General features: G+C 61.3%; 57 protein-coding genes (2 of these 57 cut by a window edge). 25 read left to right on the top strand and 32 right to left on the bottom strand.

Going from position 1 to position 55,990, the window contains the following annotated elements; translation table 11 throughout:
- Positions 1–633, bottom strand: partial view of a response regulator transcription factor gene (locus HNO52_RS03440; RefSeq protein WP_197567800.1) — the 5' portion only. 132 nt of this gene lie to the left of the window's left edge; only the first 633 of its 765 coding nucleotides appear in the window; the start codon lies at positions 631–633; its stop codon lies beyond the left edge, outside the window.
- Positions 634–818: 185 nt separating this feature from the next.
- On the opposite strand from HNO52_RS03440, the gene HNO52_RS03435 reads away from it, so the two are divergent.
- The 3 genes from HNO52_RS03435 to HNO52_RS03425 all read left to right on the top strand — a co-directional run bounded on the left by HNO52_RS03435 (position 819) and on the right by HNO52_RS03425 (position 2,825).
- The gene (locus tag HNO52_RS03435) at positions 819–1,130 is read left to right on the top strand and encodes a hypothetical protein (protein ID WP_197567798.1); all 312 of its coding nucleotides are present in this window, start codon (positions 819–821) and stop codon (positions 1,128–1,130) included.
- Between the two features lie 65 nt (positions 1,131–1,195).
- On the top strand, positions 1,196–2,062 hold the full coding sequence (locus HNO52_RS03430; RefSeq protein WP_197567797.1) for a cytochrome b/b6 domain-containing protein: 867 nt from the start codon (positions 1,196–1,198) through the stop codon (positions 2,060–2,062).
- Positions 2,055–2,825: a molybdopterin-binding protein gene (locus tag HNO52_RS03425; RefSeq protein WP_197567795.1), complete on the top strand. Its 771-nt coding sequence runs from the start codon at positions 2,055–2,057 to the stop codon at positions 2,823–2,825. Before HNO52_RS03430 ends, HNO52_RS03425 begins: the two co-directional genes overlap by 8 nt.
- Positions 2,826–2,915: 90 nt before the next feature.
- On the opposite strand, the gene HNO52_RS03420 is transcribed toward HNO52_RS03425, so the two are convergent.
- Positions 2,916–4,805, bottom strand: coding sequence for an ABC transporter ATP-binding protein (locus tag HNO52_RS03420; protein WP_197567793.1), 1,890 nt, complete (start codon positions 4,803–4,805; stop codon positions 2,916–2,918).
- A gap of 314 nt (positions 4,806–5,119) precedes the next feature.
- Here HNO52_RS03420 and soxR point away from each other — a divergent pair, with 314 nt between their 5' ends.
- Positions 5,120–5,569, top strand: coding sequence for a redox-sensitive transcriptional activator SoxR (gene soxR / locus HNO52_RS03415; protein WP_197567792.1), 450 nt, complete (start codon positions 5,120–5,122; stop codon positions 5,567–5,569).
- Positions 5,570–5,681: 112 nt separating this feature from the next.
- Positions 5,682–6,296, top strand: a complete 615-nt coding sequence (locus HNO52_RS03410; RefSeq protein ID WP_197567790.1) for a glutathione S-transferase family protein — start codon at positions 5,682–5,684, stop codon at positions 6,294–6,296.
- 42 nt (positions 6,297–6,338) lie between these two features.
- Here the strand turns inward: HNO52_RS03410 and HNO52_RS03405 are convergent, their stop codons facing one another.
- Positions 6,339–6,557, bottom strand: a complete 219-nt coding sequence (locus tag HNO52_RS03405; RefSeq protein ID WP_197567788.1) for a hypothetical protein — start codon at positions 6,555–6,557, stop codon at positions 6,339–6,341.
- Positions 6,558–6,694: 137 nt separating this feature from the next.
- On the bottom strand, positions 6,695–7,888 hold the full coding sequence (locus HNO52_RS03400) for a M24 family metallopeptidase (protein WP_197567786.1): 1,194 nt from the start codon (positions 7,886–7,888) through the stop codon (positions 6,695–6,697).
- A 147-nt stretch (positions 7,889–8,035) separates the two neighbouring features.
- Between HNO52_RS03400 and HNO52_RS03395 the strand changes: the two genes are divergently transcribed.
- Complete coding sequence (locus HNO52_RS03395) at positions 8,036–8,758, top strand: YebC/PmpR family DNA-binding transcriptional regulator (RefSeq protein ID WP_197567784.1); 723 nt, start codon at positions 8,036–8,038, stop codon at positions 8,756–8,758.
- Between the two features lie 75 nt (positions 8,759–8,833).
- On the opposite strand, the gene HNO52_RS03390 is transcribed toward HNO52_RS03395, so the two are convergent.
- From HNO52_RS03390 to HNO52_RS03365, 6 genes are all read right to left on the bottom strand, one after another.
- Positions 8,834–9,997 carry a DUF3618 domain-containing protein gene (locus HNO52_RS03390; protein WP_197567782.1) on the bottom strand — a complete coding sequence of 388 codons (1,164 nt, stop codon included), beginning with the start codon at positions 9,995–9,997 and terminating at the stop codon, positions 8,834–8,836.
- Positions 9,994–10,431: a phage holin family protein gene (locus tag HNO52_RS03385; RefSeq protein ID WP_197567780.1), complete on the bottom strand. Its 438-nt coding sequence runs from the start codon at positions 10,429–10,431 to the stop codon at positions 9,994–9,996. The genes HNO52_RS03390 and HNO52_RS03385 overlap by 4 nt, the downstream gene beginning before the upstream one ends.
- Before the next feature lie 63 nt (positions 10,432–10,494).
- Positions 10,495–10,974, bottom strand: coding sequence for a hypothetical protein (locus HNO52_RS03380; protein WP_197567778.1), 480 nt, complete (start codon positions 10,972–10,974; stop codon positions 10,495–10,497).
- A gap of 304 nt (positions 10,975–11,278) precedes the next feature.
- The gene (locus HNO52_RS03375; RefSeq protein WP_197567777.1) at positions 11,279–12,040 is read right to left on the bottom strand and encodes a creatininase family protein; all 762 of its coding nucleotides are present in this window, start codon (positions 12,038–12,040) and stop codon (positions 11,279–11,281) included.
- Between the two features lie 15 nt (positions 12,041–12,055).
- Positions 12,056–12,253, bottom strand: a complete 198-nt coding sequence (locus HNO52_RS03370) for a tautomerase family protein (RefSeq protein ID WP_197567775.1) — start codon at positions 12,251–12,253, stop codon at positions 12,056–12,058.
- Between the two features lie 97 nt (positions 12,254–12,350).
- On the bottom strand, positions 12,351–13,664 hold the full coding sequence (locus tag HNO52_RS03365) for a putative bifunctional diguanylate cyclase/phosphodiesterase (RefSeq protein ID WP_197567774.1): 1,314 nt from the start codon (positions 13,662–13,664) through the stop codon (positions 12,351–12,353).
- A gap of 352 nt (positions 13,665–14,016) precedes the next feature.
- On the opposite strand from HNO52_RS03365, the gene HNO52_RS03360 reads away from it, so the two are divergent.
- Complete coding sequence (locus tag HNO52_RS03360) at positions 14,017–14,205, top strand: DUF3008 family protein (protein ID WP_159549396.1); 189 nt, start codon at positions 14,017–14,019, stop codon at positions 14,203–14,205.
- Positions 14,206–14,301: 96 nt separating this feature from the next.
- Positions 14,302–15,771, top strand: a complete 1,470-nt coding sequence (locus HNO52_RS03355; RefSeq protein WP_197567772.1) for a dihydrolipoyl dehydrogenase — start codon at positions 14,302–14,304, stop codon at positions 15,769–15,771.
- A gap of 19 nt (positions 15,772–15,790) precedes the next feature.
- Here HNO52_RS03355 and HNO52_RS03350 read toward each other — a convergent pair whose 3' ends face one another.
- Together HNO52_RS03350 and HNO52_RS03345 are read right to left on the bottom strand one after the other, a co-directional pair.
- Positions 15,791–16,978 carry a GGDEF domain-containing protein gene (locus HNO52_RS03350; RefSeq protein WP_197567770.1) on the bottom strand — a complete coding sequence of 396 codons (1,188 nt, stop codon included), beginning with the start codon at positions 16,976–16,978 and terminating at the stop codon, positions 15,791–15,793.
- A gap of 137 nt (positions 16,979–17,115) precedes the next feature.
- Entirely contained in the window at positions 17,116–20,403 is a 3,288-nt protein-coding gene (locus HNO52_RS03345) for an AsmA family protein (RefSeq protein WP_197567769.1), read from the bottom strand.
- A 273-nt stretch (positions 20,404–20,676) separates the two neighbouring features.
- Between HNO52_RS03345 and HNO52_RS03340 the strand changes: the two genes are divergently transcribed.
- The 5 genes from HNO52_RS03340 (at position 20,677) to HNO52_RS03315 (ending at position 24,842) form a co-directional block, all read left to right on the top strand.
- The gene (locus HNO52_RS03340) at positions 20,677–20,988 is read left to right on the top strand and encodes a hypothetical protein (protein WP_197567766.1); all 312 of its coding nucleotides are present in this window, start codon (positions 20,677–20,679) and stop codon (positions 20,986–20,988) included.
- Positions 20,989–21,024: 36 nt separating this feature from the next.
- Entirely contained in the window at positions 21,025–22,023 is a 999-nt protein-coding gene (locus tag HNO52_RS03335; RefSeq protein ID WP_197567764.1) for an NADP-dependent oxidoreductase, read from the top strand.
- A 476-nt stretch (positions 22,024–22,499) separates the two neighbouring features.
- The gene (locus tag HNO52_RS03330; protein ID WP_197567758.1) at positions 22,500–22,811 is read left to right on the top strand and encodes a hypothetical protein; all 312 of its coding nucleotides are present in this window, start codon (positions 22,500–22,502) and stop codon (positions 22,809–22,811) included.
- Between the two features lie 84 nt (positions 22,812–22,895).
- The gene (locus HNO52_RS03320; RefSeq protein ID WP_232090503.1) at positions 22,896–23,438 is read left to right on the top strand and encodes a LysE family transporter; all 543 of its coding nucleotides are present in this window, start codon (positions 22,896–22,898) and stop codon (positions 23,436–23,438) included.
- 87 nt (positions 23,439–23,525) lie between these two features.
- Complete coding sequence (locus tag HNO52_RS03315) at positions 23,526–24,842, top strand: glycerophosphodiester phosphodiesterase family protein (RefSeq protein WP_197567756.1); 1,317 nt, start codon at positions 23,526–23,528, stop codon at positions 24,840–24,842.
- Between the two features lie 45 nt (positions 24,843–24,887).
- Here HNO52_RS03315 and HNO52_RS03310 read toward each other — a convergent pair whose 3' ends face one another.
- On the bottom strand, positions 24,888–25,070 hold the full coding sequence (locus HNO52_RS03310; protein WP_197567754.1) for a nuclear transport factor 2 family protein: 183 nt from the start codon (positions 25,068–25,070) through the stop codon (positions 24,888–24,890).
- Positions 25,071–25,310: 240 nt separating this feature from the next.
- Entirely contained in the window at positions 25,311–25,700 is a 390-nt protein-coding gene (locus HNO52_RS03305) for an HIT family protein (protein WP_197567752.1), read from the bottom strand.
- Positions 25,701–26,372: 672 nt separating this feature from the next.
- Between HNO52_RS03305 and HNO52_RS03300 the strand changes: the two genes are divergently transcribed.
- From HNO52_RS03300 to HNO52_RS03290, 3 genes are all read left to right on the top strand, one after another.
- A complete protein-coding gene (locus HNO52_RS03300; RefSeq protein WP_197567750.1) occupies positions 26,373–27,266 on the top strand; it encodes a diguanylate cyclase in 894 nt (297 codons plus the stop codon).
- Between the two features lie 307 nt (positions 27,267–27,573).
- Positions 27,574–27,948, top strand: a complete 375-nt coding sequence (locus tag HNO52_RS03295) for a septal ring lytic transglycosylase RlpA family protein (protein WP_197567748.1) — start codon at positions 27,574–27,576, stop codon at positions 27,946–27,948.
- A gap of 154 nt (positions 27,949–28,102) precedes the next feature.
- The gene (locus HNO52_RS03290) at positions 28,103–28,342 is read left to right on the top strand and encodes a hypothetical protein (protein ID WP_197567746.1); all 240 of its coding nucleotides are present in this window, start codon (positions 28,103–28,105) and stop codon (positions 28,340–28,342) included.
- 98 nt (positions 28,343–28,440) lie between these two features.
- On the opposite strand, the gene HNO52_RS03285 is transcribed toward HNO52_RS03290, so the two are convergent.
- The 5 genes from HNO52_RS03285 to yghU form a co-directional block, all read right to left on the bottom strand.
- A complete protein-coding gene (locus HNO52_RS03285; RefSeq protein ID WP_197567743.1) occupies positions 28,441–29,190 on the bottom strand; it encodes a DUF72 domain-containing protein in 750 nt (249 codons plus the stop codon).
- 66 nt (positions 29,191–29,256) lie between these two features.
- Entirely contained in the window at positions 29,257–29,550 is a 294-nt protein-coding gene (locus HNO52_RS03280) for an MBL fold metallo-hydrolase (RefSeq protein WP_232090501.1), read from the bottom strand.
- A gap of 87 nt (positions 29,551–29,637) precedes the next feature.
- Positions 29,638–29,979: a zinc ribbon domain-containing protein YjdM gene (locus HNO52_RS03275; RefSeq protein WP_197567741.1), complete on the bottom strand. Its 342-nt coding sequence runs from the start codon at positions 29,977–29,979 to the stop codon at positions 29,638–29,640.
- A 71-nt stretch (positions 29,980–30,050) separates the two neighbouring features.
- On the bottom strand, positions 30,051–30,497 hold the full coding sequence (locus HNO52_RS03270; protein WP_197567739.1) for a GNAT family N-acetyltransferase: 447 nt from the start codon (positions 30,495–30,497) through the stop codon (positions 30,051–30,053).
- Positions 30,498–30,520: 23 nt separating this feature from the next.
- Positions 30,521–31,384: a glutathione-dependent disulfide-bond oxidoreductase gene (gene yghU / locus HNO52_RS03265; RefSeq protein ID WP_197567737.1), complete on the bottom strand. Its 864-nt coding sequence runs from the start codon at positions 31,382–31,384 to the stop codon at positions 30,521–30,523.
- Positions 31,385–31,780: 396 nt separating this feature from the next.
- On the opposite strand from yghU, the gene HNO52_RS03260 reads away from it, so the two are divergent.
- Entirely contained in the window at positions 31,781–32,533 is a 753-nt protein-coding gene (locus HNO52_RS03260; protein WP_197567735.1) for a VIT1/CCC1 transporter family protein, read from the top strand.
- A 36-nt stretch (positions 32,534–32,569) separates the two neighbouring features.
- Here HNO52_RS03260 and HNO52_RS03255 read toward each other — a convergent pair whose 3' ends face one another.
- Positions 32,570–33,796: an ion transporter gene (locus HNO52_RS03255; RefSeq protein ID WP_232090500.1), complete on the bottom strand. Its 1,227-nt coding sequence runs from the start codon at positions 33,794–33,796 to the stop codon at positions 32,570–32,572.
- 34 nt (positions 33,797–33,830) lie between these two features.
- Here HNO52_RS03255 and HNO52_RS03245 point away from each other — a divergent pair, with 34 nt between their 5' ends.
- Positions 33,831–34,874 carry an aldo/keto reductase gene (locus tag HNO52_RS03245; RefSeq protein ID WP_197567731.1) on the top strand — a complete coding sequence of 348 codons (1,044 nt, stop codon included), beginning with the start codon at positions 33,831–33,833 and terminating at the stop codon, positions 34,872–34,874.
- A 357-nt stretch (positions 34,875–35,231) separates the two neighbouring features.
- Here HNO52_RS03245 and HNO52_RS03240 read toward each other — a convergent pair whose 3' ends face one another.
- The 5 genes from HNO52_RS03240 to HNO52_RS03220 form a co-directional block, all read right to left on the bottom strand.
- Complete coding sequence (locus tag HNO52_RS03240) at positions 35,232–36,491, bottom strand: c-type cytochrome (RefSeq protein WP_197567729.1); 1,260 nt, start codon at positions 36,489–36,491, stop codon at positions 35,232–35,234.
- Entirely contained in the window at positions 36,491–36,904 is a 414-nt protein-coding gene (locus tag HNO52_RS03235; RefSeq protein ID WP_197567727.1) for a hypothetical protein, read from the bottom strand. The genes HNO52_RS03240 and HNO52_RS03235 overlap by 1 nt, the downstream gene beginning before the upstream one ends.
- Positions 36,905–36,923: 19 nt before the next feature.
- Positions 36,924–39,455 carry a cytochrome c oxidase subunit I gene (gene ctaD / locus HNO52_RS03230; protein ID WP_197567725.1) on the bottom strand — a complete coding sequence of 844 codons (2,532 nt, stop codon included), beginning with the start codon at positions 39,453–39,455 and terminating at the stop codon, positions 36,924–36,926.
- Positions 39,452–40,453, bottom strand: a complete 1,002-nt coding sequence (gene coxB / locus HNO52_RS03225; RefSeq protein ID WP_197567724.1) for a cytochrome c oxidase subunit II — start codon at positions 40,451–40,453, stop codon at positions 39,452–39,454. Before coxB ends, ctaD begins: the two co-directional genes overlap by 4 nt.
- 145 nt (positions 40,454–40,598) lie before the next feature.
- A complete protein-coding gene (locus HNO52_RS03220) occupies positions 40,599–42,323 on the bottom strand; it encodes a mechanosensitive ion channel domain-containing protein (RefSeq protein WP_197567723.1) in 1,725 nt (574 codons plus the stop codon).
- 515 nt (positions 42,324–42,838) lie between these two features.
- Between HNO52_RS03220 and HNO52_RS03215 the strand changes: the two genes are divergently transcribed.
- Positions 42,839–43,042, top strand: coding sequence for a cold-shock protein (locus tag HNO52_RS03215; RefSeq protein WP_167112041.1), 204 nt, complete (start codon positions 42,839–42,841; stop codon positions 43,040–43,042).
- A 113-nt stretch (positions 43,043–43,155) separates the two neighbouring features.
- Here the strand turns inward: HNO52_RS03215 and HNO52_RS03210 are convergent, their stop codons facing one another.
- A complete protein-coding gene (locus HNO52_RS03210; protein WP_232090741.1) occupies positions 43,156–44,037 on the bottom strand; it encodes a GlxA family transcriptional regulator in 882 nt (293 codons plus the stop codon).
- A gap of 237 nt (positions 44,038–44,274) precedes the next feature.
- Here HNO52_RS03210 and HNO52_RS03205 point away from each other — a divergent pair, with 237 nt between their 5' ends.
- The gene (locus tag HNO52_RS03205) at positions 44,275–44,478 is read left to right on the top strand and encodes a cold-shock protein (RefSeq protein ID WP_197567718.1); all 204 of its coding nucleotides are present in this window, start codon (positions 44,275–44,277) and stop codon (positions 44,476–44,478) included.
- A 254-nt stretch (positions 44,479–44,732) separates the two neighbouring features.
- On the opposite strand, the gene HNO52_RS03200 is transcribed toward HNO52_RS03205, so the two are convergent.
- Positions 44,733–45,257: a helix-turn-helix transcriptional regulator gene (locus HNO52_RS03200; RefSeq protein WP_197567716.1), complete on the bottom strand. Its 525-nt coding sequence runs from the start codon at positions 45,255–45,257 to the stop codon at positions 44,733–44,735.
- Positions 45,258–45,821: 564 nt separating this feature from the next.
- On the opposite strand from HNO52_RS03200, the gene HNO52_RS03195 reads away from it, so the two are divergent.
- The 5 genes from HNO52_RS03195 (at position 45,822) to HNO52_RS03175 (ending at position 49,335) form a co-directional block, all read left to right on the top strand.
- On the top strand, positions 45,822–46,400 hold the full coding sequence (locus HNO52_RS03195) for a tetratricopeptide repeat protein (RefSeq protein WP_197567714.1): 579 nt from the start codon (positions 45,822–45,824) through the stop codon (positions 46,398–46,400).
- Positions 46,401–46,464: 64 nt separating this feature from the next.
- Complete coding sequence (locus HNO52_RS03190) at positions 46,465–46,830, top strand: hypothetical protein (protein ID WP_197567712.1); 366 nt, start codon at positions 46,465–46,467, stop codon at positions 46,828–46,830.
- Positions 46,830–47,006, top strand: coding sequence for a DUF1289 domain-containing protein (locus tag HNO52_RS03185; RefSeq protein WP_197567710.1), 177 nt, complete (start codon positions 46,830–46,832; stop codon positions 47,004–47,006). Before HNO52_RS03190 ends, HNO52_RS03185 begins: the two co-directional genes overlap by 1 nt.
- Before the next feature lie 98 nt (positions 47,007–47,104).
- Positions 47,105–47,647 carry an HD domain-containing protein gene (locus tag HNO52_RS03180; protein WP_197567709.1) on the top strand — a complete coding sequence of 181 codons (543 nt, stop codon included), beginning with the start codon at positions 47,105–47,107 and terminating at the stop codon, positions 47,645–47,647.
- 446 nt (positions 47,648–48,093) lie between these two features.
- Positions 48,094–49,335: an NAD(P)/FAD-dependent oxidoreductase gene (locus HNO52_RS03175; RefSeq protein ID WP_197567708.1), complete on the top strand. Its 1,242-nt coding sequence runs from the start codon at positions 48,094–48,096 to the stop codon at positions 49,333–49,335.
- A gap of 134 nt (positions 49,336–49,469) precedes the next feature.
- On the opposite strand, the gene HNO52_RS03170 is transcribed toward HNO52_RS03175, so the two are convergent.
- The 5 genes from HNO52_RS03170 to guaB all read right to left on the bottom strand — a co-directional run.
- A complete protein-coding gene (locus tag HNO52_RS03170; RefSeq protein ID WP_197567707.1) occupies positions 49,470–51,152 on the bottom strand; it encodes a class I SAM-dependent methyltransferase in 1,683 nt (560 codons plus the stop codon).
- A gap of 146 nt (positions 51,153–51,298) precedes the next feature.
- Complete coding sequence (locus HNO52_RS03165) at positions 51,299–52,759, bottom strand: DUF8370 family protein (RefSeq protein WP_197567702.1); 1,461 nt, start codon at positions 52,757–52,759, stop codon at positions 51,299–51,301.
- Positions 52,760–52,841: 82 nt separating this feature from the next.
- Positions 52,842–53,648, bottom strand: a complete 807-nt coding sequence (locus tag HNO52_RS03160) for a hypothetical protein (RefSeq protein ID WP_197567700.1) — start codon at positions 53,646–53,648, stop codon at positions 52,842–52,844.
- 508 nt (positions 53,649–54,156) lie between these two features.
- Entirely contained in the window at positions 54,157–55,731 is a 1,575-nt protein-coding gene (gene guaA / locus HNO52_RS03155) for a glutamine-hydrolyzing GMP synthase (RefSeq protein WP_197567698.1), read from the bottom strand.
- Positions 55,732–55,906: 175 nt separating this feature from the next.
- On the bottom strand, positions 55,907–55,990 hold the end of the coding sequence (gene guaB / locus HNO52_RS03150) for an IMP dehydrogenase (protein WP_197567694.1). Its footprint extends 1,386 nt past the window's final position; 84 of the gene's 1,470 nt are visible here — the last part of the coding sequence; its start codon lies off the right edge, out of view; it ends in the stop codon at positions 55,907–55,909.

The raw sequence follows: 55,990 nt of genomic DNA, 5'->3' as shown, positions 1-55,990 counted from the left end.
GCGCAGGCGGTTGATATGCGTATTCACGGTGTGATCATAGCCGTCGAATTCTTCGCCCCAGACATGGTTGAGCAACTCGCCGCGGCTGAAACTGCGCCCGGGATGGCGTGCGAAGAGCGAGAGCAGCGCGAACTCCTTGCCGGTGAGCTGAATCGGCTTGCCGTCAAGGTGGACCCGATGGCTGTCGGCATCGATGGTCAGCGGGCCACAGACCAGTATCGGCGCAGCGACGATGCCGTCGTCATCCCCCGCTTGGCGCTGGCCGCGGCGCAACAACGCCTGGATTCGAGCCAGCAGTATGGGCAGGACGAAAGGCTTGGTGACGTAGTCGTCGGCGCCGATCTCGAGCCCCGCCACCACGTCACGGATCGCGGCCTTGGCGGTGATCATCAGCACCGGCGTCAGGCTGCCGCGTCGGCGCAGCTGGCGGCACACCTCCAGACCGTCAACTCCCGGCAGCATCAGGTCCAGCGTCACCAGGTCGTAGCGAACCGCGGCTTCGGCGTCCAGCAGCGCCAGTGCCGCCTCGCCGTCACGGACCCAATCGCAGGCATACCCCGCCCCGGCCAAGGACTCGGTGAGCAGCCTGCCGATCTCGAGGTTGTCCTCGACACAGAGAACTCGGTAGCTCATCTCAGATTCCCGCTCGTCACCTGTCTGCACGGTAATACCGAGCCCATGCGACTACATCACGAAACTATCACGAAACGTGTTTTCCCTGTGACGCTTCCGTGAGGAATCGGCCGCGATACCCCGCTAGCGTAGCCCTTGCCGACTCGGCATTCCGTCGACGGCCGATTATGGAATGGAGTGAGAAGATGAACGCGATGAACCGCCGCAAGACCGCCCTGTTTGCCCTCTTGCTCGGCACCACGCTGCTGCTGCCGACCTTTGCCCTGGCTGACGACCCGATGAAGGAGGACGAGGCCGCGATGATGGAAGAAGAGCCCATGGAGCACGAGGCGATGGGAGAGGAAGGCGCCATGATGGAAGACGACTCCATGATGGAAGACGACTCCATGATGGAAGACGACTCCATGATGGAAGACGACGCCATGATGGAAGACGACGCCATGGAGGACGAGGACGAGAACGAGAACGACGTGATGGAAGACGACGACGCCATGTGAGGCTCGTCTCCGTCGGCCGATGATCACGAACCCGCATCGGCCGGCTACATTCCGGGGAGGTACCCATGCGACTCTCGAAATCTTCATCTCAGGCGCTCGCACCTGCCGCCGGCACGGGCCCCGTCATCGTTCGTCGGCATACCCGCTTCACGCGGATCTGGCACTGGGTGAACCTTGCCTGCCTGGTCGTCCTGCTGATGAGCGGCCTGCAGATATTCAATGCCCATCCGGCACTGTACTGGGGCAAGGATTCCCTCTTCGATGCGCCGGCGTTATCGATTCGCGCCGAGCGCAGCGCTGACGGCGAGCTTCGCGGTATTACCCAGATCGGTGGGCTGCGCTTCGATACGACCGGGGTGCTCGGCGCTTCCGGCCCCACCGAAGCGCGTGAGCAGCGTGCCTTTCCCGCCTGGATCACCCTTCCCGGTCCGCGCTGGCTGTCCGCGGGGCGTCAGTGGCACTTCCTGGCCGGCTGGATATTCGCCCCCCTGTTGCTTGCCTATCTGCTCTACCTGGCGCTCAGCGGCCGTCTGCGGCAGCGCCTGGTACCACGCCGCCATGAATGGCGCACTCTCGGCCACACCCTGGTCGACCACCTGCGGCTGCGCTTTCCCCGGGGCGAGGAGGCCCGCCATTACAATCTGCTGCAGAAGCTGGCCTATCTGCTGGTGCTGTTCATCGTTCTGCCGCTGATCGTGCTCACCGGGCTGACGATGTCACCGTCCATGAACGCCGCCTGGCCCTGGCTCCTGGACGTCTTTGGCGGCCGTCAGAGCGCGCGCACGCTGCATTTCCTGTGCGCCCTGGCACTGCTCGGCTTCTTCGTGATTCACCTCGCTCTGGTGCTGGTCTCCGGCGCCTGCAACAACCTGCGCTCGATGATCAGCGGACGCTATGCGCTGCCGCCCAACGAGGAGACCTCCGATGCCTAGCCCTTCCGATCCGACACGTCGACGCTTCATGCTCGGGGCAGCCCTGTCCGGCAGTGCCCTGCTGCTGACGGGCTGCGACCGGCTGACACGCAGCGACACCATGCGCGAGCTGTTCGACGCCAACAGCGCGCTGACCCGGCATATGCAACGCCTGCTGACATCCCGCCAGGCGCTGGCCAGGGAGTTCACGTCCGCCGACATTGCCCCGACCTTCCGCGCCAATGGCACCACCAATCCCAGCGAGGCGGAGTATCGGCGCCTGGCTGCCGACGGTTTTCGCGAATGGCGCCTGGAAATCGGCGGCCTGGTCGACAGGCCCGCGTCCTACTCCCTCGACGATCTCAGGGCGATGCCGTCACGAACCCAGATCACCCGCCACGACTGCGTCGAGGGCTGGAGCTGCATCGGCCAGTGGACCGGCGTGGTGCTTGGCGAACTGCTCGACAGCGTGGGCGTACGCGACGAAGCCCGCTTCGTGGTCTTCCACTGCGCTGACCGCTACAGCGGTGGTGACCTTTACTACGAAAGCCTGGACATGCTCGAGGCCTATCATGCGCAAACGCTGCTGGCCTATGGGCTGAACGGCAGCGACCTACCCATTGCCAACGGTGCCCCGCTGCGATTGCGAGCGGAGCGCCAGCTCGGCTACAAGATGGCCAAGTACGTGATGCGCCTCGAGCTGGTGGAAAGCTTCCACCACATCGGACGGGGACGAGGTGGCTACTGGGAGGATCGCGGCTATGAGTGGTGGGCGGGGATCTAGCTCACGCCGCTCCTGCCTCATGGATTATCGGGCAGTACCGCCTCGATCTCGATCAGCCGCTCCATACCCGCCTCGTGCTGTGAAGTACTCTCACGACTCCACGCCCAGCGCCCTGTCGCTGTGCTCGGCGTCTTCATCGAGATCCAGCCCCAGGAAGCCGCCGGACTGACGGCGCCACAGCGAGGCGTAGAGGCCATCCTGCGCCAGCAGCTCGCGGTGGGTGCCGCTCTCGACGATTTCCCCTTCATCGATGACCACCAAGCGGTCGAGCATGGCGATGGTCGACAGCCGGTGGGCGATGGCGATCACCGACTTGCCCTCCATCAAGGTGTAGAGCTGCTCCTGGATAGCCGCTTCCACTTCGGAGTCGAGCGCCGAGGTGGCCTCGTCGAGTACCAGGATCGGTGCGTTCTTGAGCAGCACACGGGCGATGGCGATGCGCTGGCGCTGGCCGCCGGAGAGCTTGACGCCACGCTCGCCGACATGCGCATCCAGGCCGCGGCGACCCTCGAGGTCCACCAGTTCGTCGATGAAAGTGTCGGCGTGGGCGCGGCGCACCGCCTCCCAGATCTCCTCCTCGCTGGCATCGGGGCTGCCGTAGCGGATGTTGTCGCGCAGCGAGCGATGCAACAGCGAGGTGTCCTGGGTGACCATGCCGATCCTTTGCCGCAGCGACTCCTGGGTGACCCGGGAAATGTCCTGGCCATCGATCAGGATGCGACCGCCTTCGAGATCGTAGAAACGCAGCAGCAGGTTGGCCAGGGTCGACTTGCCGGCTCCCGAGCGGCCGATCAGCCCCACCTTCTCGCCCGGGGCGATGTTCAGCGTGAGGCCATCGAACACCCGATTCATCTCGCCGTCGGGGCGGGCGTAGCCGAAGCGCAGCGCCTCGAAGCGGATCTCGCCGCGAGGAACCGTGAGCTCACCGGCACCGGGCATATCCTTGACCTCCGGTTCGCGGGCGATGGTATTGATGCCGTCCTGCACCGTACCGATGTTCTCGAACAGCCCCGCCACCTCCCACAGGATCCAGTTGGACATGAAGCGAATGCGCATCACCAGGGCAATGGCCACGGCGATGATGCCGAGCGACACGGCTCCCAGGTACCAGGCGCCGATGGCCACCGCCGCCACCCCGGCCAACAGCAGCGAGTTGAGCAGAGTCAGGCTCACGGTGAGCCCCGTGGCCAGGCGCATCTGGCGATGCACGGTGACCATGAACTGCTCCATGGCGTCGCGGGCATAGTCCTGCTCACGCCGGGTGTCGGCAAACAGCTTGATGGTCTGGATGTTGCTATAGCTGTCGACGATGCGTCCGGTCATCACCGCACGGGCGTCGGCCTGCTGCATGGAGACCCGCCGCAGCCGCGGTACGAAGTACCACAGGATGGCCACGTAGCCGGCCAACCACATCACCAGCGGCAGCATCAGCCAGGGCTCGGCCTGGCCCATCAGCAGCATGGCGCCGGCAAAATAGACCACCACGTAGACCATCAGGTCGAGCAGCTTGGTGACCGTCTCGCGGATCGCCAGGGCCGTCTGCATCACCTTCTGCGAGACGCGCCCGGCGAACTCGTCCTGATAGAAGGCCAGGCTCTGGCTGAGCATGTGGCGGTGCGCCAGCCAGCGGCCGATCATGGGATAGTTGCCGAAGATGCCCTGGTGCATCACCAGCGACTGAAACAGGGTCAGCAGCGGCAGGCCGATCGCCACCAATGCCGCCATGCCGGCCAGGCGCCAGCCATACTCGGCGAAGAACCCCTCGCGCTCGGCATCCGAGAGCCAGTTCACCAAGTCGCCCATGTAGCTGAAGAACACTACTTCGGCGGCCGAGACCAGCGCCGTGAACAAGGCCAGTGCCGCCAGCAGCGGCAACAACGGGCGCGAAAAGTGCAGGATGAAAGCGGCAAGGCCACGCGGCGGTGTCTCGGTCTTCCCCGAGGGGTAAGGGTCCACCAATGTCTCGAAGTAGCGGAACATGACAACTCCATCGTCAAGGAAACTTAGGAAACTTGTATTCTGGAACTCTTGCGCTTGCTCCAGACTTACTGACAGGATGCAGGCTAAAACCTAAACTTAAATTGAGGTCAAGAAAGACACTGGAGAAATCGGCAAAAAAAGCGAATTGAAAACCATACGAGCCTCCCCGAGGAATGCAAAATAAAAGTTGCTGATTTCTACCATCAGCAATTCTTATATATAACTTCGGATTTAGGAGGATGTTTGTCATGCCTTGCCATATGTCTGGTGAAGGGCTAAAAACAACCCCCCAGCCGAAGTCGAGGAGACGGAAGATGCCGGCCCACCTCCAGCGCGACCTCAGCGTCGGCGAAGTCGCGAAGCGCAGCGGCCTGGCGGTTTCCGCCATTCACTTCTACGAGGCCAAGGGGCTGATCAAGAGCCGCCGCAACGCCGGTAATCAACGCCGCTTCACTCGCGACGTGCTGCGTCGCGTGGCAATCATCAAGGTCGCCCAGCGTACCGGCATTAGCCTGGCCGAGATTCGTACCGCCTTCGATACCCTGCCGGATTTCCGGGCTCCTACTGCCGCCGACTGGCAGCGACTCTCGGCGAGCTGGCGGCACACCCTGGACGAGCGGATCGCCCGCCTCGCCCAACTGCGCGACCAGTTGGACCACTGTATCGGCTGCGGCTGCCTGTCGATGGGGGATTGCCCGCTGCGCAATCCCGAGGACGAACTGGCCGCCGAGGGTTCGGGGCCACGCTTGCTCGACCCCGATTGATTGGCCGTTATTCGGCTCCAGCGGCTCGGCACCGTTTAACCGCTCGTTAACCGTTCGGATACGTTTTCATCGGGGGCTGCTATCTTGGGGGGAGCCCAAGGAGAGAGCTACCATGCACGATTCACTCGTCCTCTATACCAACCCCATGTCACGCGGGCGCATCGCCCGTTGGATGCTGGAGGAGGTAGGCGCGCCCTACCGCACCGAAATCGTCGAGTTCGGTTCTGCCATGAAGTCGCCCCATTACCTGGCCATCAACCCGATGGGCAAGGTGCCGGCGATACGCCACGGCGAGACGGTCGTGACCGAGTGTGCCGCCATCTGCACCTACCTGGCCGATGCCTTTCCAATAGCCGGCCTCGCCCCGCCTCCGGTCGAGCGCGGCGCTTACTATCGATGGCTGTTTTTCGCGGCCGGTCCGCTTGAGGCCGCCATCACGGATCGCGACCTCGGCATGGAACCCAACATCACGCAGCAGGGCAGAGTGGGCTACGGCAGCATCGAGGCGGTGCTGGAAACGCTCGAAGTCGCCGTCAGCGCTCACGAGTTCATTGCCGGGCCCCACTTTACCGCAGCCGACGTCTACCTCGGTTCCCATATTGGCTGGGGGCTTCAGTTCGGCAGCCTGGAATCCTGTCCCGCCTTTATCGACTACTGGGCGAGAGTCAGCGATCGCGAGGCTTACCTGCGTGCCACTGCGCTGGACGACCAGTCGGCCCAGCCCTAGCTTCGGCATGGCGCGTCAGCGCCTGGCACGCACTCGTTCCGGTCACTGCTCGTAGGGCCGAGCCCATAAGTCGTCGGGCTGATGCCGGCTCAATATCTCCTCCGCTTCGGGCTTCGATTCGTCCGGCACGATCACCTTGACCTGATGGGTCTCCTTGTCAAAGTGAAGCTTCTCGCGCGGAAAATTCTTCGAGATGAGCTCGTCGTAGGCGTTGGTCGCCTTCATGAGGTCGTGATAGGTCGCCGTTACGGTCAGGGTCATACATCCTCCTTCCTTCTGGTTGTCTCCGAGCACGACGGCACCCCATGCGGGATGTCTTTTGCCTCCCTCAGTATAGTGAATGACTGTCGTCGTCCAGTTTCACCCGGCACGAGACCTTTTCTGGCTCGGTTTCTCGCTCAGGAGGGATCGGTCTCGACCAGCGCCCAATCATTGTCGGTAAGCGGCTCGGCGCCCCCGGGGGTGATCCGCACGGTATCGCTGAGCCCAATGCCCCATTGCCCCGGGATGCGCAGGCAGAGCGGCAGGTGAAAGACCATGTCGGCCTCGAACTCTCGCTGCTGCCCACGAGCGATGTAGCCGCTGCCCTCGACCCAGCTGGGCGGGAACTGGGCGCCGACGGCGTAGCCGAACACGCCCGAGAAGAACACTCGCTCGGCATGCGGCTCGAGCACGGCCTCGGCGGCCCGGGCGGCATCGTCGAAGCTGTTGCCGGGCCGCATCGTGGTGCTGAGGGCCTCGAACAAGTCGCGACATACATTGCGCAGGACCCGCATCTCGGGGCTGGCCCGGCCCGCCACCACGGTCTTCATCATCGGTGCGGTATAGCGCCGATAGGCGGCGCCGAACTCGAGGAATACCGGCTCGCCCGGGGCAATGCGGTATCGCTGGTGGTTGAGATGGATCACGCTGATACGCCGGCCAGTCGTGACGATGGGCTGCATGCTCATGAACTCGCTACCCGCCGCCAGCATGGCGCGCGCGCCTTCCGCGGCCACGTCGCCATCGGTCATGCCGGCGGCGATGACCCTTGTGGCCGCCTTGAGGCCCAGCGAGGAGATCCGGGCGCTCTCGCGCAGGCAGGCGAGTTCCGCCTCGCTCTTGACGATGCGAATACGGTCGAGCAGCTCGCCACCGTCGTCGCGAAAGCGTTCGACACCCAGGCGCACCTGCAATTCGCGCAGCACGCCGTGGCGCAATCCCGCGCCGTAGAGGTCCAGGCCAATGGCACGAAAAGGGGCCAGGGTCTCGGCCAAGGGCTCGATCACTTCGCCGATACCCTCCCAGCGATAGCCCAGCAGCTCATCGACCTGTGCGGTGACCACGGCCGGCCCGGTCTCGATGGAAGGCACCTGCAATATCAGCCGCTCGGCGGAGCAGACGAGGCAGATGTGCACCGATACCTCGAAAGTGTTGTACCCGGTCAGATAGTAGATGTCGGCGGGGTCCGTCAATAGCAGAGCATCCAGGCCGGCAGCCTGCATGGCGCCGCGCACGCGGGCCAGGCGGGCATCGAATTCGCTTGCGGGAAAGGCCAGCTCACTGGCCTCGAGCTGTGCCGCCAGGGCGTGGCGGTACTGGTGGTGATCCATGGCACGGCTCCGACGATGGTGAGACTCTCTCAGCAGTGTAGTCATGACTCGCATCACGTCAGCCGCCATCGAAGCGAAATAGGGCTGTTCCAGGGCAGGCCGGTTTCGTAGAATCCAGCCTCGTACCCGATGCAACAGGACAACGTTATGGGCAGGGCCTTTCAGAACCGCAAGGAATCCATGGCCAAGACGGCCGCCGCCAAGACCAAGGTGTACAGCAAGTACGGTCGCGAGATCTATGTCTGCGCCAAGCAGGGCGGCACCGACCCCAATGGCAACCTGACGCTGCGCGGCCTGATGGAACGTGCCAAGAAGGATCAGGTGCCCAGCCACGTGATCGAAAAGGCGCTGGACAAGGCCAGCGGCGTGGGCGGCGAGGACTACTCAGTGGCCCGCTACGAGGGTTTCGGCCCGGGCAACTGCATGGTCATCGTCGACTGTCTGACCGACAATCCCAATCGCACCTTCGGCGACGTTCGCGCCTGCTTCAACAAGGCCAAGAGCAAGCTCGGCACCCCGGGTAGCGTCAGCCACATGTTCGATCACTGCGCCATTCTCTCCTTTGCCGGCAGTGATGAAGAAGCCGTGCTGGAGACGCTGATGGAGGCCGATGTCGATGTCACCGACATCGAGAACGAAGAGGGTCACCTCACCGTCTTCGCCCCGCATACCGAATATGCCAAGACCAAGCAGGCGCTGATCGACGCCTTCGGCGAGATCGAGTTCGAGGTCGACGAGATTCAGTTCGTGCCTCAGACTACGACCCCGGTCGAGGGTGACGATATCGCCATGTTCGATAAGTTGATCGACGCCCTCAACGACCTGGACGACGTGCAGAACGTCTTCCACAACGCTGAAATCGATGCCTAGTACACGACATTGCGCCGGCCCGATTGGGCGCGGCGCAACTGTCAGGCCTTTTCAGGGCCTGCTTCAAGCTCCACTTTACGGTGTGGAACCGCTATCGCCAGGCTTCGAGCCGGAACCCGGGGCATGTGAAGTGCTGGCACCCGCAGCTCCCGTTCCAGTACCACTCCCCTGACCACTCCCCTGGGCAGTGGTACTGCTGACGCCAGTTCCGCCCTTGCTTGCCGCTGACTCACGTCCGGCATTCACGCCAGTCCCGGAGGCCGAGCCGGCCTTGGCATAACGCTCTTCGCTCGAAGGATTCTCCACGTAGCTCGACGCATTGGAGGAGTTCGTTTCACGCGCCGGTTGGGCACCATGCTCGCGGGCTTCCGATTTCACCCGTTCTGCAGTCTCGTGCAGTTTCTCTTGCGCCCGCTCGGCCTGCTCCTGGCCGGCTTCGGTGGCACGATGCATGGCGCGATCGCGGATATCGCCGAGATACTCATTCTCCACCCGAGTCGGCGAAAACAGGCTGCCGAGCACTGCGCCCATCGCTACCCCAAGAGCCCCGGCTACCAGCGGATGGTCCTGAACGAAGTGGCCGGCCTGGGAGCCGGCATCGCGCGCGCGATGGGTGATCGGCTGCCCTCCCTGGCCCTGGGAGCGCATGCTTCCGCCCATATGCTGAGCGCGCTCGCGCATCTGATCGCTCATGTGCTGGGCACGGTCACGCACCTGGCTGCCCATGTGCTGGGCGCGATTCTTCATATTGCCGGCCATATGCTGTGCCTTCTGCGTCATGCCGCCATGGCCGTGCTCATCCGAGCTATGCTGCGGCGTGGCACCCAGCGCAGCGGGGTCATGCCCCATGCTGGTAGTCCCGGCACCGCTGACCGTGCTGCCCGCCATGTCGCCGCCGTCAGGCATGCGCGTGGCAGGCATCGTCGAGCCGGGATAACCGCCAGCATAACGCCCACGGTCGTCGTGTGCATGGCTCGAGCGGCGCTGTGCGAGCAGCAGCCACCCCAGACCGATGCCGGTCACCATGACGGGCAAGGGGTTTTCACGAATCGCTCTTCCGATTGAGGTGACGGCATCTTCGGCCCCGCCATGACGTAGGTAATCGTAGGTAGTATTCATAAGCTTTTGGGGAGAAAATCTCTCTTCAATTTCGTGTAGGGTCTCATCCAGACGCGCCCGCGTCTGATGAATCTCGTGTTCGATTTCGTCCGATGTGCGCCGGTCATCCTGCTGGCTCATTTGAGCTCCTCCTTGACCGCCTCTTCATGCTCCTGGGTCAGCTCCTTGTCGCGACGCAGGCTGGCCATGGTGCGCGTCGGCATCAGGCTCTCCTTCTTTAGCTTCTTGCGTCCCGCTTGAAGCATGATCAAGCCGATCACGACGACCACACCGCCAACGATCAAGGCGGAGAGCCATGGGGTCATTTCTGGAGGGAGTACGGTATTGAGGCCAAAGACAGCTGCAGCGAGGAGTACGAGAAAACCGCTGAACAGAACTGCCCCAGCCGTAGCGATCGATGCGATGCCACCCATGACCTTGGTGGTTTTCTCGCTCATCTCGACTTTGGCCAGCTCGGACTCCTTACGCACAAGGGCCGTCACTTCACGGGCCAACTCCGTAAATAGCGAGCCGAGCGAAGCACTTTCCGTCCTGATTCTGTTATCCGCTTCCATGAGGTTCTGCCTCCCTTAGCGTTACTCGACATTGGCGAACGTTAACGGCGAGAGCCGAGACGCTCAGTAGCGCGGTGAATCACCCTGGTTGTAGCGCGACGTATCGCCTTGGCTGGAGCTACGCAGGAAGCGGGACAGCATGAAGCCTGCGGCAACCGCGCCGCCAAAGAATACAGCTGGATGCTGGCGGCTGTAGTAGCGTGTCTGCTCCATCAGCGAGGAGAGATCGCGCTCGCGCAGAGTCTGCGAGAAAGCATCGGAACGCTTGGCCAACTCGTTGACGCAACCGGAGAAATAGGGCTGTTCCTGCTTGTCGAACTCGTCGGCCATCTTGTGCAGCACTGTCGAGACCCTTTCCGCCTGATCGGCCGCCGCCGACTTCTGCCGGTCGAGCAGGCTTTCAGCCTGCTGGCGCGCGGCGTCGCGCAGCTCGTCCTTGGTTTCGCTGGCCTCTTGCTTGAGTTCCTCGCGATCGATGCCGTGCCGGTCGTTGCTGTTGCCAGCGCTTGCTTCCGAACTCGCGCGGCTTTGGGTATCGCTCATTCGCCACCTCCATGTATTGCCGTGTGTCACCATTTCTCCGAAAGGGAGCACCATGCAACCAGTCCAATCGAGACTCGAAACTTGGCTGACACTCGCAAAATAGTACCCGTGAGAGGTGTGTCAATTGATATCGGAGCGGCTTGCGCCCGGCTTCACACTGGCGCAATGAGCGGTCAACAAACGTTACCTTTCTACCGCAGGCGGCTACATACGAAGCGCGACACAGACATTCGCTATGCTCACCAGCCTGGGGTTATTTACTCTGAAGACATGCACATGGCTTTGGCTGGCCCTATCCGCTCGCTCATGTCCCGGTGATCGGCCTAGTGAAAGCCCGGTAGGCTTCCCATACGTCGGCCACGCTTGCCTCGAAGAGGCGCTGGCCATGCTCCACACTGGCCAGGCTCGGGTCCGAGCCCATGCGGCCGTCGGGGAAACGGCGGCGGAACTCGTCGGCATCGCACTGGGCGCTGCCACGGGGAGCGATGCGCGGCGACATGGCGACCTGCTTGATTGCCTCGGGTCGGGCGAACCAGGAGAGCGCCACCTCCGAGGCGGTGGCATGGGTACCCTCTGCACCCCCGTAGAGCGACTCGGCCAGCTCGCGCACCCGGGGACCGGCGAACCAATTGTTGGTGGTGAGGTGGAGCTCACCGGCAGGCTGCGGCCCCAAGCCCATACTGCGCTCGGTGTAGATCTCGGCGAATGCCGCACTCAGGCTGGCGATGTTGCCGCCATGGCCGTTGAGGAAGAGCACATGGGTGAAACCGTGGCGCGCGAGCGACGTGACGGTATCCCGCAGCACGGCCATCAGCGTGATGGGGCGCAGGCTGATGGTGCCGGGAAATGCCAGGTGATGCTGAGCCATGCCAAGGTTCTGGGTCGGCGCCACCAGCACCCCGTGACGCTCGCCGATTTCCCAGGCAACCGTCTCGGGGCAGATGGCGTCGGTCCCCACCAGACCGTTGGGGCCATGCTGCTCAGTGGAGCCGATCGGCACGATGATGCCGGTTTCGCGCTGCAGGTAGGTCTCGACCTCCTGCCAGGTAGCGTGCTGCAGTCGCATGTCGCCTCCTCGAGATCAGCCTTGTGCGCCGCTACGATCGCAGCCCATCACGCCCGCCTTGGCCCAGCTCTCGCCGTCCACTTCGCTGAAGAACACCTGCACGCTCTCGGCGGGAACCGCGTAGACCTCGGCGAAGGCTTGGGTGATACGGCGAGCGAGTTCGCGCTTCTGCGCCAGTTCGCGTGGGAACTGCTGGATGGTCACGATGGGCATGTCGGCTCCTGTCATGGCGACTCATGGAAAGCCTCAATGGTCGACCCAACGGGACTTTCCCGCAACCACATGCCTGTTTGCACGCTTTATGGCACCGCTACTCTTCAGTTGACGGGTCGCTGTATTCCATACGCGACCACAGGCTACCCTGCAGCAGGTCGCAGCCCTGTTCACGCAGGAAGTCGACCTGCTGACGCGAACGGACCCCGCTAGCCGCCACGCGCACACCCAGCTCGTGGGCCATGCCGATGACAGAGCGAATGATGGCCTGGCGGCGCGGGTTGTCGAGACAATTGTCGATGAACAGCGCATCGAGCTTGAGCGTATCGATGGGGAAAAGACTCAGGTGGCCAAGGATGGAGTTGCCTCTGCCGAAGCCATCAATGGAGAGCCGCACGCCGATCGCCTTGAGCCGTTCGAGCACCTGACTGGCGTGGTCAGGGTCCTGCATCAGTCCGCCTTCGGTCAGCTCGATCTCGAGCAGCCCCGCCGGCAGACCGCTCTCCTCGAGCGCGGCGTGAACACTTTCGACCAGCACGTTGCCCACCAGTCCTTCCGCCGGCACGCCGACCACCACCCGCAGCCCCGAGCCGGCCTCGTACCATGACCGCGCATGCCGGCAAGCGCTGGCCAGCACCCAGGGGCAGATTTCACATAATTGGTCGTTCTCCCGGGCAGCAGGCATCCACTGTGCCGCCTCCAGCACGCCGAAACGAGACGAACACCAGCGGGGCTGGGCCGACACCGCCACGACCTGGCCACTGCGTGCGCACAGCAAGGGGCGATAGCGAAGCTCCATTTCGCCGCGCGCCAGGGCATCGCGCAGCTCGCAGCGCAGCGTAATGCGGTCGGGACCATCGTCGAGCAGGTCATGCGAGAAGACGCAATACTGCATGCTCCCCCGGGCCTGGGCTCGGCGCCGGGCCAGATTGGCGTGACGCATGAGCTCGGTAACCGTGCCGCCATGGTCGGGATACAGCGCAAGCCCGATGCAACAACTGGCGAAGAGGGCTCTCCCGGAGAGCTCGATGGGCTGACGAGTGCGCTCCTGCAGCCGCTCGATGAGGGGAATGACTGCCTCCAGGGTCGTCACGTCGGCCAATACCGCCATCACCTCGTCGCTGTCGAGCCGGTTGACACTGCCCTTGACGTCGATGACCTCGGTGACCCGTTGTGCCACCAGGCGCAGGCAGGCATCGCCCATGGGCCTGCCCAGTGAATGGTTGATCTCCTTCAAGCGATCGATATCGATGTGCAGGACGGCGACCTTGGTGCCCTGCTCGGCGGCATGTGCGAGCAGTGAGGCCAGAAGCTGCTCGGCGTGGCGGCGTGTCGCCAGGCCGGTAACTTCATCATGACAGGACTGGCTGACCGGATCCTGGGATCGGTTCTGGATGGCAAGCTGGCGCATGAGACTCCCTTCCCCGCGGATGTAACGCTTTTATTCGTAAGATATGAATCAACTAATACCGATTAACTCACTGAACTCACGCCAGGTCGTTGTCGTTATCATCTTGCTCTGTCCAAATATCATGCAAAACGCTTTGTAGTCAAAAGGGATTTTGTAAGCACAATAAAACGTACTTCACTTATTTTCTCAATGCTCTCAGTCACCTGTAATTAAAGAACGATGTTCCCTTTATTACGCAACCGCTCCGCCCTGTAACACACTGAAACGGCGATGTTCTTCTTCTCAGGCTAGCTTCATGACTAGGAGCTTGGAATGTGCTGAACCGCTGAATGTCTATGGAAGGAGACAAACCATGCCAGCCAAATCAGAAGCCCAGCAAATGGCAGCCGGCGCCGCCCTCGCCGCCAAGCGCGGAGAGAAGAAGGTCAGCGAACTCGAAGGTGCGTCGAAGCAGATGTACGAGTCGATGGATGAAAAGGAACTCGAGAAAATGGCTTCCACCAGCCAGAAGGACAAGCCTACCCACAATCGCAAGTCGTGAGCCCAACGCCGGTTTTGACCGCTCCCCGCAAATGGCGTCTAGGCTTAAGTTGTTGCAGGCCATTCAGCCTATGCCAGTAGGCCAGGGAGACTCGCGATGCTGGAACGCGATGTGGATGTTGCCGTAATCGGGGCCGGCACGGCCGGCCTTAGCGCTTGGCAATCGGCCAGGCAGTATCATGACCGGGTAGTGCTCATCGAGGGTGGCGAGCCCGGAACCACCTGTGCCCGGGTAGGCTGTATGCCTTCCAAGTTGCTGATCGCTGCCGCCGAGTCGGCCCATCAGGCACACGAGGCCGCAGGCTTCGGCATCGAGGTCGGAGGCATCGAGGTCAACGGACAAGACGTCATGGCCCGCGTCAGGCGTCAACGCGACGCCTTCGTCGAGAGCGTGCTCGACTCCATGCAGCGCATCGAGCCCGACAATCGCATCATGGGCCACGCCCGCTTCGAGGATCCCCATACGCTACACGTTGGCGACGATCTAAGCCTGCGTGCCCGGGCCATCGTCATCGCGACCGGCTCGCGCCCCCACAGCCCTAAGGCTTTCGCTCCGGCCGGCGATCGTCTGGTCGACAGCGACGCCATCTTCGAATGGCAAGACCTGCCCGAATCGGTGGCCGTGTTCGGCTCCGGCATCGTCGGCCTGGAACTCGGCCAGGCACTCGCCCGCCTGGGCGTGCGGCTGCGCATGTTCGGCAAGAGCGGTTCACTCGGCCCGTTCCAGGACCCGGCACTGCGCGACTACGCCGAGCGTACCTTCAATGGTGAGTTCTACCTGGACTCCGCGGCTCAGATCGAGTCCATCGAACGTGATGGAAGCCAGGTGGCGGTCCGTTTTCACGAGCGTGACAGCGGCCGGCGCCTGACCGAACGCTTCGACTACCTGCTGGCCGCTACCGGACGCCGCCCCAACCTCGACCGTCTCGACCTGCAGAATGCCGGCCTGCGGCTGGATGGCAAAGGGGTTCCCGACTACAACCGCTTCACCATGCAGTGCCGCCAGGCCGGTAACGAGGGCGCCGGCAGCCATATCTTCATCGCCGGGGACGCCAGCCAGGAGCTGCCGCTACTGCACGAAGCGAACCAGCAGGGCCGCATCGCCGGGCACAATGCCGGCCGCTACCCCGAGCGCCGCGCCGGCCATCGCAGCACGCGGTTGTCGATTGCCTTCACCGACCCGCAGATGGCCACGGTGGGGCTTAACCGCGACGAAGCGGCACAGCGCTTCGGCTGCGACGGTGTCGCCGAGGGAGAGGCCACCTTCGAGGATCAGGGCCGTGCCGTGGTGATGCGCCAGAACCGCGGCCTGATGCGCCTGTACGCCGAGCACGGTTCCGGCCAGTTCCTCGGTGCCGAACTGTTCGGTCCTCGCGTGGAGCATATCGCTCACCTGCTGGCCTGGTCGCTGGAGCAGAAGATGGGGGTCGAACGCATGCTGGAGATGCCCTTCTACCACCCGGTGCTGGAGGAGGGCCTGCGCAGCGCCTTGCGCGACCTCAACAGTGCGCTGCTGCAGGGCCCGGCCATGACCGAGCGGTGCCTGGAGTACGGCCCCGGCGGGTAAAGGGCTGCCTTGCTCCGGATCACACGGAAGCGTACATCCAGCGGGCTCGCCCTGCCTCCTTGGCACGGTAAAGCGCCTGGTCCGTGCGGCTGTAGATCTGGTTGGCGCTGGCTTCACGCCGCTTGTCCACGAGGCAGAGCCCGGCTGAGACGGAGACGTTGGCGTGAGGTCCGGCGGGCGCCGGCTCGCCCATGGCTTCGATGGCAGCAAGCAATTGGTCGGCCATTTCTGCGGCCTGCTCGGGAGTATCGGTGCGGTACACCACGCCGAACTCCTCGCCTCCGAGACGGAATACCACATCCTCCCCGCGGGAAAAAACCTGAGTGGTCACGTCGGCGAGGCGTTTGAGCAGTTCGTCCCCCTGAGGATGGCCGTAGACGTCGTTGTAGGCCTTGAAGCGATCAACGTCGAACAGCAGGAAGGCCAGCGAGCGGTCATCGTCATCGCGCCGCGACAGTTCGCGCTCGAGCACCTCGATAAAGGTACGCCGGTTGTACAACCCCGTCAGTGGATCGTGACTGGCCAGCTCGTTGAGCTTCACGCTGACGGCACGCAGCATGGAGATCGCCTGCTTGCGATGGTGCACGTAAAGCGCCATGACAGCCGCCTGGAACAGCATCACCACGGTGATGGTCAAGGCCCCGTCGAGCAGCATGGCGTTATCACCCAGATCGGGGCCGAAACCCGAGGACAGCAGGATGTTGAGGCCCGCCGTCATCAGCAAGGTGCCGGCTAAACCACGGCGGATGTCATCGAGCAGCAGGAAGGCCAGGGCAGGGTAGATAAGCGGCAACGTCATCGTCAGCGGATTCTCGGCTCGAACGACCGACAACCCCAGCAAGGAGACGAACAGGAACAGATGGGTGACGTGGGCTGCCCGGGAGACGGCCAACCCTTGGCGCATCCCAAAGATGACGCCAATGGCGATCACCAGTCCCGCCATGTCGATGGCCAGGCGACCCGGCGTGAACTCCAGCACGCCCAGTACAATCAGCAGCAGGAACAGCGCCCAGATCAGAATACTGGCGCTCTGCACCAGATTGAGCAGGGTTATGCGCAAGTAGTCGGGGCAGCTCTCATAGGTGCGCCCGCCCGAGGTCATCAGGTCGCGCCAGAAGCGCTGGAGTAGCCCCCTGATCCCCTTCGGCGGGCCGTCATTGGCTGGGGAAAGATGCTGCTCCACCAGGATCCGCTCTGGCTTGTTCATTCACACCTCGCCCATCACGTTTTGCCATATCGGCCTGCGCTCCAACGGACGAGGCCAAGCACAGCGTAACGTAATGAAGCGTTTACCGGTTAATTAAAATGAGGCTGTCAGGCAAACGCATGCGAGGAAATCCCGGCTTACTCCTTGAACGCCGAGAGCGCCTGCTCGCAGCCCATGCCGACCTGCTCGCCACCGCCCGGGTCGACCCACGGCAGAATCGCCAAGGGCGGTGCCACGAGGGCGCCCAACAGCGACAGGGCACCACGCGCGATCAACTCCTCGGTAACGACGTTCACTTCCGGCTCGCGCAGCGAGCCCTTCAGCTCCACCGGCGAATTGCCGGTGAACAGGGTGGGATCGAGGTTATGGCCCTGAAATGCCATGTCCATCTTCTCTGTCTCCAGATTGATGGCCCCGGCCCCTTCGAAGTGAGCGATCTCGGTGGCCATGAAGAAATTCTCCAGCTCGGCCAGGCCTTCCTCGACCAAGAAGCGCACATAGGTGCACTCCAGCTGCACCTGCTCCTCTCCAGCGAGAGCCGCCACCAGCGCATTGGCCACGTTGAGCGGCAGCAGCTCGGCGGCGATGATGTCCAGCCAGCCCTGGGACATCGCCAGCTCCAACTCCCCATCGAGCCCGGCCATGACCTCGTGCATGGAGCCCCCACGGTAACTGAAATCGCCGTGACCGCCGAATACGCCCAGTGAGTCCCGCGCTACGTCGGGGAGCCCGGCCTCGTCGAGTAGCGCCTTGAGATTGATCTGATCGAGCGCCAGCTGCAAGACGCCCTCGATGGCCGCTTTCCGGGCATCCAGCCGCCAACTGGCACGTACCTCGCCGCCGCCGAGCCCCAACTGCAGCGGATCGACCGTCATCACACCGCGATCCAGCTCCAGCGACACTGCCATATCGTTGAACGGCACCCGCTTCGCCTGAACCTCGGCCGCCTCGTAATCGAGCACGATGTCGGTGTTGCGCAGCGCCTCCAGGTTCCATTCACGATCGGGGAACAGTACCCCTGCGCGCCGTTCCTCCGCTTCCCACTGCTGCTGTTCGGGCGAAACCGTCTCGCCCGTGCCGGTTTCGGGCGACATGCCCAGTATCGGCAGCAAGTCATCCGCCTCGAGCTGCTGCGATTCCAGGGTCGCCCATAGCTTGGGCCGCTCGCCGAAGCGAATGCGCACGTCGCCGGCAACGTCGCTATCGCCGAAGGTACCCTCGAGGCCATCGACATTGAGCAGGTCGTCCCGGTAGCGAACGTAGCCGCTGACCCGATAGGGCGGCAGCTCGGGCAGGCTGATGCCGGTCAGCTCGGTGAGTTCAGCCGGGCTGGGCCCCTCGAGACGGGCGCGGCCCTCCAGCGATTCGAGGGCAAAGGGCTGCACCGCGCTGCCATCGATCCATAACCGGGTGTCGCCACTGGCCAGCTCGCCGGAAATCGGATAGGCCGCGTCGGGATTGGTGAGGTCAAGCAGCGGGCCAACCAACAGATCGAAATCGAACTGCTCTTGCTCGTAGCTGCCTTGACCGACCAGGTGCACACGCTGCCCTTCCACGCCCTCCGTGCGGGTGTCGGCAGTGAACGAGAGCGCCAGGCCCCAATGCGAGGCACGGTAGTCCAGCGCGGTGTTCTCGAACAACAATCCACCGTCGACCACGCGAGTATTGAGATTGCCATCCAGTGTACCCAGCGGGCCGAACCCGAGCGGGGCCAGCGCCGCGGTCAGGTCGATGCGATCCAACTGCGCCTGCAGGTCGGCCACCAGGCGCTGCTCGTCGACCTCGAGCCAGCCCTGGAGGCTCAACGAGCGAGGCGACTCGTCATCGAGCTGTTGCCGGGCCTGCAAGCGGGCGATGGAGAGCCGCCCCTCTTCGAGCGTTGCATCGAGGGCAAGGTCATACAGGGTCTGGCCGGCATAGTGCAACTGCCCTAGCGCCAGGTCGAACTCACCCTCGAACGCCTCCAGGCCCTGTAGCACCTGAACCACCTGCCGATCCCACTCCCCTTCCTGCTGCGCTTCTTCCTGGCGCGGTGCTTCGCGCGCCCGCTCCTCCTCGAACAGCCCCCAGCGGTCGAGGTCGAGCGCATCACCCTCGAGTTCGGCAGCGAGCCAGGGGGAATCGCGCCCAAGGTCGAATTCCAGGCTACCTTCAAGGTGGCTTTCACCGATGCTCGCCTCGAACCCATCGATACCGCCTCGCCACGCATTGACATCGAGACGCAACAGCCCCTCGAACGCCACACTGTCCTCCTGTAGCCGCCCCTCGCCCTGCACGCTCAAGCGCTGGTCCCCAGCGGCCCCGTTGGCACTGTCGCCGGGCGCCTCGAAGCTCGCCTCGATCTCGATTTTGCGGGCCGTGTCACGGTAGCTCAGGCGTCCCTGCTCGACGCTTGCGGCCTCGTCCTCGGCAGACGCCGCGTCCAGCCGCCCCTGGAGGTGGATCGACCGCTCCTCGCCTTCGCCCAGTGGTTCCCTGGCCTGCAGCCGGTCGATCGCCAGCTCGCCTTCACGCAGCGCTCCGCGCACCACGACGTCATGCAACGTTCGCTCGGCGGCACGCAGCAGTCCGATGGAAAGGACGACCTCAGCCTCGAAGGAGCGCAGCCTCTCCAGCCTCTCCATGAGCGGGCGCTCCTGAGCGGCAACCTGGCGTTCGTCTTGGGTAAAGAGTTCACTCCAGCGGTTCAGATCGAGCACGTCGACATCGAGGTCAGCCTGCATTCGCGGTACGTCACGGCCGAGATCCAGCGCGAGACTGCCGTGCAGACGACTCTCTCCGAGACGCCCCTGGAACGCTTCGATGGCACCACGGCGCTCCTCCATCTCCAAGTGCAGCACGCCCTGGAACGCCACGGCATCGCCCTGGACATGGCCTTCCCCGCGGATGTCCGCGCTCAGCTCTTCCACACTCTCGCCGGGAGTGGAGAACGCCATGTCGAGTTCGACGTCCCGGCCCGAATCGCGAAATACCAGCCGCCCTCGATCGATATTGAAAGCCTTGGGCCAGAGGGGAATGTCCTGCTCTTCGGTCGGCTCCCCTTCCAGCAGGTCATCAATATTGGTGGTTCCGTCCTCCCGGCGCAGCAGGAACATCTCCGGCCGGTTGACGTCGACCCGCTCCAGCTCGATCTTGCCCTGCAGCAGGGCGCCCACGTCCAGGGTCACCGACAGTTCCTCGAGGCGGGCCATGGGATCCTCGGCCCAGCTCGCATTGGCGACGCGCACCTCATTGAGCCGCAGGGTCAGCGGTAAGCCCCAATCGATACCGTGCTCGGCGATGGTCACCTTGCGTCCCAGCTGTTCACTGGCCTGATCCTCCAGCCAGCCACGAAACCAGCCGGTTTCGAGAAACAGCGCCGCCGCCACCAGTACCAGCAGCAGCGCCCCCACGGTCATGGAGATTAGACGAGCGACCTTGTTCACCATTCCATCCATGGTTGTGAATGAGCAATACCCTAACCATGGACAGAGACGTGGAATCGGTCCAATACCGTCTCCGCTTGCGATGTCTGCTCGTTCAGGGGGCTTGCGACAAATTCCGTCCCTTCGTGAAGCGTTTCCTTAGCAAGCCTTCACATTCGCTAACCTGCTCCAAGCCGATAAAGCTTCTATGCTGAAGTCATGGACGTCTCGACCGTTACGCACGGTAAACAAGGAGAGGCAGCGGGATGTTCCCAGCCGGAACGGGAGGTTCGTATGAAAATCTACAAGCCGGAATGGCACTGTACCTTCACAGTGAACGAAGCTGCCGGCGCGGCGGCCAGCTGGCGTTCGAGGCTTGCGTGGCGTCTCCGTCGCTGGGCCGACAGGCTAGATGGCAAGGGTCGCACGGTGACGATCGAATGCAACGTCGAGCCTACAGTGACAGCCGAAGAGATCGATACCTGCCTGGTCAAGGGTTTCGAGGTCACTCACTCCCTACTTAACCAGTTGGCGCAACAGGCGGCCTGCGAAGACGTAATGCGAGACGCCAAGGCCGAATTGTTCGAGCAAGGACCGCCACGCTGACGATTGATACAGCAGCAAGCAAGTCAAGGAGCCGACATGCAGACACGTTATTTCGCCCTTCGCGACTATCCGAAAGGTACGCCGTCGAGAGAGCTGTTCGATCTGCGCAGCCAGGAGTTGCCGGGGCTGGACGATGGAGAGGTGCGCATTCGCAACAGCTGGCTCTCGGTCGATCCCTACATGCGGGGCCGCATGAGCGGGGTCAAGACCTATGTCGCACCGTTCGAGCTTGATGCCCCGCTGGAAGGCGCCGCCATCGGAGAGGTGATCGAGTCGCGTCATGCTCATTTCAAGGCCGGCGACAAGGTGCGCCACATGGCGGGTTGGCGGGATATCGCCCAGCTCAAGGGCGACGTGCTGGAACCTCTGCCCGACATGCAGATCCCCGAACAGGCTTATCTGGGTGTGCTCGGCATGCCGGGGATGACCGCCTGGACGGGGCTCAATCGTATTGCCAACCTGCGGGAAGGCGATAACGTGCTGGTCAGCGCCGCCAGCGGCGCCGTGGGCTCGCTTGCCGTGCAGTTGGCCAAGGCCAGGGGCGGCACCGTGGTCGGCATAGCCGGTGCGGCGGACAAGCTCGAATGGCTGGAGCAGCACGATATTCGCGCCGTGAGCTACAAGGGCAAGGATGCCCGGCAGTTGAGTGCCGACCTCAAGGAGGCCTGCCCCGAAGGTTTCGATGTGTACTACGAGAACGTAGGTGGTGACTGCCTCGAAGCGGCGTTGAACAATCTCAAGGTCGGCGCACGCATCGCCATATGCGGATTCATTTCGAGCTACAACGAAGAGGCGCCTGCGCCGGGTCCGAGTAACCTGGCGAACCTGTTGATTCAACGCGCCCGCATGCAGGGCTTCATCATCTTCGACCACTGGACCGAATACCCTCACTTCCTCGAAGAGGTCGGGCCGCGCGTCGCCCAAGGCGAGATCGACTACGAGGAAACCATTGAGGAGGGGCTGGAGCGCACTCCCGACGCCTTTCTCAATCTCTTCGATGGAGCCAATCGGGGCAAAATGCTGGTACGGCTATAGAAGTCGGCGGCAGCGGGCGAAAAAGCTCGGCGACCTTGCGCTCCTGCCGTTACCAAAAGCCAGCCAATGGTTACCTTTACCCGCTTGGCTTCTCCTTTGCCTTCTTCCTAGGCTGCATAAGCCAGCCAACGCAGTAAGGAGGACTTTGCGACACACGGCCCTCGGCCTCCAGAGGAGACTGTGGGCATCGAGCCGCCAAGTCGCCCTTTTCGGCCGCAATTCAGCAAATCTTCCTGAGCGACTGCTCAGGTTCTCTCCGCTCGCGCCGATATGAGAAGTGAATGCCCAGCGCGTCAGGTCTCTCATACTTCTTGCGCGACGAGCCTGAAAACTGTCACTCTGGCAGGCGTAGCGAAACTGCACAGCCCGTGAAAGTTCGGTACAAGTTCAGTATATTGGAAGAGCATTTTTGTCGAAGAAGCGGAGTCCAACATCACGATCGATCATTCTTAACTTAGCCAGTGCAGGAGGTCCTCATGCGAGTCTACAAACCTGAATGGCGGTGCACGTTCAGCGTGAACGAAGGCAAGGAGGAGACAAGCGGCTGGCGCGAGCGCCTCGCCTGGTTCATCCGTAGTTGCGCCGACAAGCTGGACGGTAGTGGCAGAACGATCAAGATCGATTACAACGTGACTCCCCACTTGAGTCGCGAAGATGTAGATACCTGTCTCGGCAAGGGCTTCGCAGTGACCCAAAGCCTGCTGACCCAGCTCGCGCATCAGGCCGCCTGCGAGGACGTCATGCGCGAGGCCAAGGCCGAACTGTTCGAGCAGCATCCGCAGCGCTGAAATTTACGTTACTGCCCTACGCCCCCATTCGGCATCGCCGGGTGGGGGTGTCTTGCGTCACACGCCACGGGAGTCGATGGCCTGGTGGCGCTGAGCCTGGCCTCGACCCGGGTCTTTCCGCGTCATTCTCATGACCAGTACGGCATCGGCCTCATCGCGGCCGGTGGGCAGCGCTCCTGGAGCGGTATCGGCCGGGTGGATGCCATGGCCGGCGACATCATCACGGTGTTCCAACTGCTCAAGCTGCTGGGTGTCGCCTACCTGCTCTATATAGCCTGGAGCGTGCTGAGGTCGCGTGGTATCGCACTCCCCGCCATAGACCAGACTCCCCTGCCGGCCAGACGACTGATCAATGGCGGTGTGCTGCTCAACCCCAAGCTCACCCTGTTCTTTTTCGCTTTCCTGCCGCAGTTCGTCAATGCCAGCGAGCCCTCGCTAATGCACATGCTCGAGTTGAGCCTCGCCTTCATGCTGATGACATTTTCGGTGTTTATCGTCTATGGCCTCAGCGCGGCGGCCGCACGTCAGCGAGTCCTGGCACGTCCGCAGGTTCTCGCCTGGTTGCGCCGCTCCTTCGCGTCGGGTTTTCTCGCCCTGGCGGTGCGCCTGGCAATAACGGAGCGCTAGCCCGTACCGCTGCGCATGGCTACGCTCAAGTCTGGCCGCAGGCATCAACTGCGGCCCACGCCAACAAGGAAGAATGCGAGACACGCCATGAACAAGACACTGCCCACCCTGGCCTGCCTGGGCCTGCTGGCCGCCGGCTCGGCATTGGCTCAGGATACGACCGAAAACACCCCCGCGTGGAACGATGCCCTGCTGCAAGCGGTAAGCCAGGTCACGCTCGGCCCACGCCCCCTGTTTCTCGTCAACGACATGAGTGAGGAAACCGAGCGCGAGCGCGAACTGAAGGCCGAACTACTCGAGTGTGCCGCCCAGAATACCGACTGGCAGCCAACGGAGCTCTCCATCGCCCATCGCGGCGCGGCACTGCAATTTCCCGAACATACCCTGGAGTCCTACCTGGCCGGCGTTCAGAGCGGCGCAGGAATCATGGAATGCGACGTGACCTTCACCAGTGACAACGAGCTGGTGTGCCGCCACTCCCAGTGCGACCTGCACTACACCACCAACATCGTGGAGACCGAGCTGGCCCAGAAGTGCAGCGTACCGCCGGAAATCGACCCTGAGAGCGGTGAGCTGCGCAACGCCGCGGACATACGCTGCTGTACCAGCGACATCTCTCTGGCCGAGTTCCGCACGCTGCGCGGCACCATGGAAGGCGCCAACCTGGAGGCGCGCAGCATCGAGGAGTACCTGCCCGGAACGCCAAGCTGGCGCACCGACCTCTACGCCACGCGCGGCACCCTGATGAGCCATGCCGAAACCATTGCCCTGTTTCAGGAGCTGGGTGTGAAAATGACCCCCGAGCTCAAGGCACCCGAGGTGGAAATGCCTTTCAACGGCATGAGCCAGGAGGACTACGCGCAGAAACTCGTCGATGAGTACAAGGAGGCGGACGTGTCGCCGGGCGATGTCTTCGCCCAGTCGTTCAATCTCGATGACGTCCGCTACTGGATCGAGAACGAACCCGAGTTCGGCGCGCAGGCGGTCTATCTGGACGGGCGCTACGATGAAGAGAACTTCGACCATGCCAATCCCGACACCTGGTCGCCAAGCATGGAGGAACTGGCCGAAAGTGGAGTGCAAATTCTCGCACCACCGACCTGGATGCTACTGGCTGCCAACCCCGAATTCGACGAGGGCGATAGCCGCATCGTGCCTTCCGAGTACGCCAAGCGCGCCAGCGAGGCGGGGCTTGAGCTGATCACCTGGACCTTGGAGCGCTCCGGCCCATTGGCCGAAGGTGGCCAGTGGTATCACCAGACGACAGAGGACGTCATTCGACGCGAAGGCGACAAGCTGATCACCCTCGACGCGCTGGTGCAGGATGTCGGCGTTATCGGCGTGTTCAGTGACTGGCCTGCCACCGTGAGCTTCTACGCCAACTGCATCGCCAAGCGTGGCTGAACGCCATGGCCAGCAGGCAGCTCAATCTGCCGGCTGGCCTTTCGCTCAGTTGCGCTGCTGATCCGGCGGGGTGGTGACCTTCGAGAAGTGCGGCGACAACACCCGCCACTCCCCGCTCTCCTTCTGCCACAGCTCGCTGAAATTGAGGCTGTAACGAATCCGGTCGTCATCGACGATTCGTCCCTGGCCGTAGACCGAAACGGAGTCGCCCAGTGTCGCCAGCTTCAAGACGAGATCTTCAGCCTGACTACCGCGGGCAAACCATTGGTCTGTCGCTACGGCTTCGGCAATGCCCCATAAGCCCAGCTCTTGGACAGGTATCGCCCGCCGTTGACTCAGCAGGCTTAGGAAGATACCCATACAGGACCAGCGCCACGGAAGTACCATCAGATATCGGCGCTAATGTGTGTAAGCCATGGCGTACATCAAGGCGGGCGGTCAGTCGCGCCTGCACCCAGAACGCCCCGCCTAGAGCGCCCCGCGAATACGATCGGCGTTCTCGGCCAACTCCTCCGGCCGAGCCTGGGGCAACCCTTCGAGACGGATATCCTGCATCGCATCGATCGGCACCAAGTGAAGATGCACATGGGGAACTTCGAGGCCGACGACCATCATTCCCACACGCTCGCAGGGGAAGGCCTGCTTGAGTGCCTTGGCCAGCTTTTGCGACACTGCCATGAGATGAGCGCTCAGTACCAAGGGCAGGTCATCCCAGTGATCGATCTCCTCTCGCGGAATCACCAACAGGTGGCCGGGCTTCATGGGGTTGAGGGTCATGATGGCCACGCACTGCTCGTCGGACCAGACGAATTCACCAGGTAGCTCGCCGTGAATGATGCGGCTGAAGATACTCGCCATTTCGCTTCTCCCTGTCAGGCTATCGGTGGGTTACGTAGGCAGTCTCGCCTGAGAGACGCCTTCGGTCCACTCACCTTCCTGTCATGGGGGCTTCGCCCGGAAGGTTCCCCAGGGATTCTGTCTGGCTCATGTTAGGAAAGCGAGTGTTCCAGCCCCACCTGTCTCCACTTAGCGACACTTAAGCTATTGTTTTTATTGACTTAATTAATACTTCCCGATTAACGTCTCCTTTTGGCAACGATTTCCCACACCAAACTAGCCATTGGCATGCATTACCTACTATTCATTGCACGAGAGAATTCCCAAAACGCTGTTTTTAAACGAATTATGCAAACATGGCACCATTTTCGCTTATACCAAGGCAATGGCAAAGTACGACGAGCCAGGCATTGAGAAAGGCCACCGCTCGTCACCGGCGCTTGTAGCGTCACGGACTGGCGCAATGCGGGCTTGAAGCCCGGCAAGCAAGCCGTAGCTGCTTCCACCGGCCAAAGGCACGCACATGCGATGAGTAGCACTATCCTTTAGTTCCCTGCGTACTTGGGCCGCTCTGCGGCCCTTTTTTTAGCCACAAGTTTCACAGCGAAGCGCAAGGATGCCGCGAGCGCTAGCTGGCCAAAGTCGCACCCTGTCACGGCCACTGCGGAACGGCCCAGGAACGAGACGAACGCCATGCATACGAAGCCAAAATCTCCGCTGAGCAGTTGGACCTCTTTTGCCGGTTGCGTACTGGCCGTTACCCTGCTGCTCGACGCTGCCCTCTCCCTCAACGGCCTGGTTCCAGAACAAGCTGCTCTCTTTCCCAGTGCAGTCGCTGCCCTGGAAGCCCTGGCTTCGGACGTGCTGCCCCCGGGTATTGCGCTTGCCGGCTTCGTCAGTGGCATCGCCCTCGCTCTGACCGTGGTCATGCTACCGATGCATCATGTCTATCGCGCCCGCGAAGTCCGGCTGCTGCAAGAGCGCGAGCGTCTCGCAGCCCAAAATGCAAGACTCGTTCACCAGGCCGCCAGCGACGGCCTGCTGGGTATCGCCAATCGCCGTGAATTCGAACGCGTGCTGAAACTGGAGTGGCGCCGGGCGGCACGCGAGCGCCAGCCACTCAGCTTGCTGATGATCGACATCGACTGCTTCAAGCTCTTCAACGACACCTACGGCCACCAGGCCGGCGACACCTGCCTGCGTGGCGTTGCCGATGTGCTGCGTAACGCCGCCGCGCGTCCGGGGGACATGGTGGCCCGCTATGGCGGCGAGGAAATGGTGGTACTGATGCCGCATACCAGCGTGGAAGGTGCCGTGCGCATGGCCGAGCGTATTCATGCCATGCTGGCGGAGCGAGCCCTCTCCTTTTCCGCCTCCCCCGTGGCGCAACACGTCACTGTCAGCATTGGCGTTTCCTCGATGCTGCCGGTACGCAATGCCAACCGCTCGGTCCTGGTACGACAAGCCGACGAAGGCCTCTATGCGGCTAAGGAGAGTGGACGCAACCGTACGGCAACCGTACCGAACCTGCGACTCATCGCTGCTGAAGAGGAGCCGAGCCTCGGCTCCCATCGCGCCCAAGCATAGTGGCGGCATCCCCCCGCTCGGCCATTTCACAACGCTTTTGGAAGCCCCCTAGAAGCACCAGGAGCCGGATGGAGTCTCTTGGCTCGACCAGCCTCGTCGCGCCATGCGCCAGCACGGAATGGCCGTAGCGCACCCCTCCACGATCAGCGTCCAACGCCGCCCAACGCGACGGCTTCTTCCGTGAACGCGAGTGCCCAAGATCGGACTTAGGTTGCCCAATGCGGCCATGCCGGGTACTATCCCAAACGCTCACCGGCACCTCATCGATGAAAGCGATAACCGCCAAACGATAACCTGAGGTAATACCATGGGAGCTCTACCCAGAAAATTGCTCGCTTGTTGCCTGGCAGGATTGTTCGCGGTATCCGCCGCCAATGCTCTGGCCCATGAGGCCGACCAGGAAGAAGGCATCGCATCCTTCTACAGCGACCGATTCCAAGGCGCCACCACTGCCAGCGGCGACTCTTTCGATCAGCAGGCTCTGACGGCTGCTCATCCCAGCCTTCCCCTTGGCACCAAGGTGCTCGTTACACGGGCGGATACGGGTCAGGAAGTGGAAGTGCTGATCAATGACCGCGGTCCTTTCATCGAAGGACGTATCATCGATCTCTCCAAGCGTGCGGCACGCGAGCTCGGCATGCTGAGGCGTGGCACGGCACCGGTCATGGTCACCGTGCTCTAAGCCGCTCGCCTCGTGGCGTGGCGAGCTACAGGGCACGTATTTCGCCCGCGTCAGGGGCTAAAGTTTCTCCCGCCTTGACCGATAATGCTGTTAAGCGTTCAGCGAGGAGCATCGCGACGCTTTTTCGGTTCGAACGACGCTAGGGGGCGGGACGATGAACATGCTGAGCATGCTGGGGGATTCACCCGGCGAGGTGAAAGCACCACGCACCAATGAGGCGCTGTGCAAGCGCCTGGTCATGGCCAAGATACAGCTCGACCGCCTGGAGCAAGACGGTTCCTGCAAAGACCTGAGCGCCCTCAGTGCGGCACGCATCGAGTTCGCCCTTGCCTCGCGGTCACTGGCCGATGCCTTGATCGCCCAGGAAACCTCGGAAGAATATAGCCTCAGCTGATTCCTATAGAAAGGCAGGGCCGGGCGGCACCCTTCCCGACCTTGACCCACCCTGTGCCCTCTCGATGGCAAGGCTTCGGCAGCACGCTGGAGCCCCCCTCACTGCTTGTCGTTCACGAAGCGTCTCAGGTCGAGTGCATTGTGTGGCGCATGAGCCTTTTGGTCATTGTTGAAATAGGCATAGACGTCACGCCCCTCGTGCAGCAACTCGACGATACGCTTCGCCTCGGCCACAAGGTACTGACGTGAATAGCTGCCGGCATACTGCTTGCCGTGAAAGCGCAGGTAGGTCCAGTCGGCGGTAAACACTCGAGGGTGGCGCTCCAGCATGTCATGCAGGCATAGCGCCGCACCGTGGCGGCGCAGCACGTCATACACCTCGTCGTTCAGCCAGTCGGGGTCGCGCAGCTCGACGGTCCAGCGATACTGCTTCGGCGCCTCGGCGAGAAAGGCATCCAGCCGCTCCGGCCGTGATTTCCAGTTAGGCGGCAGTTGCACCAGGATCGGGCCCAGGCAATCGCCGAGCCGCTGTGCCACCTCTAGAAAGGCGCCAATGCTCTGTTCGGGATCTTTGAGACGCTTCATGTGGCTGCCGTACCGGCTGAACTTCAACGCATACTCGAAGCCGTCTGGCGCCGCCTCTTTCCACTTGTCGAAGGTGTCCGCCTGGGGCAGGTTGTAGAAGGTGTTGTTGATCTCCACCGTGTCGAACTGCTCGGCGTAATGGCCGAACCACTCATTCTGGGTCAGTTCGTCCGGATAGAAGCGTCCCTTCCAGTGACGATACTGGTAACCGGACGTACCGATGCGCAGCCGTCCCTGGCGCTTGCGCTGTGTAGCATCGCTCATGGATCCCTCCACGCGGCGCGGATGAACGTCTTTTCAGTGTGGCAGAATAGCGGCCCTAGGAGGCATTCAGCAGAGCGACACGCGCTGGCGTCGGCTCGTCGAAAGGGAAGAGCAGTGGTTCGCGGCAGGCCTCGCCGCTGTAGTACCCACCGCCATCGACGCCGAGATGCAACCATACGTCGCCAAGCGAGTGCCCTGCCTGGCCGGTGGTGACCGGGATGCCTGCAATCCGGCACCGGCCGCGCGCGGACAGAGCTCACCTCTCTCGCCATCGGGCAGCGCCGATACTCCGCCGATGTAGTCAAAATGATTGTGGCTGATCAGCACAGCGTCGACATCCAGCCCTGCGGCCCAGGCCAACGACTGGCCCGGACGCAGGCCGCCGCCGGCGTCGAGCAGCAGGCGCCTACCCTCGGCCTAGCTCCGTGACAGCAGGTTTCCCGACGCTTATGCCTTCTTGACGAACTCCGACTTCAGCTTCATCGGCCCGAAGCCATCGATCTTGCAGTCGATGTCGTGGTCGCCTTCCACCAGGCGAATACCCTTCACCTTGGTACCCACCTTGACCACCGACGAGGTGCCCTTGACCTTGAGGTCCTTGATCACGGTGACGCTGTCGCCATCCTGCAATTCGTTGCCGTTGGCATCGCGCACCACTTCCTCGCCACCGGCCTCGCCAACTTCCGCCAGACCCGACCACTCATGGCCGCATTCGGGGCAGGCGTACATGTCGGCCACTTCGTAGGTGTACTCGGATTGGCAGGCGGGGCAGTTCGGCAAGTCGCTCATGGGCTTCTCTTGGGCGGATTTCGCGAAGCGCGAAGCATGCCAGAGCGCCCGGAGGGTGTCCAACCAGGCTCCTAGCCCTGCAGGCCCTTGGCATAAAACGCCATGCTCTCGCTGCAGCGAAAGCCCAGCCCCTGGTAGAAGCCGGCGGCCGGGATATCCCTCCCCGTGGCCAGATACACCGCGCGAACGTCTCGCTCAGCCAGCTCCCGCTCCAGAGCCCGATAAAGCTGCGAGCCGATACCCTGCCCCTGCCGATGCGAGGCGACGCACATCTCTCTCAGGTAGAACAGCTGACAATCCAGGTAGGGCTCGAGGTTGCCCAGCACGAAGCCCGTGACGTCACCCGCGTCGCTTGACGACAGCATCCCCACGAAGCCGGGCGACGCGTGGAAGTGCTCGAGCCGCGCCAGGGCCCCATCGACACTCCAGGGTTCGCTCCAGGGCTCCGTGGAGAACACCTGCGCGAACAGTGTCGCGCAGGCTTCCAGGTCCCGCTGTTCCAGTCGCTTTGTCGGCATGGTGGGCTCGTCCACGCCGACGCCTAACGCTTGTCCTGCGTACTCGTCTCGAAGTCGCTGGCGTCGTGGCGCTCATGCAGCTGCTGCTCCAGCGGGCCGAAGGTGCGATTGACCATGCGCCCGCGCTGCACCGCCGGGCGGGCGTCGATCTCCCTGGCCCAGCGCTGTACATGCTGGTACTCCTGCACCTGCAGGAACTCGCCGGCATCGTAGACGCGGTCGAGCGCCAGTTGTCCGTACCAGCACCAGTTGGCGATATCGGCGATGGTGTATGTGTCACCGCCGAGGTAGCGGCTCTCGGCCAGACGTCGATCCAGCACGTCGAGCTGACGCTTGGCCTCCATGGCGAAGCGGTCGATGGCGTACTCGATCTTGGTCGGCGCATAGGCGTAGAAATGGCCGAAGCCACCGCCGAGATACGGCGCGCTACCCACCTGCCAGAACAGCCAGTTCAGCGTTTCCGTACGCCCGGCCGGATCGCGAGGCAACAGCTCGTCGAACTTCTCGGCCAGGTAGAGCAGAATCGAGCCGGACTCGAACACTCGGGTGGGCGGCGTGGTGCTGTGGTCCATCAGCGCCGGAATCTTCGAGTTGGGATTGACCTCGACGAAGCCGCTACCGAACTGCTCCCCCTCGCCGATGCGAATCAGCCAGGCATCGTATTCGGCGCCGGCGTGGCCAAGCGCCAGCAGCTCCTCGAGCATGACGCTGGCCTTGACCCCGTTGGGCGTGGCCAGCGAGTAGAGCTGCAGCGGATGCTTGCCGACCGGCAGCGCCTTGTCGTGGGTAGGCCCGGCGATGGGCCGGTTGATGCTGGCGAACTGGCCGCCGTTGGCCTTTTCCCATTTCCAGATCTTCGGCGGTACGTACTCGTTGTCTTGGCTCATGAAAGCTCCAATACCCTGGTGACGAAGCGCCCCGTCCCGGTCCTGGGCCACGGGAAGCACGCAATGCCACAAAGGTAGCCTGTTAACGTTCGAGCTTCGAGCCGACCTTGAAATGCCTCGCGTTTGCACACTAGGGAGGCTGGCAAACACTCCCAGGGCAATGCTGCCCCCAATCCGGCACCTCCCTCTCCGGGCGGATCGGAGGTGGTGCTCCATTCAGGGAAGAGACGTCTGACGATGCGCAGCTCCATGAATGATGCCTGTCGTTGAACCCGTCTTCGGCGCTTAGTTGCCCCAAGCAGCCCCAGCTATATCACCACCGCCTTCTGCTACGTTGAACGAAGGCTCTCCCCTTTGGAGCGAAGAGATTCGCAATGCCAACTCTGGATGGTTGCCATGCCTCACCGCCGTGAAGATCTCGAGCCCGAACATCGGCCTGAGGCAGTAAAGGAACGCCTGTCCCGCCCGGCGCAAGCGAACTCCATTCCCGATGCGATCTTGGGAGGCATCGATGGATGCGTAACGACCTTCGCCGTCGTTTCAGGCGCATTCGGCGCAGGCTTTTCCCCCACGGTCGCCCTGGTACTCGGTTTCGCCAACCTCCTTGCTGACGGTTTCAGCATGGCAGTCAGCAATTACGAGGCCTCACAAGCGCAGCAAGAACATATCGATAGCGTCACTCGTGGCGAATATCACCATATCAATCTCATTCCTGAAGGCGAGAGAGAAGAGATACGCCAGATTTTCCGCACTAAAGGCTTCGAAGGGGAATTGCTGGAAAGAGTCGTGGAGACCCTGACCGATGATCATGATATCTGGGTCGACACCATGCTCAAGGAGGAGCATTTCTTGCAGCCTGGCGGAGTGAATCCCCTGCGCGCCGCGCTTACCACTTTCTTGGCGTTTATCATCGTCGGTGCCATGCCGCTACTACCCTACGCGCTACCGGGCCTGGATGCCGCTACCCAGTTCCTGGCCAGCCTGTTGATTGCCGCTGCGATGTTCTTCAGCATCGGGATGCTCAAGAGCTTGGTCTACCATCGGCCAATGCTACGTTCAGGGTTTCGTACCCTGTTGATGGGCGGCGCCGCCGCCGGCCTCGCCTTCATTAGCGGTCACCTCGCCCATGCACTGTTCGGCTTGGGCTAGCTCGTGGTAAACCCAGTGGCATAAGCGACGCAACCATTACCACTCCATCTTCCCTGCGTCATGCCGTTGACGTTCTGGCTGGGAAAGCGAATACGAGTCGTCTGCTTCATCCTCACTTCGCGGGTCCTTGTGCTGGAATACATCGCTGAAGGCCGCAGCGAGAATACCCGTCGGCATGGCGATGATGCCTATCCCGGCCACGGCGGTGATACCGGCAAACAATTTGCCCAGTGGCGTGATAGGCGTGACATCGCCGTAGCCCACCGTCGTCAGGGTGGCAATACTCCACCACAGCGCCCGCGGCACGCTGCCAAAAGCCTCGGGCTGCTCGGCGGCCTCGACCACGTAGAGGCAGGCCGCGGAAAGCAACAGCAACAGCCCCGCCACACCGACACTGAGCAGCAGCTCGTAGCTGCGAGCGTGCAGGGCCCCCGCCAATGCGGACCAGGCCCGGCTGAAACGACCTAGCCTAGCGAGCCGCAAGATACGCAGCACGCGCATCATGCGCAGCAGAAACACGTTGTTGAAAGGCAGGAAGGCCAGGAAGAACGGCAGGATCGCGAGCAGGTCGACCAGCGCCCAGAAGGAAAACGCGTAGCGGATGCGGCCCGAGATGCCACGATAGCGGGGCTCCTCTCCGGCGGCATACATCCGGCAAGCATATTCGGCGAGGAAGGTCGTGACGAAGAACACTTCCAGGGAAAAGAACAGGCCCGATGCCGCCTGGCGCAGGGTGGGCTCCGTCTCGAGAACCGCCATGAGCGAGGCCAGCAGGATCAGGGCACAAACGGCGCGATTGAGTGGCGACAGCCCGAACCCGGGCCAGGCTCCCGGGGTAAGCTGGCGATGGAGCGTCTCACGCAGCAAGGCAAACCTCCTGTTAGCTGATTTATGAAGCGTGACCATATACCAACCCTGGCCGGCATGGCTTCCCCCGCTTTCGGCAAGTTTCAACGTGCCACTGCTCCTCAGCTTCTCGAGTGCGCCGTCATGCAGGGAAACGAGCAGGGGTTCGCCGCGTTCGCTGACGCGGAACTGGCCAACGGGCGGGCTCGTAGCGCTCGGCATGGCCCTCCTGAAAGAAGAAGGCATCGGTGGCGAACCGGACCCGGCCGTGGTGTCGCTATCGAAAAAGAGATCGAACGCCCCGCCCCAGGTGCGGAAGTAGAGCGCTAGCGCAAGATTGAGCAGCCCCAGCCACACTATCCTCGACAGGACGACAGCACGATGAACCGGTCCATCGCCACGCTTGATAGCTGCCACACTATACCCCTGCAAGAAAAGTAAGGAGCACCGCATGCAATATCGCAAACTCGGCAATACCGGCCTCTTCGTTTCCCAGTTCTGCCTGGGCACCATGACCTTCGGCGGCGAAGGCGAACTCTGGAGCAAGATCGGCAACCTGCAGCAGCGTGACGCCGAGGGGCTGATTGCCCGCGCGCTGGAGGCCGGCATCAACTTCATCGACACAGCGGACGTCTACTCCGAGGGGCTCTCGGAGCGTATTACCGGCCAGGCCCTGAAGAACCTCGGCGTACCGCGCGACGAGGTGGTCGTCGCCACCAAGGTATTCGGCGAAACCGGCCGGGGCGCCAACGCCAGGGGGCTGTCTCGTTATCACATCATGGAGGGCATGAAGGCGAGCCTGAAACGCCTGCAGCTCGACCACATCGATCTGTATCAAGTGCACGGCTTCGACCCCGCTACGCCCATCGAGGAGACCCTAAGCGCGCTGGATACCCTGGTCCAGCATGGCCACGTACGCTATGTCGGCGTCTCCAACTGGGCGGCCTGGCAGATCGTCAAGGCGCTCGGCATCGCCGAACGCAAGGGGCTGAACCGCTTCCAATCATTGCAGGCCTACTACACCCTTGCCGGTCGCGACCTGGAACGCGAAATCGTCCCCATGCTGGAGAGCGAGGGCCTCGGCCTGATGGTGTGGAGCCCGCTCGCCGGCGGCCTGCTCAGCGGCAAGTACGTGCGTGATGGCCAGGACGTTGGCGAAGGCCGACGCGCCAACCTCGACTTTCCACCGGTGGAAAAAGAACGCGCCTATGACTGCGTCGACGCGATGCGCGGCATCGCCGAGGCCAAGGGCGTCAGCGTCGCCCAGATTGCGCTCGCCTGGCTGCTGCACCAGCCGGCAGTCACTAGCGTGATCGTCGGGGCCAAGCGCATCGATCAGCTCGATGACAATATCGCCGCCGCACAGGTAACGCTCAGCGATGCAGAGCTCGACGTGCTCGATCGCGTCAGTCAGCTGCCGCCCGAATACCCAGGCTGGATGTTGGAACGCCAGGGCGAGTTCCGCCGTGAGCAGCTCGGTGCTCAGAGACGCTGAGAGAAGGAAGCGGCCATTTCCGCATCACTCCCATTGGCGAACTATGCTTAAGGGGCCGTCCACTTCCACGTCCGCTCCCATGCCGTTGGCCCTTACGATGGCTGTCCTTGAGAGCCAGACGAGGTGAGTTCAGGAACGGGGAGGTGGTAGCCGTGGCGCATGTGCGCACCATCCACGGCATGACAAGGAGCTGAGTGGCCGCCAAGACAGGGACCGCTCGCATAGGGACAAGATAGAGCCCGGCATGCCGGGCTCTTGTCGTCTCCGCCACCAGAACGAGCGTGTGTAACGACGAAGCCGGTCCAGGCGCAAAGGCAACCGATTGCAGAAGCCTCTACGACTGCCGGCACGCTGCGCTCACTCCGAAGGGACCGCTTCCGGCTGATGGCCAAGATCCGGTGCGAGCGAGCTGTAGTAGTTCGCCAGGTCGCGTATCTGGGTTTCATTCAAGCCCTTGGCTGCGCTATGCATGATGCGCACATAGGGCGTGCCGCCGCGCGTTTCGGACTTGAACAGGGACAGTTGGAGAGCGAGGTAGTCGGCGTACTGGCCGGCCAACCTAGGATAATGGGGGTTGCTCGGTCCCGATCGCGGGCCGTGACAGTCGACGCAGGAGGGAACCCCCTGCCCGGGCACGCCGCGCCGGGCAATGTCTCGTCCTCGCGCTATCGAAGCCGAATCGGCAGTCGCTGCGGCCGGCTCGTCTGCATTGGCTTGATGACTGGCCGGTTGGCTCGCAGCGTTCTCCTGGCCGGCATAATGTGCTGCGAGAGTACGCATCTCCGTTTCGCTCAATTCCGCGGCAATCGGCTGCATGATGCCACTGTTGCGCTCCCCCTCGGCATAGGCAAGAAGGCTTGTCCACAGGTACGTTTCGCTCTGGCCCGCCAGCTTGGGAAAGGCCCCAGAGCCGCGACCACGACCATCCGCGCCATGACACCGGGTACAATGGGCTACCAGCGGGCCCAAGGGCTCACCGAGCGCTCGCAAAGAACCGGTTGCCGCTTCGCCGCCAGCGTCCGCATCGTCGCGTTCACCGTAAGCCAAGTGCTCGTAGCGCTCCGGACTTAGCCTCGGCAGCTCCTGCAGGAAAGCGACCACGGCCCAGATCTCATCCTCGCGCTGCAAGCTCACCCAGGCGGGCATCGCCGTGAATTTGACCCCATGCTTGACGATCCAGAACAACTGCTCGGGCGTCCACTCGTGAACCCGCTGCGACAAGAGCGGCGGTTTGGGTGTCATTTGCTGGACGATCAAGGACTGCGGCTTCCCCGGGGCACCGTGGCAGGGCATGCAGCCAGTCGCATAGTGGCCAGCGCCCTTGAGCACCAAAGCCGGGTCGCTCAGCGCCGGTGCCTTGATGCCGCTTGCCCGCGTCTCGACGGCATTACGCATGGCGAAGTGAAGAAACCAGCGGGTCACAGGCCAGTGGCCTGAGCTGGCGCTGATCGGCACCAGCCCCGACCAAACGACGAGCACACCGCCAACTGCCAGCGTCCCACCCAGGATCGCCAGGCCCAGCAATAGCGCTTTCCCGTGGCCGAACATATACCGCATGACCTTGCGCGGGAGGCCGACGAGCCGCCGCAATCGAGCGAAGCGAGTAGTCGAGCGCATCAACGGCAGCTCTCAATGAAAACGGCAGGCAGGGCGACGTAGAGCGTGGCGACAAAGGAAAGTCCGCCGAGCAACACCGTAGCGAAGCCAAGAAAACGGTGGCGATCCGCAGGCGTATCGAAGTCGTGCGGCACCGTTGCCGTACCGAATCTGTGTTTTCGTAAGCCGCGCCAAATGACGATGGCGATCCCTGACAGGGTCAATACGGTGTAAATACCGATAGCGAGACGCACCCCGCCCAAGGAGCCGCTTTCGCCCCCTACCTTCGCGCACCAGACGGCAGCCGTGGCATAGGAAAGAACAAAGTGCACCGTCCACAGCAAAGGCCCCATCGCGAGCGGCCAGAGGGACTCGCGACTTCCGGGAGTCGGCTTGGCCCTTGCTTCGGGCTCGACTTGCGCTCGTCTTGCCATTTGAACCTCCCGTTCCTCATCAGGCCAGCAACGGAAAACCGGCTATCACGACGACCGTTACTGCTGCGGTAATGGCCATGAAATGCCAGTAGAGCGTAACGTTGCGGATATCGATGTCATGCTCGGCGGTCATGCGGCCGGCCCAGCGGCGGGCGATGCAGTAGCACTGCATAACCAGCCCCACGCCAAGATGGATGGTTGTCCACAGCACCAGGACCCAGACGGTGGCCGGATAGACGTGCCGTGTGGGATCCAGGCCATTCAGGTGCGGGCCGGCCAGTAGCGCCAGGATACCGGCCACATTGAGCAAGGCTCCCAGCCCCAACCCGAGAGTGAACGCCAACGGCCGGTCACTCCGGTTCCAGTGCCGCGACAATACCGTGCATACCCAAGCGCCAAGCAGGAGCGCCGCCGCTACGGCTGGCCAGAAAAGCCCCGGGCCGGTCGCAGGCTCAGGCGGAAAGTCGTCGTGCACGGTCCAGAAGAAAAAGTAGCCGAATAGCAGGCTGGCATAGGCACTCATGTCGCCGATCATGGTAATGAACATCGCCCACCAACCGACCGACGTCGAGCCGGAAGCATACAGCGGCAGCGTGACGCCCAGACCGACGTCCTTGCTGCGCTTCTCGGGTATCTTGGCGGTGCCCGTCCATAACCAGACCAGTACCGTGGCCAACGCCAGCACGGCACTAGTACCTGCGGCGAGATACCACTTGTAGGTCGCAAAGATGAAGGCACCACCGGTGAAGAGCGCCGCCCAGAGCGTGATGAACGTCGGCCCCGGCACTCGCAGGCACTGGATCGGGTCGGCATCGATGGTCGTGGTGATCAAGGTCTCCCGCTTGCCCTCTTCGGCATCGGGCAGGTAATAGCGCCCGGCATCGACGTCGCGTATGAGGTCGGGCTGATCCCAGAGCGGATAACGCCCCTTGATCAAGGGAATCGAGCGAACGCCCCAAGGTTTGCCAGGCATCTCCCCCAGCCACTCCAGAGTGCCCGCATTCCAGGGGTTGCGTTTCGCATAGGGCTGCTTCCCCTTCGGCCGCAGCACCTCGACGACCAGCACGGCGATGCCGGCCGCCAGGATGAACGCGCCGATGGTGGAGATCAGATTGAGCCCATCGAAGCCGAGATCGGCGGTATAAGTGAATACGCGGCGCGGCATTCCCAGCAGGCCGGTGAAGTGCATCGGCAGGAAGGTGACGTTGAAGCCTATGAACATCAGCCAGAACGCCCAGTAGCCCGGCTTGTCGGCCAACAGTTTGCCGGTAGCCATGGGATAGAAGTAGTAGAGCCCGGCGGCAACCGGGAACAACACGCCACCGATCAGAACATAGTGAAGGTGAGCCACCACGAAATAGGTATCGTGAGCCTGGAAGTCGAACGGCGCGATGGCCACCATCACCCCGGTGAGGCCGCCCAGGACGAAGATTGCCAAGGCGCCGGTGACGAACAGCATGGGCACCGAACGCACGAAGCGCCCGGCCATGGCCGTGGCCAGAAAGCAGAATATCTGCACCCCCGTGGGAATGGCGACCGCCTCGGAGGCCGCCGAGAAAAACGCCAAGGAAATGTTCGGCAACCCGGTGGTGTACATGTGGTGCACCCACAGCCCAAAACTGATGAAGCCAGTGCCGACAGCAGCCAGGACGACCCAGGTATAGCCGACGATGGGTCGCCGGGCGAAGGTGGGCACGATCATCGCGACCAGTGCGATCGCCGGCAGGAAAATGATATAGACCTCGGGGTGGCCGAATATCCAGAACAGATGCTGCCAAAGCAGCGGGTCGCCGCCCCGGCTGGGGTCGAAGAAAGGCCAGTCGAAGGCCCTTTGCAGCTCGAACAGCAAATCGCCGGCGATCAGCGGCGGAAAGGCGAACAGGATCATCACGGCCACGACGAGAATGTACCAGGCATAGAGGGGAAGCAGGTTGATACGCATGCCGGGTGGGCGTGTCTTGAGCACCCCGACGATGAGCTCCACCGCCGCGGCTAGCGATGCCACCTCGATGAAAGAGAGCCCCAGCAGCCAGATATCGGCTCCGAGCCCATCCTGATACGCCGTGGTCAGGGGCGGGTACATGAACCAGCCTCCTTCGGGAGCGACACCGAAGAAAATCGACCCGCAAACGAAGATGCCACCGATCAGGAAACTCCAGTAGCCGTATGCCGACAGACGCGGAAAAGGCAGATCCCGCGCCCCCAGCATTTGCGGCAGTATCATGATCGAAAAGGCTTCGAAAATCGGCACGCCGAACAGGAACATCATCACCGAGCCGTGCAGCGTGAAGACCTGGTTGTAGGTGGTGGCAGAGAGAAAGTCGTTTTCCGGAACGGCCAGTTGCGTACGCATCAATAGCGCCAGCACCCCGGCGAAGAGGAAAAAAATGAAGGAAGTTGCGGTGTACCAGAGCCCGACCTCGGAATTGTTGACCGCTGACCAGTAGCGCCAGCCGCTCGGCGTCTTCCAGGGCTGGCTGAGCCGCCGCTCTTGGGCCACTCGGCGCTCGCTGCCGCCTTGCTCGTCACCCTTGGGTATCTGGTCGGTCATTTCAATTCGCTCAAGTAAGCAGCGATTGCGGAGAGCTGAGCCGCGGGCAGCATGCCGAACGCCGGCATGTTCACTCCCGGCTTGATAGCGTCCGGATGTCTTATCCAGCGCTCGAAGGCCTCCGTATCGGTGGGCAGCGTTCCGGCACCAAGGCTCAAGCGACTACCGACATGGGTCAGGTCGGGACCCAACACCCCATCGGCAGACGTGCCGCGGATGGTATGGCAAGCACCGCAGCCATTCGCAATAAAGGCCTCCTGACCGCGGCGGGCGAGCTCGCCCTGAGGCGGCTGGGCGGGCGATGCCTGACGCTCGAGCCAAGTGTCGAACGCGTCCGGCTCCATCACTACGACGCGGAAGTTCATCAGCGCATGGGACGTGCCACAGAACTCGGCGCAGGCTCCGCGAAAGACACCCACCTTAGTGGGCTCCAGATACAGCCGTGTGGTTCGCCCGGGAATCATGTCGACCTTGCCGCCTAGCGAGGGAATCCAGAACGAATGGATGACGTCAGGGCTGGTCAAGCGGAATCCCACCCGCTCACCGACGGGAAGGCGCACTTCGTTGGCAAGTTCGACGGTGTCGCCCGACGGCGTTGGATACTGCACCCGCCACCACCAGCGCTCACCGGACACGGAAATCTGCAGCCCATCCTCGGCCGGGGCGCTTAACGAAGGAAGGAGCGACAGGCCGAAGACAAGCAAGACGCCCAATACAACGGGAGGAAGAATCACGCCACCGCCGAGGATCAGCCATCGCGCAGCGCGGCTGTCGTGGGGCCTGGGTCTGATATAGGTGACAAACACGGCGCAGCCGATCACCAGCACCCAGATCAGGATGAGGAACCCGCCCATCCACCAGAACAGCCGGGCTATCTGTTCGGCATCGACACCCGCCGGCTGCAGCGCCGACTGGGGCCCACTGCACCCTGACATCAGCGGCAGCGCGGTGAGCGCACTCCCCCCCCATCTCCTTGGAGATCTATTCGTCGCGTCCATGGTCAAGCCTTGTTCTATCGGGGCTTGCTTCTATCATCGAATGGAGTCCAGCGGCCCGCTGGGCTCGCCGAGCCGTCACTGGTTAACAATCTATGCCATATGCCGGTACCCAGCCAGCCGGTGTCGCGATAGACACCGGCTGGCTTCATGACGCCCCGTTCTCGCCGCCCTCCTCCGTTAGGGGAGTATTCCTGCCCTCACCCTTGGCGATATCGCGATGGCTGATGACCACCACCTCCCGCGGCCACCAGTCGGGATGGTTGTCCCTGATGAAGGCCAACAGCTTCTCACGGATGTTCATCTCCGCTATCCAGCCGGCGAAGGGGTCGGAGGCCATGAGATAGCAGGAGATCGTCTGCGCGTGCTCGGTCTGCCCCGTCACGTAGCACGACAGCTTGTGATGCTCGACGACGTTATCCTCCTCCTTGGCGTACTCCAGGAACTTCTCCCTGATGACCTGGGTATCGGCACTGAGGTGAACGACCAGCTCCAGCGTCCGGTACATCTTGGCGCTCTTGACGGAGAGATTCTCGAAGGGCTTGGAGACGAAGTACGTCACCGGCACGATCAGCCGTCGCTCATCCCAGCTTCGCAACCGAATGAAGGTGTAGAAGATGCCCTCTACATAGCACCACTGCCCCTCGAACATCACCAGGTCGCCGATGCGTATGGGCTTCGCCAGCGACAGCTGGAAGGAAGAGAGGATATTGCTCAGCACCGCCTGGCCCGCGATGCCCACCAGCACCGCCAGCACACTGGCCGACGCCAGCAGAGACAGCCCCAGCGTCTCGAACAGCTGGATCTGGCTCAGTACGTAGACGGAAACCGCCGTCACCATGATCAGGATGATGCCCCGGCGCAGCGCATAGAGCGTGGTGAGCAGCTTGCGCTCATCCTTGGGCTTGGTGTCGTCGATCTCCCCCACGATGCGACGCGTCACTTTCAGCAGGATGGTGTCCACCAGGCGCAGCGCAATCGTACCGACGCTCCAGGCCACGAGGATGATCAGCGATACGCGTATGAACGAGGTGGCCATGGCCGTGAAAGAGACCACGTAGTCGAGCAGTAGCTGAGCCACGAACGACATGACGAGAAGTGCCGTGGGCCACCGGATCCGGCCTGCAAAGATGCTCGGCGCCCCGTTGGGGAACCAGTGCGCCAGCAAGGCAACCAGGCCATGCACGCCCCACCCCACCAGGCCGATCACAATCAGGAACAGCGGGATGGCGATCCACTCCCAGATCTGAAGTACGCCCAACGGGGAGTTGAAGCGATCCGGAATGTACTCCTCCAGCAGCGAAGGGCCGTACTCCTCGTAAAGGAGGGGAATATACGAAACGCTATCCGGCGTGATCAGCCAGACCGGTTCCTCATCCTCCACGCGGTAGCGGGCCAGACGAATCTCGTAGGTCTGGCCATCGACCTTGAGCGATGCCAGTTCGAGATTCCGGCGCGGTTCTCCGGTCAGTGGGTGCTGTCCCGTGGGGTCCTCGATGGCGGCGTCTTCACGGCCCGATAGGTTGGAAGCATCGACCTGCTCGCCGCGCCGGAATACCGTCTCCAACTGCCTGGCCAACTGGGCCCCCCTCTCCTGCCGCTCCGAACGGTCCAGATCGGAAAGGTTGAGCACATGTGCCGCCGCGGAGAACTCCTTCTGTTCGGCAAGTTCGAGAAAGCTACGGATCGATTCGCGCGGCGTCTGCCGCTTGACCTCCTCGGGCACCTCGCCAAGCCCTTCGTTCAGCGAATCAACGCTGAACCATTGTTTCTCTTCGCTTTCACCCTCCTGCGATTGAGCCATGCACAGGCCGGAAAAGAGCAGCGCCACTGCCAATGTCAGCCGTAGCAGCCACGAGCCGTTTGCTTTCATATACCTCGTTCCTATCGATGCAAAGCCGCTGTCGGTTCCTTCTGACAGCGCCGTTCAGACCTGGCATATCAAAGCCAGGTACCAGGCTACCCGGACCAGGGGCTGGTCGAAGTACAGCTTAACGGCTACCGCTTCGTCCAGTCCGGCGAGGCGTTTGGTCTCCTGGCGAAGCGGATAATGAGCCGCCGCACAGGAGGAAGTGCTGGAGAGCCTCGATATGCCGCCGGGAGTGGGGGTGTCGGGGCTCGAAGCCGATGGCAACGGCCGTTTCTTCTGCGGCGGTGGAGGCAGCGGCAAGGTGAGGGCCGTTCGCCGTCCCTGAAAATAAAAAAGAAAGCCTTTGACCCACGGTGCCAAATCATGACACCGTGGGTTCAGCTGGTAAGCAAGTGGCATAGTTTCAGTAGCGTTCGGATTCATTCGGCAGCCTGTAATTTATCCCTGTCCTACCCGCTAACACATCTGGGTAACACCAGGAACATTGCAAGGCGCGATTGCGCGAAAGGATGCAGAACATGGCAACTGGTACCGTAAAGTGGTTCAACGACTCCAAAGGTTTCGGCTTCATTACTCCGGCCGACGGTGGCGATGATCTCTTTGCCCACTTCTCCGAGATTCAGTCGGAAGGCTTCAAGTCCCTGCAGGAAGGTCAAACCGTCTCTTTCGACGTGACCCAGGGCAAGAAAGGCCTTCAGGCTTCGAACATCAAACTCGCCTGACCTAACGGTCACGAGTTGTCGAACCTCTCCGGTTCGAAATCAGGGCCCGCCTAGGCGGGCCTTGTTGCGTTCTGGGGTTGGCGAGCGAAATCGGGAATGCGGAAGCGCCGGCGCTAGGCACTCGGGGCGAGGCCGGTGGTGCGCTTGAACAGGCGCCGGAAGAACGCCGAATCCTCGTAGCCGACACGCCAACTGATCTCCTCCACCGAGGCCTCGGTGCGTTCCAGACGACGCTTGGCATCCTCGATACGCAGGCGCTGCACGTAGGCGATCGGCGTCAGGCCGGTGGCGGCGGCGAAGCGCCGCTTGAAAGTGCGCTCGGCCAGCAGCGAGCGTTCGATCATCGCCTCCACCGGGTGGGCCAGCGCGAAATGCTCATCCAACCACTGCTGCCCGCGCTGAATCTCGCCATCGCCATGGTCCGTCTTGGCGGCGAATACCAGGTAAGGCGTAAGCCCATCCTGATGCCACTGCAGCGCGAACAGCCGCGCCACTTCCTGCGCCGTGGTGGCACCGGCATAGCGTGCGATGAGATAGAGCGCCAGGTCGTGCCAGCTCATCGAAGCCCCCGAATCCACCAGCTCCTCCTGCTGGCCGGCAATCACCAGCACGCGCTCCGGGTGCGTGGACACGGCGGGGTAGCTGGCCATGAACGCTTCCGCGTAGCCGAAGTGAACCGTTGCCTCCTTGCCGTCGAACAGTCCGGTCTCGGCCAGCAGGAACACCCCCGAACACGCCGAGCAGAGCACCGCGCCGCGCTCATGCATGGCGCGCAGCCATTCGACCAGATGGGGATAGCGCCCCTTCTCCCAGGCTTGAGCAGGAAGCAATACCGAGGGAACGATGATGATGTCGCTACTCTCGATGCTGTCGATAGAGCGCTGGACATCGATCGGCACGCCGCTGAGCAACTTCAGCGCTCCCACGGCCTCCCCCACGATCTCGATATGAAAGGGGGCGGGGGCATTTGGCGCCACCAGACCCATCAATGCCACACCGTTCAACCTGATCCTCGAAGCGAGGCGCTGACCGTACGAGACGCAAAATAAAAAATAAACCCTTTGACCCACGGTGCCCATGCATGACACCGTGGGTCAGCTGGTAGCAAGCAGTACGGTTTCAGTAGCATTCGAATTCTTTCGGCAGCCTGTAATTGAACCTTGTTTTACCCGCAACACAACTGGGTAAAACCAGGAATATCGCAAGGCGCTAAATGCGCGAAAGGATTTATTATGACGACTGGAACAGTCAAGTGGTTCAATGATTCCAAAGGCTTCGGCTTCATCACTCCCGCCGATGGCGGTGACGATGTCTTTGCCCACTTCTCCGAAATTCAGGCAGAAGGCTTCAAGTCCCTGCAGGAAGGTCAAAGCGTCTCCTTCGACGTGACCCAGGGCAAGAAAGGCCTTCAGGCTTCGAACATCCAACTCGCCTGACCTGACGGTCACGAGTTTTCGAACCTCTCCGGTTCGATAGCAAGGCCCGCCTAGGCGGGCCTTGTTGCGTTGTAGCGAGGAATACGCCAAACGGGAGAGCGCAGCATTCCTCGACGATCCGCCACCGCCCCGTTCGCAAACGCTTCTTCGCCGAGATACCTGGAGCGCGCAAGGCCGAGGAGAGGCTGGGGCGTCAACCAAGGTCGTCGGCAGCGACGCAGTCGGCATTGGCTCGCCTGCGTGATAGCACCCGGTCACGAGGCCAGCGCCTCGAAGCGCTGAATTTCCTCCGCAGGCAAACGACGGGCCTCGCGAGCGACGTTGGCCTGCATGCTGACTCGGGCCACCTCGCGCAGGGCCTCATTGACAGTCTTGTGCTGGTGGGTACGAAACCACTCCAACACCTCGGCCAGGTGCCAGAGTGCTGCGCGCCCTTCATGTAGCGGCAACGGAAAGGTCGCCAGGTGAGACTGCAGCAGCTTGCGCATATTCTGGCGGCTGAACGCGAACAGCTCCGCGATATCCGTCACCCCTACCAGGTCAGGGCCGGCTTCGATCAGACGCGCCTCTGGTATGGCACGCTTCACATCTGCCATGGCGCTAGTAATCGCCCCATGGGCCGAGGCCGCTTCACGTGAAAACTCCAGAGCCAGGCGACCTTTCTGCCCCAGCCCGACCAACGCATCGTCACAGCCTTCCTCAAAGAGACGGGTTTCCAGCGTCTCCATGTCGAGCGCGTCAGGAACGGCAAATTTCAGGGTGAAGTCGTAATGGGTCATGATTTGTCGTCCTCCTCGGAGGATGGGCCCGTACAGTTGTCGACGACACGACGCATTGTCTGGCATGGCTGGCCGGGTTCTTCGGAGTACTCCACACGCTCACAATACAGAACTCGCCACAGCGACATTCCGTGTCGTTATAGGGGCAGTACAGGCGTCCCCAGGCATGTCCGGACGCCGGTTCAACCCGCCAGCCGTGTGCTTCGGCATACACCAAGGCTGCCTCGATTTCCTTCTTGCTATGACGTGAACGTGTCATCCAACCTCCTAGCAACAGCATAGGGTGCACACTGATAAGTTGTCAATTGACAACCTATCAGTGTGCAGACTTCTCTCGGGAAGGCGTTAAAGGCATCCTTCGGCTCGGCTCGGCCAGTCGGGATTGGTGCAAGAACATGAACTTGTTCGAATCGCCAGTCTTATTACATACAACGACCGCCACGTCCTGCGTAAGCAATCGCCGAAACATTTGTAAGCCATATCTCAACCCTCCGCTCAGTCATGACCCGCCGCTCCAGGCGAACGATAATGAGTTTCAACATGGAGAATGACCGAGGGATTGGGATGTACTCATCGAAGATTGGCAGATCCTTTTTTGCCGCCCTGTTGCTTGCCGCGTGCTCAACGGCCAGCGGCGAACCACCGGCGCACTATCTGGAGCGCGCCGGTGCTGCGCTGATGGAAGCCAGTGGGGACACGCAGCGGCTCGAAAACGCGCTGGCGATCTATGACGAGGGGCTGGAGCTCCACCCCGACAACACCGAACTGCGTAGTAACCGCGCCAGCCTGCTTACCAGTCTGGGCCGCTACGAAGAAGCTAAGCTCGACCTGGATGAACTTCACGAAGGGGGATTGCACAAGGAGGGAATGCTGCTGCGCTGCATGCTGCATGAGCGCCTGGAGGGAACCACGGACGATGCCTTGCCATGCTACGCGGGGGCGGAAGCCGCCTTTGCCACGGCCAGCGAGACAAGCGACCAACCGAATGCTAATCAAATCCTGGCAGCGCGCCTGGCCGGCTCGCCCGAGGCCGAAGTGCTATTGCTGGAGTGGCAGGCCAGCGAGGCTCCGGTGGTAGACCCGATCGTGGGAGAGCTGCTCGAGATGGAGCGGGAGGAGTTGATCCGGCAGTTTTTGCCGTAAGCTGCACGGTATTTAGTATTTAGTACCGAGCGCCACCGTGACAGGCTGAACCTATGGAGAATGAATGATTGCCAAGAAAGAACGCGGCAAGATGGAGCGACGGCTGACCGCTTCGCTGACTCACGCCTGTGAGCAGGCCAAGCCGGTGCTGCCCGGCTTTAGCTGGCTAACCCACGAGGCCGATTACCAGCGCTTTCCCGAGAGCTTGGTGGTGACCTGGGTATTCGATACCCACCCCAACCTGGCGAATGCCCTAAAGGGCGATGCCCGGCAATACATCGAAGACCTGACCGCCGAGGCACTGGCCGAGGCCGGGCTCGATGTCGGCGACATCTCGCGGCATCTCGACTTCGACAGCGAAGAAGCGTGCCAGCGGGAGCATGGCGGCGACTGGCAGCGCAGGTTGCGCACCAAGCCAACGAGGCATTGATGGCCAAGAAGATCGAAAGCCCCTGTGTCTCGGTTTGCCAGCTAAAAGGGGATCTCTGCATCGGCTGCGGCCGCACGATGGAAGAGATACGCCAGTGGAAAGCGATGAAGCGGCCGGAAAAAATGAAAACGGTGAAGCGCGCCGAGGAGCGCATGAAGAAGATCCCGAGAGATTGATGCGGTCTTAGCGGAGCTCGCTCGCCTGGGCGAACTGCCCGCGCCCGAGGGAACTCTGGCATCATCGTAGGGAAGGTGAAGCGGAGGGAGTTACCGGAATGGAAGACATCGCCGAACGGGCTGCACTGTTCAGCCGGGCCGCCCACCAGGCCGTGGGGCAGCGGCGCAAGTACACCGACGAGCCCTACTGGCGGCACCCGGCTAACGTCGCAGAGAGGGTGTCGGCCGTGGAGTCGGCGACAGCGGAGATGATCGCCGCCGCGCACTTGCACGACGTACTCGAGGATACCGCCGTGACGGCGCAGGACATCGAGGCGTGCTTCGGCGAGCGGGTGGCCGTCCTGGTCCTGGAGTTGACGGATCAATTCGTCGATCCGGAAATCGGCAACCGCGCTCACCGCAAGGCGCTGGAGCGTGACAGGCTGGCTCGGGTTTCCCCGGAAGCGCAGACCATCAAGTACGCCGACCTGATTGACAACACCGGCAGCATCGTCGCGCGGGCTCCCGGCTTCGCCCGGGTCTACCTGGAGGAGAAGCGGCGACTGCTGGAAGTAATGGCAGAGGGGGACGAGGCGCTAAGGCGCAAGGCTTGGAGCGTATTAGTGGAAGGCGAGGCAAGGATCCGCGGCGCTGCGCGATAAACAGCGGCAGCCGCCCGAGCCCCATCGCTACCGTATAAGCGCGACCTTTCCAAAGTTACCGCTCGGTAATTATTCCCGCACACCGAGCCTTGATCACCATGAGAATTACCGAGCGGTAATGTCCCGCTGCGAGACGCCGGAACCAGCACCCACCACACCGTCCCTGAAGTTGACCATAGCCAGTCCATGGCCAGACCATGGCGGCCCTCAGTGCAGCGCCTACACTTTCCGGTAATGGCGCGAGCAAACCCCATGGCCAACCACGGACAAAAACTCCACTCATCCCCATGGATGCGGGTAAAAATTCTGCTCACCGATAAAAATACAGCACCTTCATCTTAGTTTTAAGCACCCAGCAGATTTTATGAGAAGTGCTGATAAACTCCGCCCATGACAGGCTCTGCCCCGCGGCGGAGCTTTCTTTATCCATCGGCAGGGAGACCTTAATGGCCCGCAATATCATCGTTCTTGGTGCCGGCATGGTCGGCGTATCCGTGGCCTGGCATCTGGTGCGTCGCGGTCATGACGTCACGCTGGTGGACCGCCGCGAGCCGGGGCTCGAGACCTCCTTCGGCAATGCCGGCATCATCCAGCGCGAGGCGGTGCGACCCTACGCCTTCCCGCGGGATATCGGCACCCTGCTGCGGGTGCTGCCCAACCGCAAGGTGGATATTCGCTACCGCCCCACCGGCATGCTGAACGCGGCGGGCCCGCTGCTGGACTACTGGCTGAACTCGAGCGGTAAGCGCTACGAGCGCATCGTAAACGAGTGGGCGTCGCTGATCATGCGCTGCCAGGATGCCCACGCGCCGATGATCGAGGCCGCCGGCGCCGAGGCACTAGTGCGCAAAGGTGGCTGGCTGGAGCTTTACCGCACCCGCAAGGAGTTCGAGGAGCGCCAGGAAACGGCCCGGGAGAACCACGAACGCTTCGGGGTCGAGTATGAAGTGCTGGACGCCGAGGCGCTCTACGCCAAGGAGCCGCATCTGGGCAAGGGGCTGATCGGGGCGATCTACTGGACGCAGCCCTGGATGGTCTCGGACCCGGGCGGCCTGGTGCAGGCCTACGCCCGCAGCTTTGCCGAACAGGGCGGCCGTGTGATGCAGGCCAGCGTCGAGGACGTGCTCCAAGGTGAGGGCGGCTGGCGAGTCAAGACCAGCGAGGGGACCCTGGAGGCAGATGAGGTGGTGGTGGCCCTGGGGCCCTGGGCCGGAGAATTGCTGGGAAGGCTGGGCATGAAAGTGCCGCTGTTCGTGAAGCGCGGCTACCACATGCACTACTCCGCCGAAGGGGAAGCCAAGCTCAACCACTGGGTGATGGATGCCGAGAAGGGCTTCCTGCTCGAGCCGATGCGCGCCGGGATTCGCCTGACCACCGGCGCCGAACTGGCCGACCTGGAATCGCCACCCCAGTACAATCAGCTGGCCGCCGCCGAGAAGGTGGCACGCAAGCTGTTCCCACTAGGCAAGCGTCGCGACAGCCAGCCCTGGAAGGGCGCCCGCCCCTGCCTGCCCGACATGAAGCCGGTGATCGGCCCGGCCCCCAACAAGGAAGGGCTATGGCTCGCCTTCGGCCACGGCCATCAGGGCTTTACCCTCGGCCCCGCCACCGGCGAACTGCTCGCTCAGATGATGGATGGCGAAGAGCCCGCGGTGGATATGACCCCGTTCCGCGTCGACCGCTTCTGAAGGTGAGGTTAATACGCAAGCGGGCGCCGCGTGCCGGCTGACATAATTCAGGCGTGACACGCGGCGTGTCGGTTATTTGTTAAGCTGAGGTAGCTCGCGAAACGGCACTGCAGCGATACGTGTGCCTTATTTGCTTATAGCCCATACCATTCGACTAGCTGCTGGTTTGCCCTGAGGCGCTGCCGTTGGATCATCACGCTATCGAACAGACCATCAAGAGAAAGAGACTGCACTAGAGGGAGGGAGGCTTGTGCTTCATCGTGAAACTGAGTGGCAAGTTCAAACTGTCCAATAATGATGTTCCACCAGCTTAGGATATCCTCACGAGAACGTTCCATCAGAGCGGCGGCCGGCAATCTATCGGATTTCGCCGAGTTGGCTCGTTCGGTAACAGGCAGTAGGTTCCAAAGATCATTATTCTGCCAGCGAGCCCAAGGGAAGCAGTGGTCGATGGCGTAGACACTGCGATGCAAGTCTTGGCGAGACCAGACACAAGGCAAAGGCTTCGGATCTTCTAACTGCTGCGCCACGAGTTGGCGAACCTGAAGTGTTTCCCGACGGCTCTCCGGCCAACGCAGCGCCTGATACAACCGACCAGTTTCCATCTGAGTATTATAGCCCTGCATCAGAAGCACCCACTCATTAGTGATGGCAGGCTCCAGCCAGCAGGCATAACGACTCATGCAGTCCCAGATGTGGGCGGGAATTCGAAAGGTACCGAAGGAAGCGAGCATGTCTCGATCCAGCCGGACCGCACGCTCGGAAATTCTAAAACTCGTGATATTGCCTTCAAAAATGGGCCGATTACTGCCCGGCCAAGTCGTGTAGTGGGCGGGCATCTTTACGACGGTCTGGCATGCGGTTCGTATTGCTCGCAAGACAGTGGCAGCCGTGGCGGGATCACTCAGTGGGCTGCCGAGACGCATATCACCAGGCGCCAGGCTGGCGAGGCGGTAGAAGTCCTCCTTTGCGAAACCATAATTCCGCGAGCCAGGCGATTGGCGCAGCTGGTAATCCAGCAGCAACGGTCGGTAAAGAAATAACCAGTATAGCCCCACGGCTCCCAACGGCAGCGTGACAAAATCTTCGTCTCGCTCCAGTACGATACCCGGCGCAGTATCGGCCAGCCTTACTAGCGTACGCAGCAGACCCAGCTTATAGGTCGAGGACTTATCGTCATTGACGATGACATGGCGAAGCACTGGCAGAGCACCCGTACCGTCATCGGGCAGCCGAAAGACGCTCAACTGCCACACTATCCCTTCTCTTTTTAAACGATCATCGCTACTGGTGGAGGCGACGGGAAGCAGCGCAAGATCATGAGCCCAACGATCCAGCGCAGCCTGGCTGACCTCGAAGAACTGTCGGTCGTCACCTGCGTCGCCTTGGCGAAAAGTGATGACCAACACGCCACCTGGCGCGAGCAGCGAGGCCAGCACCCGCAGAGCTCGCTTTTGCTCCTCCGGACGCAGATGCATCCACACCGCAGAAACCATGATCAGCTGATAGCGCTGGGAGAGCGTCCGTACTTGGCTCAAACCAGGCAGCCGGTCATCAAGCCAAGTGATATCGCAGCCCTGAGTGTGGTCACGGCCTAACCCGCGCATTGCCGCTGCGGGTTCTACCGCCATCACTTGCCAACCACGCTCCGCCAGCGCCTTTGCATCACGGCCGCTGCCAGCCCCGACATCAAGCGCGAGCCCGGGGCGAGGTGGCAGGTAAGAAAGCCAGTCTTGGTGCACGTCGTCAAAGCTCAGCGATTGATACTGCTGAAAGAAGCGCTTTGCCTGTTCGTGGTAAGGCAGCTCGCTCGACATTACATTCCTCTATAGCTTGAAGCACTAGCGAACGGACTGCTAACGGCCAGGAGCGGTCGTTCAGATGAATCTAATATAATGCCTGCGTAATGGGTCGGTTTGGAGCGCAAGCGGAAAATCGGTCACGTTGATGAATTGGTTAGATTTCACCTTGCATTTGACCCAGACGGCTTGTTGGTCGCTTGCGCATCTATCAAAACCAACTCTTTACCTTCTTTGAGCTCTAACTCTTTCATTATTTTCTGAACCCGAAATAGCTCGCTGTCGCTAAAATACAAAATCACTTTAATGGATTTCTTCGTTTCATTTGCTGCTTTATAAACTTCCACCTGCTTTGCCAGATTCTGCTTCAGCTTGGAATTGCTAGCCAGTTTGAACTCTACAAGGGTGCTATCTTTCGATCCTCTGGATATTTTATAGTCGACCGGACCACGACCATTATTGACTTCAGCATTAACATCGTCTTGTGAAGCGTACCAGGTCAGTCGAAACATAAGCTGAAGGTCCGACTCACGCTTGATTGGTTGGCCATTAGAATAAAAAATTCGGTAGCCATCATTATTTTCAATAACTTGCTTTAAAAACAGAACGCGATTGTACGCTTCATCATGTGTGTCGTCAGAAGTCTCGTAAAAACTGCTTTCATCCTTCAAGCTCTCAATTAAGCTAGCCACTTGTCGTATGAAAACCGTCTCTATTTCGTGGACCTTTTGTTCACTCAATGCAACAGCTTGATCACCTGTGTCTTCCTTGAGCCGGATGTAGCGGTCAATTAACTCAGGGAAATTCCTTAATGTCTTAGCTATGGCCTCATTGATTTCACGCTGCTTCGCATCTTCTGGTACTCGGCGAAGAAAATAGTCGTTTACTTGGTCTCTTAACTCTACGTTGGGGATAGCTGCGACAATGTCATCAAAATCACCAATTATGTCATGCTTGTTAATCCATGCTTCATCCTTGGTAAGGATGTCTTTTGGTGTCAACAATACATAATCACCATCTATATAAGGTAGCGTATATTTTTTTGACGTCCAGCGGCGAGTTTTATAATTAAACTCCGCGTGCGGGACCATAACTGACTTAGTTCGAGAAGAGTCGATATATTTTTGAGAAAAATCTTGCGTGTACTCGCACAAATACGACTTTATAAGATTGGTAGTGAAGTCGCTTATGCTGTCTTTTCCAACTCCCTCCTTAATTAGGCACAGTTTTTCTAAGTGGCTGCTTTTCGTTATCTTCTCTGAACCAAAATCATTGAATATGTTGCTAAGGTTTTCATTTAGCGCGTTTGCAAAGTCCGGCCCTAGGCCAGACCCACCATTTCCCACTTTGCTGAAACCTAACCAATTCTGCCTTACTTCAGGGAATAGGAACCAATGCCGGACCAATCCTTTAGAGATCGTCCCAGCCTCTGACATGTCACGGAGAAATCCAATATATTTTATGATTTCATCATGCAAATGCTGATATTCCGGCTTATCACTATTAAAAAGCAAAAACGGATCTATAAAGACAGGCAGGTCATTAATCAAGGAGACATTAAACGCACCATACTCTTCGAGATCGTCCTTTGAAACAGAAAAATAGTCCGAAAAATAGACGTTCATTCAAATCTCCTTGTAAACCTAACGCCTTGGTTAAGCTGCCCGGACGGAGCGCAGCGTAGTACCGGTCAGCTTCACCCACTTGTTAAGCCTTGTTTTGTCTGGGCCTAGCGTGAACTGCTGCTGCAGCGCTTTGCCCGCCAAAGAATACGTTATTGTCTTCGTCATTCGGTGCTTCGGGCCAGTACGGACCCTCTACCCTTTTCAAATTTATTGGGATCTCGATTTCAAAATCTAACTCAGCATCTCGATACCAAGACAGAGCCGGAAGCCCGGCATATTCGGGCTTCGTGCTACATAGATAAGCCACGGGGTAATACTTGAGTAGCTGAAATACGGCCGGTTCGTTGAATGTTCCTCTCGGAACAAACATACCGAAATCTCTGATCGCTACAGATGTGGCGTAAGGATAAATCCAATAAAAAATATGAATATCTTCCGGAAGCGGCATATTGGGATCTAGAACATATTCTCTCGCCGCCCTATCAAAGGCGGTATCTTCTATCTCGACCTTGGCGGCTACGATGTGCCCAAGCAGAGCTTTCATTAACCTTTGCGGTTTAACTTTATGGGAAAGCTCTTCAGGAAGCGCAATGCCTGATTTCAGATAGCGCCCAACTGACGTCGCAAAATCGTTAATGGTGGGATCATACTCACGTCCTAGAAGGGAGTTACATTCACTGCAAATGGTTCTGTACTTGACCCCGTTTTGCGACTCCCTCAGCTTCGGCTTCTCTCGGTCACCGGCCATAATCTCGAAGACCGTTTCCATTTCAACAGGACCAAGCTCAATTCCGCCTTTCGGTGGAACATGGTCCCATGAGAGCGCTTTTTCCTCTCGACAGAGGTTGCATATAGATTTTTTTTCACGCTTGGATTTCGCGTAATGCACAAACTCTCTCCCTGAGGCTTAAAGTTGTATTATGTAACATGCTCGATATTTCACTTGAACGTGCACGTACGTTCAACAATGTTATGCTGTGCAAGCGAGCACATCTTATCCTATTGAAAATTCTAGACATAAAATATAACTCGACTACATAGCACCGATCATCGTGCATGCTACATATCCCCGATGAACGTGCTCGCTGCCCTTCCTGGCACGGCCGCTTTGGGTCGGTAGCGGAACCCCGCACTACATCTCCGCTAGACTATTTCAAAGCTAGCTTCGAAGATCGAATGCATTTATAGCAAAAAGCACACTACCGCCCGGGGATGACATCCTTTCCCTGCGACAGCCCTGTCTGCGTTGTACTACCTGTTCTATCGGCGGTCGTCTCGGCAACCTTAACCTGAGTTAACTAAACCTTGTAACGAATTGCAAAGGAAAAGGGCTTACCCATTGGTAAGCCCTTCATCTCATTTAGATTAGCCGTGTCAGGCGTTCTGCCTAGGTAGCCTCACTCCCACTCGATTGTCGCGGGCGGCTTGCTGCTCACATCGTAGGTCACACGGGAAACGCCGCGGATCTCGTTGATGATGCGGTTGGAAACCTTCTCCAGCAGCTCGTACGGCAGGTGGGCCCAGCGTGCGGTCATGAAATCGATGGTTTCCACGGCGCGCAGGGCGATGACCCATTCGTAGCGGCGGCCGTCGCCGACCACTCCGACGGACTTCACCGGCAGGAACACGGCGAAGGCCTGGCTGGTCTTGTGGTACCAGTCGGCGTTGTGCAGTTCCTCGATGAAGATGGCGTCGGCTTCGCGCAGGATGTCGGCGTACTCCTTCTTCACTTCGCCGAGAATGCGCACGCCCAGTCCCGGCCCCGGGAAGGGGTGGCGGTACACCATGTCGTAGGGCAGGCCGAGTTCCAGGCCGAGCTTGCGTACTTCGTCCTTGAACAGTTCGCGCAGCGGTTCGACCAGCTGCAGCTTCATGGTTTCGGGCAGGCCGCCGACGTTGTGGTGCGACTTGATCACGTGGGCCTTGCCGGTCTTGCTGGCGGCGGATTCGATCACGTCGGGGTAGATGGTGCCCTGGGCCAGGAAGTCGACGCCTTCGATCTTGCTGGCCTCTTCATCGAACACGTCGATGAAGGTGTTGCCGATGATCTTGCGCTTGGCTTCGGGGTCGTTCTCGCCTTCCAGCTTGCCGAGGAACAGGTCTTCGGCATCCACGCGGATCACCTTCACGCCCATGTGGCGGGCGAAGGTTTCCATCACCTGGTCGCCTTCGTTCTTGCGCAGCAGGCCGTTGTCGACGAACACGCAGGTGAGCTGGTCGCCGATGGCCTTGTGCAGCAGCGCCGCCACTACCGAGGAGTCCACGCCGCCGGAGAGACCGAGCAGCACGTGGCGGTCGCCGACCTGGTCGCGCACGCGGGCGATCTGGTCTTCGATGATGCGCGCTGGGGTCCACAGCTTCTCGGCGCCGCAGATGCCGACCACGAAGTGCTCGAGGATGCGCATGCCTTGCAGGGTGTGGGTCACCTCGGGGTGGAACTGCACCGCGTAGAAGCGCTTCTCCGGCCAGGTCATGGCGGCTACGGGGCAGCTCGGGGTCGAGGCGGTCACGGTGAAGGGCTCGGGCGCGCGGGCGACCTTGTCGCCGTGGCTCATCCACACGTCGAGCAGCGCCTTGCCGTCGTGGTCGACGTGGTCCTTGATGTCGCGGAACAGCTCGTCGTCGCCGTCTACCCGAACCTGGGCGTAGCCGAACTCCTGCTTGTTGGAGCCCTGTACCTCGCCGCCGAGCTGCGCCGCCATGGTCTGCATGCCGTAGCAGATGCCCAGCACCGGCAAGCCCATCTCGAACACGCACTGGGGCGCGCGGGGCGAGCCGGCCGCCACGGTGGATTCCGGGCCGCCGGAGAGGATGATGCCGTTGGGCTGATACTCGCGGATCTCCTCCTCGGTGATGTCGAAGGCGCGCACTTCGGAGTACACGCCGATCTCGCGCACGCGGCGGGCGATCAGCTGGGTGTACTGGGAGCCGAAGTCGAGGATGAGGATCTTGTGGGCGTGAATGTCGGTCATCTGGGCGTCTCTAGGCAACGTATGGCGGCGGGGCAAGGCGTGGCACGAACGAGCGGCGTCGCTGGCTGAGCGTCAGGCTAGGCGAAAACGGCCGAAAGCAGCGGAGTTGACGTGGTTGTCAATGAGCATGCTGAGGCCGTTTTCAACAACGCATGGCGCCAGATCAACGGCGCCGCTAGCCCGCCCGGTAGTTGGGGGCTTCTTTGGTAATCTGCACGTCATGCACATGCGATTCGGCGAAGCCGGCGCCGGTGATCTG

This window comes from Halomonas sp. MCCC 1A13316, from assembly GCF_014931605.1.
Classification (GTDB): Bacteria; Pseudomonadota; Gammaproteobacteria; order Pseudomonadales; family Halomonadaceae; genus Halomonas.
Note: the sequence above shows the minus strand (reverse complement) of the source record. Positions and strands in the feature narration are given on the sequence as shown.

Coding starts and splice junctions, on each gene's coding strand:
- HNO52_RS03435 (WP_197567798.1), top strand. CDS start 819: ATGAACGCGATGAACCGCCGCAAGACCGCCCTGTTTGCCCTCTTGCTC.
- HNO52_RS03430 (WP_197567797.1), top strand. CDS start 1,196: ATGCGACTCTCGAAATCTTCATCTCAGGCGCTCGCACCTGCCGCCGGC.
- HNO52_RS03425 (WP_197567795.1), top strand. CDS start 2,055: ATGCCTAGCCCTTCCGATCCGACACGTCGACGCTTCATGCTCGGGGCA.
- HNO52_RS03420 (WP_197567793.1), bottom strand. CDS start 4,805: ATGTTCCGCTACTTCGAGACATTGGTGGACCCTTACCCCTCGGGGAAG.
- soxR (WP_197567792.1), top strand. CDS start 5,120: ATGCCGGCCCACCTCCAGCGCGACCTCAGCGTCGGCGAAGTCGCGAAG.
- HNO52_RS03410 (WP_197567790.1), top strand. CDS start 5,682: ATGCACGATTCACTCGTCCTCTATACCAACCCCATGTCACGCGGGCGC.
- HNO52_RS03405 (WP_197567788.1), bottom strand. CDS start 6,557: ATGACCCTGACCGTAACGGCGACCTATCACGACCTCATGAAGGCGACC.
- HNO52_RS03400 (WP_197567786.1), bottom strand. CDS start 7,888: ATGGATCACCACCAGTACCGCCACGCCCTGGCGGCACAGCTCGAGGCC.
- HNO52_RS03395 (WP_197567784.1), top strand. CDS start 8,036: ATGGGCAGGGCCTTTCAGAACCGCAAGGAATCCATGGCCAAGACGGCC.
- HNO52_RS03390 (WP_197567782.1), bottom strand. CDS start 9,997: ATGAGCCAGCAGGATGACCGGCGCACATCGGACGAAATCGAACACGAG.
- HNO52_RS03385 (WP_197567780.1), bottom strand. CDS start 10,431: ATGGAAGCGGATAACAGAATCAGGACGGAAAGTGCTTCGCTCGGCTCG.
- HNO52_RS03380 (WP_197567778.1), bottom strand. CDS start 10,974: ATGAGCGATACCCAAAGCCGCGCGAGTTCGGAAGCAAGCGCTGGCAAC.
- HNO52_RS03375 (WP_197567777.1), bottom strand. CDS start 12,040: ATGCGACTGCAGCACGCTACCTGGCAGGAGGTCGAGACCTACCTGCAG.
- HNO52_RS03370 (WP_197567775.1), bottom strand. CDS start 12,253: ATGCCCATCGTGACCATCCAGCAGTTCCCACGCGAACTGGCGCAGAAG.
- HNO52_RS03365 (WP_197567774.1), bottom strand. CDS start 13,664: ATGCGCCAGCTTGCCATCCAGAACCGATCCCAGGATCCGGTCAGCCAG.
- HNO52_RS03360 (WP_159549396.1), top strand. CDS start 14,017: ATGCCAGCCAAATCAGAAGCCCAGCAAATGGCAGCCGGCGCCGCCCTC.
- HNO52_RS03355 (WP_197567772.1), top strand. CDS start 14,302: ATGCTGGAACGCGATGTGGATGTTGCCGTAATCGGGGCCGGCACGGCC.
- HNO52_RS03350 (WP_197567770.1), bottom strand. CDS start 16,978: ATGAACAAGCCAGAGCGGATCCTGGTGGAGCAGCATCTTTCCCCAGCC.
- HNO52_RS03340 (WP_197567766.1), top strand. CDS start 20,677: ATGAAAATCTACAAGCCGGAATGGCACTGTACCTTCACAGTGAACGAA.
- HNO52_RS03335 (WP_197567764.1), top strand. CDS start 21,025: ATGCAGACACGTTATTTCGCCCTTCGCGACTATCCGAAAGGTACGCCG.
- HNO52_RS03330 (WP_197567758.1), top strand. CDS start 22,500: ATGCGAGTCTACAAACCTGAATGGCGGTGCACGTTCAGCGTGAACGAA.
- HNO52_RS03315 (WP_197567756.1), top strand. CDS start 23,526: ATGAACAAGACACTGCCCACCCTGGCCTGCCTGGGCCTGCTGGCCGCC.
- HNO52_RS03305 (WP_197567752.1), bottom strand. CDS start 25,700: ATGGCGAGTATCTTCAGCCGCATCATTCACGGCGAGCTACCTGGTGAA.
- HNO52_RS03300 (WP_197567750.1), top strand. CDS start 26,373: ATGCATACGAAGCCAAAATCTCCGCTGAGCAGTTGGACCTCTTTTGCC.
- HNO52_RS03295 (WP_197567748.1), top strand. CDS start 27,574: ATGGGAGCTCTACCCAGAAAATTGCTCGCTTGTTGCCTGGCAGGATTG.
- HNO52_RS03290 (WP_197567746.1), top strand. CDS start 28,103: ATGAACATGCTGAGCATGCTGGGGGATTCACCCGGCGAGGTGAAAGCA.
- HNO52_RS03285 (WP_197567743.1), bottom strand. CDS start 29,190: ATGAGCGATGCTACACAGCGCAAGCGCCAGGGACGGCTGCGCATCGGT.
- HNO52_RS03275 (WP_197567741.1), bottom strand. CDS start 29,979: ATGAGCGACTTGCCGAACTGCCCCGCCTGCCAATCCGAGTACACCTAC.
- HNO52_RS03270 (WP_197567739.1), bottom strand. CDS start 30,497: ATGCCGACAAAGCGACTGGAACAGCGGGACCTGGAAGCCTGCGCGACA.
- yghU (WP_197567737.1), bottom strand. CDS start 31,384: ATGAGCCAAGACAACGAGTACGTACCGCCGAAGATCTGGAAATGGGAA.
- HNO52_RS03260 (WP_197567735.1), top strand. CDS start 31,781: ATGCCTCACCGCCGTGAAGATCTCGAGCCCGAACATCGGCCTGAGGCA.
- HNO52_RS03245 (WP_197567731.1), top strand. CDS start 33,831: ATGCAATATCGCAAACTCGGCAATACCGGCCTCTTCGTTTCCCAGTTC.
- HNO52_RS03240 (WP_197567729.1), bottom strand. CDS start 36,491: ATGCGCTCGACTACTCGCTTCGCTCGATTGCGGCGGCTCGTCGGCCTC.
- HNO52_RS03235 (WP_197567727.1), bottom strand. CDS start 36,904: ATGGCAAGACGAGCGCAAGTCGAGCCCGAAGCAAGGGCCAAGCCGACT.
- ctaD (WP_197567725.1), bottom strand. CDS start 39,455: ATGACCGACCAGATACCCAAGGGTGACGAGCAAGGCGGCAGCGAGCGC.
- coxB (WP_197567724.1), bottom strand. CDS start 40,453: ATGGACGCGACGAATAGATCTCCAAGGAGATGGGGGGGGAGTGCGCTC.
- HNO52_RS03220 (WP_197567723.1), bottom strand. CDS start 42,323: ATGAAAGCAAACGGCTCGTGGCTGCTACGGCTGACATTGGCAGTGGCG.
- HNO52_RS03215 (WP_167112041.1), top strand. CDS start 42,839: ATGGCAACTGGTACCGTAAAGTGGTTCAACGACTCCAAAGGTTTCGGC.
- HNO52_RS03205 (WP_197567718.1), top strand. CDS start 44,275: ATGACGACTGGAACAGTCAAGTGGTTCAATGATTCCAAAGGCTTCGGC.
- HNO52_RS03200 (WP_197567716.1), bottom strand. CDS start 45,257: ATGACCCATTACGACTTCACCCTGAAATTTGCCGTTCCTGACGCGCTC.
- HNO52_RS03195 (WP_197567714.1), top strand. CDS start 45,822: ATGTACTCATCGAAGATTGGCAGATCCTTTTTTGCCGCCCTGTTGCTT.
- HNO52_RS03190 (WP_197567712.1), top strand. CDS start 46,465: ATGATTGCCAAGAAAGAACGCGGCAAGATGGAGCGACGGCTGACCGCT.
- HNO52_RS03185 (WP_197567710.1), top strand. CDS start 46,830: ATGGCCAAGAAGATCGAAAGCCCCTGTGTCTCGGTTTGCCAGCTAAAA.
- HNO52_RS03180 (WP_197567709.1), top strand. CDS start 47,105: ATGGAAGACATCGCCGAACGGGCTGCACTGTTCAGCCGGGCCGCCCAC.
- HNO52_RS03175 (WP_197567708.1), top strand. CDS start 48,094: ATGGCCCGCAATATCATCGTTCTTGGTGCCGGCATGGTCGGCGTATCC.
- HNO52_RS03170 (WP_197567707.1), bottom strand. CDS start 51,152: ATGTCGAGCGAGCTGCCTTACCACGAACAGGCAAAGCGCTTCTTTCAG.
- HNO52_RS03165 (WP_197567702.1), bottom strand. CDS start 52,759: ATGAACGTCTATTTTTCGGACTATTTTTCTGTTTCAAAGGACGATCTC.
- guaA (WP_197567698.1), bottom strand. CDS start 55,731: ATGACCGACATTCACGCCCACAAGATCCTCATCCTCGACTTCGGCTCC.